The following is a 57,671-nucleotide window of genomic DNA, read 5'->3' as shown; positions in this document are numbered from 1 at the left end:
GGCCAGGCCCGTATAGCGGATGCTGAGGAAGGGAATCAGGCCGTGGTAATTCCGGTTGACGACCATGTTCGGCTTCCAGGCAAACACGGCTGCGCTGAGCACCAGGAACAGCAAGGTGGCGTTGCGCATCGAGATGACGCTCAGGTCGACCTCCTTGTGCGTCATCAGCAAGGCCGCATAGCCGGCCAGGAACATGTACAGGTATTCATGCGACACATTGGTATGGCGCCCCAGCACGGCCGGACTGACGATATTGCTGAGGAAATACACGAACAGCGCCCAGAACAGCAGCATCGGTATCGGCTGCAGCTTGTCGCGCGTAGTCAGGCGGTGCAGAATGCGCTCGCCGCAGGCAAAGATCACGAACAGGGACGTGAGCCGGCCAAACCAGGAGCTGGCCGGGTGCCGCGCCAGCGCCTGCATGCCCATCTGGAGTTCATCGCCCGAGACATCGCGGTTCGACAGGATGGCCGCCACGGCGATCGACAGGAAGACCGGATAGAACACGTACGGCACCAGTCCCGTCTCGCGCTTGCTGCCCCAATGGATGCTCAAGGCGATCACGAACACCACCACCAGCGCGGCGACCACGGCAAACAGGCCAAACAGTATTTCACTCATGTAGTTCTCGCGTATCCAGTAAGTTGTCGCGCGCGCCACAGCGGGCGCGCAAATAGGAGACCACCCTGGCCGGCAGCGGCGGGCTGAAGCGGGCAAGCATGCCCACCGCGCGCGCGCCCAGCAGTTCAGGCCAGGCCAGCACGGCCAGCAGCAGGGTCAGGCCGCCGAACAGCGCGCCGCCCAGGAATGCCGGCAGCGGATGGCTGCCGCCCAGGCTGCCCAGCATGGCGCCGCCCCAGCTGCCGGCGGCGGCCAGCAAGCCCATGGCCAGGCCGCGCGCGGCCAGCGGCGCCAGATCGCCCGGCCCCACCTGCAGGCGCAGGCACGCCACCGAGCCCACCACCAGCGCCCGCGCCAGCAAGGTGCCGGCGGCGATCATGGCGACCACCGCCCCGCCCTGCCCCGCCCACAGCACCAGCGCCGCGCCGGCCAGCACGATCAGCGGCAGCTGCAGCAGGCTTTCCAGGTGCTTGCCGCCCGTATTCCACAAGATCGGCGTCGACATGCCCCACGTGATGTACGCGGGCATGGCCAGCGCCAGGATGCTCAGCACGATGCCCGATTCTTGCCACACCTTGCCGTACAACACGCCGATCAAGTCCGGCGCCGTCATCGCCAGCAGCACGAACAGGGGCAGGATGATGATCCAGATGGTCGCCAGCACCGACAGATACGTGTCGCGCAGGCGCGGCAGATCGTCCTGCAGCTTGGCGCCCGTGGCCAGGAAGGCCGGCTGCAAGGCGCTCAGGAACAGCGAGTTGGGCGTATTGGCCAGGTTGTAGCCGACCGCATACACGCCCACCGCGTGGGCATTCAGGAAACGGCCCAGGAACACGCGGTCCATATTGTTCAGGCACCAGTTGCACAGATTCGTCACGAACACCGTCACGCCCACATTCGTCGAGCGCCGCGCGCCCTCGTACCACAGCAGCGGCTTGAGCGAGAAACGCGTGCGCGCATACGTCAGCACCAGCGCCGTGGAAGCCTGTCCCAGCCAGGCGCACACGAGGGTCCACACGCCGGCGCCCGCATACGCGAGCGGCAAGCCCACCAGCAGGTAGCCGACGATGTAGCTGATCACCTGGATGATGTTGAGCCAGCGGAAATCGAGGGCGCGCCGCAGCAGGCTGCTGCCCGGCGCCGTCAGCGCATTCAGCAGGCAAGTCAGGCTCATCCAGGCGATCACGGGCGCGATGCGCGGTTCCTTGAAGTACGCGGCGATCCACGGTGCCATGAAAAACAGCAAGCTCATGGCCGCCAGGCCCGTCAGCGCCTGCCACGTCACCGTGAAGCGCACGTCTTCCTCGCTGAGCGTGCGGTTTTGCACCAGCCCCCAGGAAAAACCGAAATCGGCCAGAAAGTTGCTAAATGTCAGCACAATCAGTCCCATCGCAAACAAGCCGTAGTTTTCCGGCCCCAGCAGGCGCGCCAGCACCACTTGCGTGACCAGCTGCAGGCCAAACATGAGGACCGTGCCCATCGCCGCCCACTTGACGGCGCTGACGCTTTTCTTGTTGATGTCGCTGCTCATGATTCTCGCTGTCCACCACGCCGTGCCGCGCCCGCCGGCGCTTTGTCATCGTTCAAGCCATGCCTCATCCGGGCGGCGCGCCGATCAGGCGGCTGCGCTGCGCCGCCGGCATGCTGGCCAGCAAGCCGTTGACGAAATCGGCCTGCAAGCGGTAGGCGCGCGGCAAATCCGTATCGATGCTCGACACGCGGAACAGCATGGCGTCGGCCACGGTGCCCGTCAGGCCATAGCGCAATTGCTCCAGGCGCTGCTGCATGCCCACCTTGCTGATCTTGTCGCCGATGGTGATCCAGTACGTGATGGGCTCGCTGCGGTTGCCATTCACGGCCAGCAAGCGCTTCACGGGCAGGCTGCCGTAGGCCGAGGCCAGCTCGCCGTATTCGTCGCGCTCGACCTGGAAACCCTGCGCCGCGTAGCACACTTCCGGCTTGTGCACGCCCATGTTGTCGCTCTGGTCGCCGCCGTACGCGATCGACAGCATCACCCGTTCGCCGTGCCCATTGATGTAGGTGCGCGACAAGGTCTGGTTGTAGATCTTGTTCAGGCGTTCCTGGGTTTCCGGATCCACCTGCAGCGGCACGATGGAACTGTCGACGCGCCAGTCGCCGAACGCTTGCGGTATCGCCGCTTCCAGCGAAAAACTCGGGCGCTGGTCGGCCATCTTCACGCCCGGCGCCACGCCGTGGCTGAGGACGGCTGCGCCCAGCAGCAAGGCGCCCAGCAGCATATTCATGCGCAATGCAGCGTTCATGTCGACGCTCCCACGGTTGGTGCGCGGCCCGCCTGGCGCTTGCGCACGATCCACTGCAGCAAGCTGTCGACACTGAGGATCAGCAGCAGCGCGGAAATGAACAGCACCATGCCGGCGAAGCCATGCAGGAAGCCCTGCCCGGCCGCGTCGCCGAAGTAATACGTGATCAGGGTCAGCACCATCACGCGGATGACATTGGCAGTAAAGGAAATCGGCACGATCAGCAGGGCCAGCACGATGTTGCGGAACGGCGAAGTATGCCGCACCAGGTTCAGGTAGAACAGGCCCAGCGCTTCAAGCGTCAGCAGGGTCTGCAAGCCGGCGCAGGCGTCGGCCACCAGCAGCTGGTACTGGCCGATCTGCAGGATCACGCCATTGCGGGCGATCGGATAGCCGGCCAGGAAAAGCAGGTGTTCGGTCACATACGAAACCGCCATTTTCATCGGCATGGTCAGGGTCGTCACCAGCGGCAGCGGCAGCGGCACCATGAACAGCATGAAAAAGAAGGGAAACCACAGAATACGCGCGGCAATCCAGCCGCGCTTGAGCAGCAGCAGGGACAGGCCGGTGCCGATCAGGGCGAGGATTTCCAGCGACAGGATATGCTGCGAACGGCCCAGCACATACAGCAGCAGCGAAACGGCCAGCAGCGGCCAGCCGGCGCGGGCCGGACGGGCGCCGGCGCTCTGCGCCAGCATCTCGGGCCATTTGCGGTAGATCAACCACAGCGACAGGGCCAGGATGATGGGACCGTGCGCCTGCTCTTCGGTGGACCAGATGCCGCGGAACAGGCCGACCAGGCTGGGCGCGAGCATGGCCAGGAAACCCAGCGCCAGCGGCAGCCAGTCCGGCACGGCGGAGCGGCCGGCCTGCGCCGGCGGCATGGCGTGGCCTGGCGCAGCCATCAAAAGTCGACCATCACGGAACCGACCACCTGGGCGCCGCTATGCGTCATTTGCTCGGCCATGGCCGCCACTTCCGCCATCGGCGTCTTGTTCTTGCGCGCCACCAGCAGCACGCCGCCCGCACGCGCCGCCACGGCCAGCGCATCGGAACCGGTGGCATACGCCGGCACGTCGTACAGCACCACGTCGTAGCGGCTTTCCAGCTGCTTGTTGAGCGTGACGAAGGAGGTGCGGCTGAGCAATTCCTGCGGATTCGGCGGCAAGGTGCCGGCGGACAACACCGACAGCGCGACAAACGATTCCACCTTGGCGATGATATCGAGTTCGGCGCGGCCGGCCAGCACGTCGGACAGGCCCTGGCGTGTCTTCAGGTCGAAGATTTCCTGCTGGCGCGGCGCGCGCAGGTTGGCGTCGACCAGCAAGGTGTGCTCGCCCAGCTGGGAAAACACCACGGCCAGGTTGGCCGCGAACAGGCTGGCGCCGTCGCCCGGCTCCATGCCCAGCACCACCAGCGATTTGCTGCCGCGGGCGAACCAGCGCAGCATCAGCTGGCTGCGCACGGCGCGCAGGGTTTCCACCTGGTGGCTGAAAGGCTGGTAGGCGGCCACCAGTTCCTGCGGATACTTGCCGGCGCCCGGCTGCAGGTAGGGATAGTCGAACTGGCGCGCCAGCACTTGCTCGATATCGGCTTCCGTGATCAGGCCCAGGCGCAGGGCCGCTTCACCGAAGCGGATGCCCAGTTCCTTTTGCATGCGCAGCACGCGTTCGGCGTTTTCCGGCGTGATCTTGCCCGATTCGAGCAACAGGCCGCCAATGCTGGAATCGGTGCCGCGCGCCAGCGGCGCAGTGGTATTGAGGAGGTGTGGACTTGAAGTCATGATAGGTTCCATCTCAGTTCAGGCGCAAACGGCGCGGCAGCATGCCGCGCATGCGACGCTGTTTAGGTTTCCAGTCGACCACGCCGAACACGGGAATCTGCAGCACTTCGCTCAGGTCCTGGTCGGAACGGATACGGCGGTCCAGCAATTCGGCCAGCAGCGCGATGCCGCAGCCCAGCATGAGGCCGAGGAAGATCGACAGCAGCACGTTGCGGAGAATCTTCGGGCTGTCCGGCTCGATCGGCGCCGTGGCCGGATTGAGCATGGCGATATCGGACTGCTCCGCCTGGCCTTCGATGCGCGTCTGCGACAGGCGCTGCGAGGTCACGTCGAAGGCGCGCTGGGCGCTTTCCACATCCTTGCTCAGCACGCCCATTTCATCGCGCGTCCGGTTCAGTTCCAGCACCTTGGCTTTTTGCGCCGCCAGTGCGGCGCGGATCGCGCCTTCGCGCTGCTGCAGGATCTGCGCATTGTTGCCCACGCTTTGCGAGGTGGCGCGCGTCTGCTCGGCCAGGTCGCGGCGCAGCTTGTCCACTTCCGCCTTGGCGCTCTGGTATTGCGGGTGATTGCGGTCCAGGCGCTGGCCCAGTTCGGCCAGCTTGCCCTCGGCATTGCCCAGGCCCAGCTTCAGGCTCTGGATCAGCGGATTCGACGCGACGTCCGGCGATTCGGACAGGTTGCCGCCCTGCGCCATGCGCTGGCGCGAATTGGCTTCCATGGCCTGGCCCTGCGCCAGCACGAGTTGCGCCGACAGGTCGTTCAAGCGGTTCGATTCCACATCGAGGCGGTTGTCGACGCTGACGATGCCATTGTCCTGCTGGTATTTCGACAGGCGGCTTTGCGCGCGCTCAACGTTGTCGCGCAGCAATTTGGTCTGGTCATCGAAGTACGTCGTCGCCTTGCGCATCGGGTCGACCTTCAGCTGGATGCTGACCTTTTGATACTGTTCCGCAAAGGCGTTCGACACGGCCGCGACGAATTGCGGGTCGGCGCCCTTGAAGCTGACATCGACCACGCTGCTTTCGCGCGACGGCATCACTTCGAGTTTCTTCAGCAGCAAGTCGGCCAGCCAGTCGCGCACCGTGCCCTTGCCTTGCGCCGCGTCATTGAACTGGGCGATCACGGCGGGGCTGCGCGCCAGTTCCAGCTGGTCGACGACGCGCAAGGCCACGTTCTTGCTGCCGATAATATCGACCTGGGTCGCCATGTAGCCAGGCAGCAACTGCCCCGGCATGGTCATGCCCGTCAGGGGATCGACGCCCTTGTAGTTCAGCAGCAGGGTGCTGGTGGCCTTGTAGGTCTTCGGCAGCACCAGGCTGACGCCCAGCGCCAGCGCCACGGTGATCATCAAGGTCAGCAGCACAATCTTCTTGCGTGCCCGAAGGATCAGCAATAGTTGGGTGAGGTTCATTTGGAAACTTTCAATACAAAAAGGTAGGGAGCCAGTTGCTCTTAGAACAGGCTTTCCTGGACATACACGACATCGTCGACGCGCAGCAGGTCGTCATGCTTGACCGACAATACTTCCATCTGGCCTTCCGCATTGCGGCGCTTGACGCGCACGCCCCGTTCGGTGCCGCGCAAGGTCAGGCCACCGCCCACGGACAGGGCTTGCAGCACGGTCATGTTGCGTTCCAGGCGGAAGGCACCCGGACGCTGGACTTCGCCGTAGATGTAGAACCGCGGCGCGCGTTCCACGTAGATGATGTCGTTGCCGCCCACTTCCATGTCGCCCTTCAGGTCGCCGTTGCGCACAATGTCGAGAATGTCGGCCACGTCGCGCGTGGCAGTGCCGCCGCGCTTGCGGATCACGGTGATCTGGTCGGCGCCGTCAGGACTGACGCCGCCGGCCATGGCCAGCATGTCCATCACGCTGCGCCTGCCTTCCACCGGGTAGCGGCCCGGACGGTTGACCTGCCCCAGCACGGACGCCTGCTGGCTTTGCAGGCTGGTGACGATGATGTTGACTTGCGCCTTGCGCAGGAAGCCGCCGCTCTCGAGCAGGCCGCCCAGTTTCTTTTCCGCTGCCGACGTGGACAGGCCGCCGACGGCCACCGCGCCCACCAGCGGGAAGGTGATTTCCCCCGCTTCGCTCACGCGCGTCTCCAGGCCCAGGTCCGGGTTGCCGTAGACGGAGATTTTCAGCACGTCACCAGCCCCAAGGGGGACATCGGCTGCACCGGCCATGCCTGCGGCGAGGGCCAGAAAGGCCGCCATCATCCAGTTTGCGAGTCGTTTCATGATTACAGATTCCCGTTGGTAGATTGCTGATGTTTAACTACTTGTCGATAAGTCACTTATTTCAAGCCCGCCACGCCGCGCTCGTTGGCTTCATGCGCGCTGTTCGCCGGCGCCGCTGCCGCAGGTGCGCTGGCCGTAGCCGAGGCCGTAGCCGCTGCATCCTTGTTGAAATACTCGATCTTGGCGCTGGCGCGCAGACGCTTCAGTTCCGCTTCGGCCGCATCCTTGTTCTTCTTGTTGGCCAGGAATTGCTCGATTTGCGGCGCCGCCGCGTCCAGGCCCACCGGGCTGTCCTTGATATCGGCCAGCGCGATGAGCAGGCTGCGCTCGCCTTCGCGCACGATGAACAGCTGGCCCTTCGGCATCGATTGCAGTTTGCTGCTCAGTTCGGGCGCCAGGTCGGCGCTGGTGCGCGACACCTGGGTGCGGCCGAACGCGATCTTGTGCTCCTCGAGCCATTGCGCCACGTCTTCCAGCGACTTGGCGCGGTCCATGACGGCTTTGAGCTCATCGTTCAGCGCCGCCGTCGGGATGACCAGCTCGCGCAGATCGAATTGCTTGCGCTGGCTGAAGAACAGCGGATTTTTCGCGAAATACTCTTCCACTTCGGCCTTGCTCGGGCGGGTGGCCGCGCCGATGCGCTTTTGCATGTATGCCTGGGCAACGATCAGCGCCTTGGCGCGCTCGATGGCCTGCATGACTTTCGGATCGCGGTCGACCTTTTCCTTGGCCGCTTCGTTCTGAAGCAACTGGCGGTCGATCAGCGACTCGAGCAACTGCTTGCTGGCCGCGGCCTGCTGCGGCGCCTGCACGCCGGCGCGCTGCAACTCTTCATTCAACTGCAAGACGGTGATTTCTTCGCCGTTCACGCTGGCCAGCGCCTGGCCAGCCTTTTTTTCCTTGTTGCCGCAAGCGGACAGGCCAGCAGCGGCCAGCAGGATCAGGGCGGCGCACAACAAACGTGGCGCGGGGCGGGAGTGAATAAAATGATTCAAGCGTGCTCCTTCGGATGACAGGTATGACGGGGGTGGAAAATCCGGCGCAGTATAACGGGCCATGGCCAGGCTGCACTGCACGGATGCCCCGAAAAATAGTTATTCGTCAAATAATTAACAATATTGTAAACATAATACACATAATGCATGACGACAAGCAAAATATTTGCTTAAAAATCTACTAATGAGATATAAAAACAACTATTTCCACAGTCTACTTGATTGCAAAAAATTATGTATTGCGTGGTTCAGACCGACTTTAAAATCGATAGTTGGCGCGTGCCGTCCCGGACGGCTTCCCGTCAGGGCGACGCACGTCCGGCAGGGGCAAGGCCGGATACTGCTCACATCGTGAACCCTTTCCAAGAGGAAAGTATTGGCGCATGGCCGGCACGACTCGTGGCAAGGTGAGCGCGGAGTGGTCGCGTAATGCGCTGGTGCTCTATAGATGCTCCATTTTAACGCGTATTGACTCCGTGCAAAGTATATTCAAACGCTATTTTTTCCTGCGGGCAGCATACTGACGCTCAATGGGCGTTCTCGCGCGCCAGCACCACTTTGACCGTGCGCGCGATAATCCACAGATCCAGCCACAGCGACCAGTTGCGCAGGTAATCGAGGTCGAAATGGATGCGCGCCTCCATCTTGTCGAGCGTTTCCGTCTCGCCCCGCAAACCGTTGACCTGGGCCCAGCCCGTAATGCCGGGCTTGACCTTGTGGCGCAGCATGTAGCCCTTGATCAGCTTGCGGTACTGCTCGTTGTGCACGACGGCATGGGGGCGCGGTCCGACGATGCTCATGCGGCCCTGCAGGACGTTGAGGAATTGCGGCAGCTCGTCGAGCGAGCTGCGGCGCAGGAAGGCGCCGACGCGCGTCACGCGCTGGTCGTTCTTGGTGGCCTGCACCACCGTGTCGCCATCTTCGCCCACCGTCATGGAGCGGAATTTGTAGACGACGATTTCCTCGCCATACAGGCCATAGCGGCGCTGGCGGAAAATCACGGGGCCTTTCGAAGTGGTCTTGACGGCGATGGCGATGACCAGCATCACCGGCAGCAGCAGGATCTGGATCATCAGCCCCAGCACGATATCGCTGCCCCGCTTGACCATGCTGTTAAAGCCCGTGAACGGCGATTCGCGGATGGCGATGACGGGCATGCCGCCCACGTTGTCGAAACGCGCCTGCATCAGGTCGAAGATATAAATATCCGGCAGGAAATACACGGAAGCCGTCGTATCTTCGAGCTCGTCGAGCATCTTGCGGATGCGCGGCTGGGCCGAAATCGGCTGGCTGATGAAGATCATCTTGATGTTGTGTTCGCGCACATAGGAGGCGATATCATCCATGCGCCCCAGCATGGGTTCGCGCATCTTTTCCGGCCAGCGGTCGTCCGTGCGGTCATCGAAAAAGCCGTGCACGTGCATGAACAGGTTGGCATTGCGCTCGACGGTGGCGGCAAACTTCAGGCTGGCGTCGTTGGCGCCGATGATGACCACCGAGCGCACTTCGCTGTCGCCGTCCGGGCGCAGGCTGAACCTGCGCCCGGCCAGGTGCCCGGCCAGCAGCACGAAGGGCGTGAGGACAAACCAGGCCAGCACCACTTCGGTATCGAAATGATAGGCCAGGCCCGTGGCCGAGCCCAGGAAGGTGAGGATCAGCGCGACGATGGTCCAGCCGACGAGGATATCGCGCGCATACGCCAGCATGCGGCCGCTGCGCCAGGTACGGTAGGGGTCGACATGCTGGTATACCGTCGATGAAATGAAGACGGCCAGTATCATCAGCACCAGCGTATAGCCGGTGAAGGTCGAACCCGACAACACCGTCATCAGGTACAGCAAGCCCATGATGATGATCGGGTCGAGGACGCGCTGGAAAAACGAAATCAGGGGTATATCATTGACAGTCATGTTGATCTTTAAAACTGTACGCTGCCATTGAAGGAAATGCCCTTGGCCCGGTAGCTGCCGCTATCGATGATGGCGACGCCTTCGCGCCGCTCGTGGAACACGCGCACGCCAAGCTGGATTTTCCGGTGCGGCGCATACGTCGCGCCCAGCGAGGCCGTGCGCGTGGTGTCGCGCCCGTCGCCGGGCAGCACCAGGCCGCTGACGGCCTCGAAATCGCGCCGTTCCTGGCGCAGCTGCGCATCCACGCGCACTTTCGACGTGGCCGTCCAGGTCGCGCCCAGGCTGGCGCCCGTGTTCAGGCTGCTCGTCACCAGCGAATTGTCGACGGAACCGAATTCGCGCCAGACGATGCCCGTGAAATTGACCTTGCCCAACGGCTTCCAGTACACGCTCAGCCGGCCATTCGTGCCGCTGGTATCGCGCCCGGACAGCAAGTTGTTGCGGTGGCGCACCCAGCCACCGAGGAATTCCATCTGCGTGATATCGCTGAAATCCCAGAGGACATTGGCCTTGACCTCGTCCTGGCTATAGCCGTTGCCGTACACACTGGCGTCGAACGCGCCGCGGTTCGGATACTTGCCATTCAGGTGGCGCAGCTGCACGCCGACGCGGCTATTGCTGCGCGCCAGGTAGTCGACGCCAAATTCCGTCGCGTCTTCCACCCAGTTGGAAAACGCCTGCGACGGCAGGTCATACGAGTAGCGGTCGCGCGACAGGCCGCCGCGCACGCGCCAGCTGGGGTGGAAGCGCCACGCGCCATTCACGTACTCGCGGCGCTGCGTGCGCAGATTGCGCACCGAGCTCTGGAAGTCGCTGAACGGCGTCAGGGTCTGCGAATAACTGGCGCCCACATGGCCCTCCAGGTGGTTGGCGATGTGCCATTCCAGGTCGGCCAGGTAATCCTTGCCGTCGTAGTCGAACTGGCTGAAGCGGTTGAAGCTCACCTTCGACCACTTGGCCTGGCCCGTCAGTATCTGGCGGCCGATGGGACGGTTGAACAGGAAGCCCGCCTGCAGCATCCTCGACGTATCCGAACGGGGGCCGGAAAACCCCCGCACATCGTCAGGCAGGCGCATCAGGTTGTCGTCGTACGAATAGGACGTGGCAACGAAGGGCTTGATGGTGTCGCTGATATCGGCCACGGCGGCGCCGCTGGCCAGGGTGCCCAAGAGTAACAGCGCAACCGGCAAACGTGGGCTGGCCATGAAGGCGGCGGCAACGGCTTTTTTACGCAAGGAATTCAACATGGATTTTGTCTTTGAAAGATCACACAGTTGATAGGCAATACTACCAGTAAATCCAGTGCCCACCAGAAATAATCCAGAGGCCCAGCACGCCGTTCGTCACGCCGTGCGCGAGGATGGGCGACCACAGGGACTGGCTACGCATGTACAACAAACTATAGACCGCACCGGCCACCATGCCGGCCAGCCATAAATTATGCTCAAAGCCAAACAGCAACACGCTGATGGCGAAGGCCTTGACGCTGGCCAGGCGCGGATCGGCCCGCAAAAAGTCCGGCTTGTCGATCCAGCGCAGCAGAAAGGAGCGCCAGAACAGCTCTTCCATCACGGGCACCACCAGCACCGCGCCGGCGATGCGCAGCACCACCAGGCTCCACTCGATGCGGCCATCGGTGCGGGGATCAAAACCGTCCGGCTTGCCGATGCTCATCCAGCTGGCGTCGAGATTGATCCACAGCAAAAAAACAACAACACCGCCTGCCAGCGCCCCGAGAATGGCACGCGCGCCCAACGGCGTCCACCGTAATTCCGTGTAACTGCGGCGCCAGTACAACAACAAGCCCAGCACGACGCCGATCTTGACGACATACAGCCAGCGCAAGTCCTGCGCGGCAACGCCCAGGCGGCCGAGCATGTCGGCAATGGCAATGAAGGAGAGATAGGCCAGGAATGGCGCTACCCGGGGCAAGGCGGCGCGGTCAAACATGCTGCCACGCATCGGAGGAGGAGCTGCGCGCCGGACGCGGTGGTCCGGAGCGCATGTTTTTCATGACAAACATGCATCCCCCGATGTAATAAATATAATTATATAATTATATCAAGCAGAACCGTTGCCGTGGCAAATAATCCTGACTTAATTACAACAGGGTATGCAAAAAAGCATCAGCTATTCGCGCGCGCCTCGATCTGCTCCCACTTTTCCAGCGCTTCCAGCAGTTCGCCTTCGATCTCGGCCACGCGCGCATTCAGGCGCTTGCCTTCGGCTGGCGTCTTCTTGTAGAAGTCCGGATGCGACAGTTCGGCGGCCAGCACCGATTGCTCGTCTTCCAGCTTGGCGATCAGTTTCGGCAACTCTTCCAGCTCACGCTGTTCCTTGTAGCTGAGCTTTTTCTGCTTGGCGGCCGGCGCGGCAGCCTCGACCTTCACGGCCGGCTTGCTGGCTGGCGCCGTGGCGATCGGCAAGGTGCGCACGCGCTCCCAGTCCGTGTAGCCGCCGACGAATTCGCGCCACTTGCCCTCCCCTTCGGCGACGATCACCTGCGTGACCACATTGTCGAGGAAGGTGCGGTCATGGCTGACGAGGAAGACGGTGCCCGTGTATTCTTCCAGCAACTCTTCCAGCAATTCCAGGGTATCGATATCCAGGTCATTGGTCGGTTCATCGAGCACCAGCACGTTGGCCGGCTTGGCGAACAGACGCGCCAGCAGCAAACGGTTGCGCTCGCCGCCGGACAGCGACTTGACGGGCGAACGGGCGCGTTCCGGCGCAAACAGGAAGTCGTTCAGGTACGTCATCACGTGACGGCGCTGGCCGTTGATCTCGACCCAGTCGCTGCCCGGCGCGATGGTTTCCATCAGGTTCGCCTCTTCGTTCAGCTGCGTGCGCATCTGGTCGAAATACGCCACTTGCAGCTTGGTACCCAGGCGGATGGTGCCCGTGTCCGACTGCTCTTCGCCGAGGATCATCTTCAGCAGGGTGGTCTTGCCGGCGCCGTTGGCGCCGATCAGGCCGACCTTGTCGCCGCGCAAGATGGTGGCGCTGAAATCCTTGACAATGACCTTGTCGCCGTAAATCTTGGAGACGTTTTCCAGGTCCGCCACGATCTTGCCCGAGCGTTCGCCGGCCGAGACGTCCAGCTTGACTTGTCCCTGCTGTTCACGGCGCGCATTGCGCGTCAGGCGCAGCGCTTCCAGGCGGCGCACGCGGCCTTCGTCGCGCACGCGGCGGGCCTTGACGCCCTTGCGTATCCACACTTCTTCCTGCGCCAGGAACTTGTCGAACTTGGCGTTTTCCACTTCTTCGATTTCCAGCTGCTCCGCCTTGCGCACTTGATACGCCGTGAAGTTGCCCGGATACGACAGCAAACGGCCGCGGTCGAGCTCGATGATGCGCGTGGCAACGTTGTCGAGGAAGGAGCGGTCATGGGTAATGAACAGCACGCTGCCCTTGAAGTCGCGCAACAAGCCTTCCAGCCACAGGATGGAGCTGAAGTCCAGATGGTTGGTGGGCTCATCGAGCAGCAGCACGTCGGGCGCCGACACCAGCGCGCGCGCCAGCGCCACGCGCTTCTGCATCCCGCCGGACAGGGTTTTCATGGCCATGTCGCCCGTCAGGTTCAGACGGTCGAGCACGGTTTCCACCTTGTTCGGCAAGCTCCACGCATCGGCCGCATCGAGTTTGACCTGGATGTCGTGCATGCGTTCCATCAGTTCGTCGTCATTGCCCTGGCCAAACTGGCCCGTCAACGCATCGTATTCCTTCAGCCACGCCTGCGATTCGCCCATGCCGGACGCGACGGCGTCGAACACGGACATTTCCGGGTCGAATTGCGGTTCCTGCTCCACATACGCGATCTTGATGCCTTGTTGCATTACCAACAAGCCGTCATCGAGCTTGAACTTGCCCGAAATAACCTTCAACAGCGACGATTTACCCGTGCCGTTGCGGCCGATCAAGCCGACCCGCTCCGAGGTTTCCAGTGAAAATTCCGCGTGATCGAGCAGCGCGACGTGACCGAACGCAAGTTGCGCCGATGAAAGAGAAATGACAGCCATAATGAGTAAGAGTGCTCGGGCGCCGTCTCGCGCACACCGCGTGGTGTGCAAAACAGCCGCCGATTGGATGAATGAAGCACGCATTGTACCGATAACTCGGACTTCAATCGCCATCGACCAGTAATTACCGCCTGGATGATCACAGGCTGCCGACGCGCGTTGCGTGGAAACGTGGTGTCGCCAGCAGGAATCGAACCTGCATTTAAGTCTTAGGAGGACCTTGTACTATCCATTGTACGATGGCGACACGCGCAGCGGCATTATACAGGCTAGTTCCGGCCATTGACAGTCCGGCAGCGCGTGCGTGTGGCCGGCGCCTCAGTGCCCTGCCACCTGGCGCAATGGCGCCGGCAACGCAGGCGATGCCGAAGGCAACAAGGGCAGGATTTGCTGCGCCGCCAGATCGTGCGCCACCGGGTTCCAGTGGCCGTCCATCGGCAGGAAATCCATGCGCTCGCGCTGTTGCGCCCAATGGCGCGCGAATACCGGCTGCATGTCCACCACCTGATGGCCGTGTCGCAGGGCCGTCTGGATGAAAAATGCGCGATCGCCCGCTTTCCAGTTGGGCACCGCCTTCTGCGGCGCGTACAGCATGTTCCGGTCCGCGTCGACCAGGAAGATAAAGCGCGTATCGCCAGCGCTGCCCAGCGCGCGCAATTGCGTCATGTAGTACTCGAGCGCGGCTGCGCGGCGTGCATCAGGTGCGCTGGCGGCCGGCGCCTGCGCCGCGGCAGGAGGACTGCGGCGCAACTGGCTCATCAACCAGTCAGGAAATTTCAAGTTGTAATAGATGTAACGGGCCAGGGCCGAATAGGCGACCAGCCGCTTGGCCTTGGACTCGACATAGGGAACATGCACCAGCCTGATATCGTTCCCTTCGCTGACAAACATGCTGTGGCCCCGCTGCGCCGGCGCCAGGATGTCGAGCATGTCCATCGGCTCGACAAACATCACCACCGTGCGCGGATGCAATTGCGCACGCGTATGACGGAACACTTCCAGCGCGTCGGCAAAGCCGTTGCCCGAGGCAGAGGCGGCATACACGCCGCCGCCCAGGGCTTGACTCAGCCGGCCTTGCAGGGTTTCCGGGTATTCCAGCATCAGGCTTTCGATAAAGCTGTCGCCGATGACAAGCACGGCCGCGCCATCCTTGAAATCGGGGGAGTTGGTAAAGCCCTGCCGATTCGTGCGGCCATGCCGGGCATTCGCCAGGGCCCAGCCATGCGAATACACGTAGTCCTGCTGCGGCAGATAACGGGCATACGGGCGCTGCTCACTGCTCTGCTCCATGCGCAATCCGGACACCACCGGCATGCATTGCAGGAACGCTTCCAACGCCAGTGCCGTGACCAGCACACCCAGGCCTATCGCAAATATGGAGCGCATATGATTTGTCAGAAATTAAAGTACAAGAATTCAGAAACACCACGCGTCTCGCTAATTGCCAGCAAGACCAGGCAAAGCATCAACATGGCCCCCAGCAAGACGCTGCCCCGGCCACTGTCCAGGCGCTGCTCCGTCGACAGGCGCAAGCCTCGCCCCAGCAGCTCATACACGTTCGGCAGGAAGAAAACGATGGCGGCGCAGACGCCCAGCCACCACAGGCAGGAACTGAGCTGCATGATGCGGTTCACGCCCAGCATGCTTTCCTGCATGGCGGGCGTCAGCGAGCCTCCGCCCATGGCTTGCAGCACGTCCAGCGCCACCTCGAGGGAACTGGCGCGAAAAAACACCCAGGCCAGCACCACGGCAAAAAAGGTCGCCAGTGCGCCGCCGGCCCGTATCGCCAGGTTGCTGCGCTGGCCCAGCAGATGGCGCAAGGCATGGTTGACGATCAGATAAGCGCCGTGCAAGCAGCCCCAGACCACAAAGGTCCAGTTGGCGCCGTGCCACAGTCCGCCCAGCAGCATCGTGATCAGGAGGTTGCGGTAACGCAAGAATCCGCCCTTGCGGTTCCCGCCCAGGGGGATATACAGATAATCGCGCAGGAAATTGGACAGCGTGATGTGCCAGCGGCGCCAGAAATCGATGATGGAGGTCGCCTTGTATGGCGAGAGAAAGTTAATCGGCAAGATAATGCCGAACATATAGGACAAGCCATACGCCATGTCGCAATAGGCCGAAAAGTCGAAATACAGCTGGAACGTATAGGCCAGCGCACCGGCCCATGCCTCCAGCATGCTCAAATGGGCGTGATGGAGGTCGAAGACGGGTGCGACGTAGCGCGCGATGCCATCAGCCAAAATGACTTTCTTGAACAGGCCAATCGTGAAGAATGCAAGGCCGACGGTCAGGCGCCCGCGGCTGAAGACATGCGATTCGGCCTGCACGAACTGCGGCATCATCTCCTTGTGATGCAAAATCGGACCGGCGATCAGGTGCGGAAAGTAAGTGACGAACAAACCATAGCTTTCCGGCTGGTAATCCTTGACCTTGCCGGCGTGGCAATCGACCAGGTAGGCGATTTGCGTGAAGGTGAAAAACGAGATGCCGATCGGCAGGGTAATCCCCAGCGGCTGGAATGTCGCCCCCGTCAGGGTGGCAATATTGCTGATAAAAAAATCAAAATACTTGAAAAACACCAGCAGCGACAAATTGAAGGCGAGTCCGAGCCACAGCCAGTGCTTTGCCTCGCGCTTGCGGCCCGTCTCTTGACGTTTCGAGACGACTCGGCCAATGCTGAAGTTGCAGCAGATTGACAGCAGCAGCAGCGGCAGGTAGGCGACATCCCAGTAACTATAGAATGCAAGCGATGCCAGCAACAGGAAAATTATGGATAGCCGCAGCGAGTATTTTGACAGGAGAAAGTATCCCAGCAACGCCAACGGCAAGAACACCAGAAAGAACGGAAATGAATTAAATAACACGGTGCAATTCCATAAAGTTGCTTATACGTAACGCGTTGGCAGCCAGCAATGGCAAGTTTATGCTTTTAACGCTGAGTTTTGTTTATTATTATTCTGAACATGGTGACGAGACGAACTCTTGCCCGCACAACGTGCGGGCATGCGCCGGACTGCCACGGCCAGGCGCGCCGTCGCCGGCAGCCATTCCTGCACACCATTTCCCGCCACGCTGCCGAACCCGTACCAGCGTCCTGCCTTATTTGAGACCCATGGTGGCAAACGGCGGCACGCTGAATTTCCTGCGCCGCGCGACGCCTGCACCAACCAGCAACAAGCCGGCCAGCATGAGTTGCAACATCGCGGGCTCGGGCACGGCGCTGACGCTAAATACTTGCATGGCGCCAAACGTGACGTTCGGATAGGAGCCATACGGCGCGCCATCGAGCAAGCTTGCGCCAAAGATGCCATTGACCGGGTCGATGTACGAGTAGCGCGAAGAAATGCCATTGGTGCTCAGGTCCGCCGACATGCCCAGGTCGGCGCCGATGCCGAACGTGGGGCCGGCGTCGATATCATTGAAGGTTTGATACGCCCCCACCGAGTCCAGCGCATAGGTTTTCGGCGTCTGCCGGAAATACTGGCCCGACGTCAGGTTGAAGATGAAGGCCGTGCGGTCGCGGTCTTCCGGCGTCATGTTGTAGGTACCCGACGAATTCCAGCTTTGCGGGTTGTAGCCGCCCACCAGCCAGGTCTGGCCGGCGGCGTTGCTCGCCTGCATCACGGAAAACGTGCGTCCCTTGCCGTCGGCGGCCAGGTGGAAGTCGCGCGAGGTGTCGCCCGCCGACTTCGTGTAGATGGCCGTCAGCGCCAGCGGCCCTTCGCCCAGCCATGCGGACAGCTGTGCTTCCTGCGCGCCGTTGAGCAAGGATTGCGCCGAGGCGACAGGAACGCTGCCGATGCACAGCAAGGCACCGGCGAGCAAGGTGACGGGCCGCACCGCCTTGATTTTCAGCATGATTTGTTGTTGCATCGCTCCCCCTGTATATATGCCGCGAATTTTCGGCATATCAATATAGCACAGGGTGATATATTAATTGCATTAATTTATTTCAATTGAAATGCAGTTAAGGCAATAGTTTATTGTAGCCATCATGGCGGCAGCACCGCCGTCACCTCGATTTCCACCCTGGCGCGATCCTCGATCAGGCCGGCCACCTGCACGGCCGTCATGGCAGGAAAGTGCTTGCCGATCAGCTCGCGGTACGCCACGCCGATTTGCGGATACGCCGCCACATACTCCTTCTTGTCGAGCACATACCAGTTCATGCGCACGATATGCTCGGGCAAGGCGCCCGCCTCCGCCAGCACGGCGACGATATTCTGCAAGGCCTGGCGCACCTGCCCCGCAAAATCGTCCGTATGGAACCGGCCCTGCGCATCCCAGCCTATCATGCCGCTGACGTACACCGTGCGTCCGCTGGCGGCCACGCCGTTCGCATAGCCGCGCGGCCTGGCCCATCCCGGTGGTTGCAGCACTTGCATTGCGTTCTCCTGGTTATTCATACATGTCCCGCCTCGCGCAGCAGTTCGCGCGCGATGATCAATTGCTGTACTTCGCTGGCGCCCTCGTAGATGCGCAAGGCGCGGATTTCACGGTACAGGCGCTCGACCGGATGATCGCTGACCACGCCCATGCCGCCGAACAGCTGCACGGCCGCGTCGATCACCTGCTGCGCCGTTTCCGTGGCCGTCAGCTTGGCCATGGCCGCTTCCTTCGTCACCTTGCGGCCCTGGTCGCGCTGCCAGGCGGCGCGGTAGGTCAGCAAGGCCGCCGCCTCGATGCCGGTGGCCATCTGCGCTAATTTTGCCTGCGTCAGCTGGAAGGCCGCCAGGGTCTGGCCGAACATCTGGCGCGCCATGGCGTGGCGCAGCGCCTCGTCAAAGGCGCGCCGCGCAAAGCCCAGCGCGGCGGCGGCTACCGACGTACGGAACACGTCCAGGGTGGCCATCGCCACCTTGAAGCCCTGTCCCGCCTCGCCCAGGCGCTGCGTGGCGGGCACGCGGCAGGCATTGAAACGCAGGCGCGCCAGCGGGTGCGGCGCGATCACCGCGATGCGCTCGGCGATTTCCAGGCCGGGATTGTCCGCGTCGACGATGAAGGCGCTGATGCCGCGCGCGCCCGGCGCCTCGCCCGTACGCGCGAACACCACGTAAAAGTCGGCGATGCCGCCGTTCGAGATCCACGTCTTTTCGCCATCGAGCACGTAATCGTCGCCATCGCGGCGCGCCGCGCACGCCATCGCCGCCACGTCGGAGCCGGCCTGCGGCTCGGACAGGGCAAAGGCGGCGATGCGCTTGCCGCTGGCCACGTCCGGCAGATAACGCGCCTTGTTGTCGGCGCTGCCGAACAGGCCGATGGCGCCGGAACCGAGTCCCTGCATGGCGAAGGCGAAATCGGCCAGGCCGTCGTGGCGCGCCAGGGTTTCGCGCATCAGGCAAATGGCGCGCGTGTCGATCTTGCCATCGGTGCCAGTGGCGTATGCCAGCCAGCCGCCCTGCCCCAGTTGCGCCACCAGCGCGCGGCAGGCGGCATCGACGTCGGCGCCATGGGCTTCCTGCAGGTGCCGCGAAGCCCAGGCATCGAGTTCGCGTTCAAGTTCGGCATGCCGCGCTTCGAAAAACGGCCAGTCCAGGTAAGTCGTATCACGCGTGCTGCTCATGTCAGTCGCCCTCGAATTGCGGTTTTTCTTTCGCCACGAAGGCGTGATAGGCGCGGTGAAAATCGTTGGTGGCCATGCAAATGGCCTGCGCCTGCGCTTCCGCCTCGATGGCTTCATCGACGCCCATGTTCCACTCCTGCTGCAGCATTTTTTTCGTCATGCCGTGCGCGAAGGTGGGGCCGCCGGCCAGGCCGGCGGCGAACAGCTGCGCCGCCTCGGCCAGCTCCCCGGGTTCGACCAGGCGGTTGAGCCAGCCCCAGCGTTCGGCCTCCGTCCCTGGCAAGGAGCGCCCCGTATACAGCAGCTCGGCGGCGCGGCCCTGGCCGATCACGCGCGGCAGCAAGGCGCAGGCGCCCATGTCGCAGCCGGCCAGGCCCACGCGGGTAAACAAAAAGGCCGTCTTGCTGCGCGCCGTGCCGATGCGGATATCGGACGCCAGCGCCAGCATGGCGCCGGCGCCCGCGCAAATGCCGTCGATGGCGGCGATGATGGGCTGCGGGCAGGCGCGCATGGCTTTCACCACGTCGCCCGTCATGCGGGTAAACGCCAGCAGGCCGGGCATGTCGAGCTGCGTCAGGGGGCCTATGATGTCGTGCACATCGCCGCCGGAGCAGAAATTGTCGCCGCTGCCCGTGATGACCACGGCCTTGACGTCGTCCGCATGCGCCAGCGCGCGAAACAGCTCGCGCAGTTCCGCATACGAGTCAAAAGTGAGCGGATTCTTGCGCTCGGGCCGGTGCAAGGTCAATGTGGCGACGCCTGCGTCGACGGAAAACAGAAAATGCCGTGCCGCGTAGCCGGCCAGGCTGGCGCGGTTGCCTGGCAGGTCTTGCGGCTGGCCGGGTAGATGGCGCATGGTCAGTCCTTTAGGGGGTGTTATTCAACTGCTGCTTCATGTGCGACAGCAGGTCGATCAATCGGGTTTTGTCGTCCGGCGTCACGCCGTGCAGCAGTTCGGCGATCCAGCCTTCGTGCACGCGCGCCATTTCGTCGAACGCGCGCCGGCCCGCCGGCGTCAGCTTGACGCTGTACGAGCGGCGGTCCTTCGGATCGACCACGCGCGCCACCAGTTTTTCCTGCTCCAGCTGGTCGGTGATGCCCGTGATATTGCCGCCAGTGACCATCATGCGTTTGGACAGTTCGCCCATGCGTAAACCTTCGGGAAAGCGTTCCAGCTGCGCCATCAAGTCGAAGCGGGGCAAGGTGATGCCGAAGGTGGCGCGCAGGCGCGTGCGCACCTCGTTTTCAATCTTGACCGTGCACGAGAGCATGCGCAGCCACAGCTTGAGCGACTGGTGGTGGTCCTGCGTCAACCGGCTGGCCAGATCCAGCACGGGTTCGTCCTGCACATTGTCGGGTTCTTTATCCATGGTCTTCATTCCGTTACATGACTTCACCGCCGGCGACGGCGATCGATTGTCCATTCATGGCTGCCGACGCGGGCAGGCATAGCCACGCCACAGCATCGGCCACTTCGCGCGGCTGCACCAGCCGCTGCTGCGGATTGCTGGCCGCCAGTTCCGCGCGCGCCGCATCTTCGCCGCGCCCCGTCTTGCGCACGATATTCTGCACGGCCTGGGCCACCATGTCCGTTTCCGTGTAGCCGGGGCAGACGGCGTTGACGGTGACGCCGCGCGGCGCCACCTCCAGCGCCAGCGCGCGCGTCAGGCCGATCACGCCATGCTTGGCGGCGACATAGGCGCTGACGTAGCGGTAGCCTTTCAAGCCCGCCGTCGATGCCACGTTGACGATGCGTCCCCAGCCCGCTTCCAGCATGCCCGGCATGGCCGCCTGGCAGCAGTGGAACACGCCCGTCAGGTTCACGGCCAGCATCTGCTGCCAGATGGCGGCATCCGTCTTGCCGAAAGGCGCAGCATGCGCCTGGCCCGCGTTGTTGATCAATATATCGATGCGGCCGAAATGCGCGGCGGCCTGCGCGAAACCCGCCTGCACGGACGCTTCCACGGCCACATCGAGCACGCAGATGGCCACCCTGCCCGCATGGCCCTCTTCTTCCAGCTGCATGCGCGCACGCGCCAGCCGCGCGCCGTCGCGCCCGGCCAGGGTGACGCGGGCGCCCGCATCGAGCAAGGCGCGCGCGCAAGCGAGCCCGATACCGCTGCCGGCGCCCGTCACCAGCGCGTGCCTGTCGATTATCGCTTGCGTCTTCATGTCATCCTTCCAGCAGCCGCGCGGCCACCTGTTGCGGGGTGAGACCCGTATTGGCGGCCGCCAGTTGGCGCTCGCGCTGCAGATTGCGTTCCAGCTGCTGCTGGCCCGGCCGGTACTGTTTCGGCCAGGCAGCTCCGGCGCCAGCGCCGCTGTAGCCGATGCGCGCCGTCTCCGTCAGGGTCCAGGCGGGGTTGGCCAGGTGCGGCCGGCCCACGGCGCACAGGTCGGCGCGCCCGGCGGCGATGATGCTGTTGGCGTGGTCGGCTTCAAAAATCGAGCCGACGGCCATGCTGGCGATGCCCGCTTCGTTGCGCACGCGGTCGGCGAACGGCGCCTGGAACATGCGCCCGTACACGGGCTGTTCGAGCTTGCTGACCTGACCCGAGGAGCAGTCGATCAGGTCGGCGCCCGCCTGCTTGAACAGGCGCGCGATGACGACGGCGTCGTCAGGCGTGATGCCGCCATCGACCCAGTCGTGGGCCGAGATGCGCACGCTCATGGGTTTATCCTGCGGCCAGGCGGCGCGCATGGCGCGGAACACGCGCAGCGGATAGCGGCAGCGGTTTTCCAGGCTGCCGCCATATTCATCCGTGCGGCGGTTGGTCAGCGGCGAGATAAAACTCGACAGCAGATAGCCGTGCGCGCAATGCAGCTCCAGCCAGTCGAAACCGGCGACGGCCGCCGCCAGGGTGGCGCGCACGAAATCCTGCTCGATGCGCGCCAGGTCGCTTTCCGTGGCCGCACGCGCCACCTGCGACACGCCGGCCAGGTATTGCTGCTCCGAGGCCGAGATCAGCGGCCAGTTACCCTCTTTCAAGGGCAGGTCGATGCCATCCCACATGGGCCGCGTCGAGCCTTTCGCCCCCGCGTGGCCCAGCTGCAGGGCGATCTTCGCATCGCTGTTCGCATGCACGACATCGACGATGCGGCGCCAGGCCTGCGTGTGCGCTTCGCTGTACATGCCCGGGCAGGCGGGCGTGATGCGCGCATCGGCCGACACGCACGTCATCTCGGCAAATACCAGCCCCGCGCCGCCCATGGCGCGTGCACCCAGGTGCATCAGATGGTAGTCGCCCGCCACGCCATCGACGGCGCTGTATTGCGCCATCGGCGAGACGGCGATGCGGTTTTTCAGCAGCACGCTGCGCAAGCGGAATGGCGTGAGCATGGGCGGCAAGGCCTCGTCCAGCATCGCCACGCCAGCCTGCTCGCCCGCACGCCACGCCAGCCATCGCTCGTAATCGGCCACGTAGGCAGGGTCGCGCAGGCGCAGGTTTTCATGCGAGATGCGCTGGCTGCGCGTGAGCATGGAGTAGGCAAACTGCGGCGCTTCCATGGCGCTGTAGCGCTCGACGTTTTCAAACCATTCCATGGAATTGCGCGCCGCGCTCTGGATTTTCAGCACCTCGATGGCGCGCAGCTGCTGGTAGGCGGTCAGCGCAGCATCCGTACCGGCAGCGGCAGCGGCATGCTGGCCGAAACAGCGCGCCAGTTCGATCGCGTCTTCCAGCGCCAGCTTGGTCCCCGAGCCTATGGAGTAATGCGCCGTGTGGGCCGCGTCGCCCATCAGCACGACGGGCACGCCATACTGGCGGTGCACCCATTGGCGGCAGACGATGCGGGGGAAGGTGATCCACTGGGCCGAGCCGCGCAGGTGCGGCGAATTGCTCAGCAAGCCGTGGCCATCGAGTTCCTCGGCGAACAGGGCTGCGCAAAAGGCGATGCCCTCTTCCTGGCTCATGGCATCGAGGCCCGCCGCGCGCCACACGTGTTCGGGTGTTTCGACGATGAAGGTCGAGGTGTCGCCGTCATACTGGTAGATATGCGCCTGGAACCAGCCGTGCGGCGTCTGGCGGAAGGCGAACGTGAAGGCCTCGAATTTCTTGCGCGTGCCCAGCCAGACGAAGCGGCAATGGCGCTGGTCGATCTCGGGCTGGTAGCTGGCCGCATAGCGGGTGCGGATGCGGCTGTTCAAGCCGTCGCTGGCGATCACCAGGTCGGCGCCGTACTGGCGCGCGATGGCCTGGTCGTCCTGCACTTCCGTCTCGAACACCAGCTGCACGCCAAGTTCCTCGCAGCGCGCCTGCAGGATGTTGAGCAGGCGCTTGCGGCCGATGCCGCAAAAGCCATGGCCCCCGGAGCGCACGGTCTCGCCCTTGAAGTGGATCTCGATATCGTCCCAGTGGTTGAACGCCTGCAGGATGGCGCGCGCCGTCGGCTCGTCCGCGTTGGCCAGGTTGCCCAGGGTCTGGTCGGAAAACACGACGCCCCAGCCAAAGGTGTCGTACGGGCGGTTGCGCTCGATGACAGTGATGCGGTGCGCGGGGTCCTGCTTTTTCATGAGCAGGCTGAAATACAGGCCGGCGGGGCCGCCGCCGATGCAGACAATATTCATGGAGTGTCCGTGCGAAGTTTGAAGCGCTGCAGCTTGCCCGTTTCCGTGCGCGGCAGGGAAGGCAGGAAATGGATGGCGCGCGGGTATTTATACGGGGCGATCTGCTGGCGCACGAAGTCCTGCAGTTCGGCCGCAAGCAGGTCGCTGGCCTGGCAGCCCTCCTTGAGCACCACGTGCGCCTCGACGATCTGGCCACGCTCGGCATCGGCGCGCCCGACCACGCCGCATTCGGCCACGGCCGGGTGGCGCAGCAGCGCCTCTTCCACTTCCGGGCCGGCGATGTTGTAGCCGGCCGAGACGATCATGTCGTCGCTGCGCGAGCGGTAATAGAAATAGCCGTCGGCATCCATCTCGAAGGTGTCGCCCGTCAGGTTCCAGCCATTCTGCACATACTCGCGCTGGCGCGGGTCGGACAGGTAGCGGCAACCGGTAGGGCCTTTCACGGCCAGGCGGCCCGTCACGCCGGGCGGCTGCGGCACGCCGGCGTCATCGACGATGCATGCCTGGTAGCCGGGGATGGCCTTGCCGATGGCGCCGCGGCGGATGCCCTCGCCCGTGGCGGAAATGAAGATGTGCAGCATCTCGGTGGCGCCGATGCCGTCCGTCATGGCCAGGCCCGTCGCCGCCTGCCAGGCGTCGCGCGTGGCCAGCGGCAGCGCTTCGCCGGCCGAGACGGACAGGCGCAGGCTGCGCAGGTCGTGGCTGGCCGCCAGGAGCGCCATCTGGCGGTAAAAGGTGGGCGCCGTGAAGCAGATGGTGGCGTGATAGGCCTCGATGGCGCGCAGCAGGCCGTCGGGCGTGAGTTTTTCCAGCAGCACGGCGCAAGCGCCAAAGCGCAGGGGGAACAGCAGCAAGCCACCGAGGCCGAAGGTGAACGCCAGCGGCGGCGTGCCGATGAAGATGTCGTCGGCGCGCACCTGCAGCATGGAGCGGGGAAAGCAGTCGCAGATGGCCAGCAGGTCGCGGTGCATGTGCATGGTGCCTTTGGGGACGCCCGTCGTGCCCGAGGTAAAGCTGATCAGGCAGACGTCGTCGGCCGCCGTATCGCATGCGGCAAATGGCGCATCGTGGGCCGCCATGCGCTGTTCCAGTTCGGCGCCCTCGGCGCCAAAGCACAGCATGGCGGGCAAGCCGGGCACGCCATCGAGTTCCCCGCGCAAGCCTTGCGCGCACAGCACGGCGTTCACTTCCGCCTTGGCCAGGATGGTGGACAGTTCACGCGCGCGCAGCAGCGGCATGGTGGGCACGGCGATGCAGCCCGCTTTCAGCACGGCCAGCAGGCAGGCGGCCATCATGGGCGTATTCGCGCCGCGCAGCAGCACGCGGTTGCCGGGGATCAGGCGCAGGTCGCTGCGCAGCACGTGGGCGATGCGGTCGACCTGCCGCGCCAGCTGCGCGTACGTCCAGCGCTGGCCGTCGGCAAGGATGGCGGTGCGCCCGCCGCCGCCATTGGCCACGGCGGCATCGAGCAGCGCGGCGACGCAATTGAGGCGCGCCGGATACTGCAGTTCGGGCAAGTCCAGGCACAGCTGCGGCCAGAGTGCGCGCGGCGGCAAATGCGTGCGCGCAAAGTCGTCCTGGGGAGATGCGGTGGTAGGCGAAGGGTCGCTGCTCATGCTCATCCTGGCTGGTAGCGGGCGCGTGCACAAGGCCCGGAAGCAGATACTTTAAACCTAAAGTATTTTCCCGGCAAGTGAAAAACAGCAGATTCAGTCGATCCCGTCCTGTTGCCGCAGCAGGCGCGCCTGCTGCGCCACGCTGCGCGCCAGCGCGGCCAGCGCCGTCTGCATCTGGTCGCCATCGAGCACCGAGGCCTGCAGCAGGGCCATCATCCCGGCTTCCGCGCCATGCAACCCCAGGGTACGGCAACCGAGGTGCAGCCGTTCGAGCTGCTGGCGCGCCTGGGCCGGCTCGCCGCGCGCCAGCAAGGCGTCGACCTGTTCGCTGGCGGCGACTATCTGTCCCTGGAAGCCCGTCAGATACGCCAGCAGGCGTTCGCTGTCGATGCCCAGCCGCTGCAAGGTGTCGCGCGGCGCCTCGGCCGGCAAGGCCGAGACGTCGAAGCAGGCGTCGATATGCTGGCGCACCTGCTCCGGCTGGAAAGGCTTGACGATGTAGCCGGCGGCGCCGGCCTGCACGGCGTCGCGCACCGTGTCTTGGTCATTGGCCGACGACACGAGCACCAGCGGCATGGCATCAAGCGCGCTGTCGGAGCGGATTTTCTGCAGCAGCTCCATGCCGGACAGGCGCGGCATGCGCAAGTCGCAGAAGCACAGCGACGGGCGCAAGCCGCCTTCGAGCTGTTCCCACGCCGCCGCGCCATCTTCGGCTTCCACGATATCGTGCACGCCACAGCTGTCGATCAAATGCATCAATACCATGCGCGACACGACATCATCGTCAACCACCAGTACTTTCATTGCTTTCTCCATTGGCGGCAGCGTCTCGGTGCCTGGCCGTATTCTACCCAGTTTCGCCGCGCGCTCCATGGCCGGCATTGCCTATTTTACATTTCATTGTTCAAAACAGCTATTTGCGCCAACAGTGCGCGCAATTGCGGCAAATGCAGGGCCACCTGCGTCCAGCGCCCGCCGTCCGCCGCTTCTTCCATTTCCGTGCACAGCATGTGCAGCTGCGTTTCATCGAGGTAGGCGGCGCTGCCCTTCAAACCGTGCAGCAGGCGCCCGGCGTTGTCCTTGTCCTGCGCCGCCAGGGCGTCGTCGAGTTCACGCAAACGCCCTTCCAGGTCGGCGACGAAGGCGACGCGGATGCGCCGTTGCAGTTCGCCGCTGCGGATGGACTGGGAAGGCGCCGCGACGGGAAGTGCCGGCGCGATACCGAACAGGGCGTCGAGTTCGGCCTGTCCCCGCGCCGTGCCGCGCGACGCGTTCGACGGCATGCGCGGCAACATGAAACCGCGCTGCAGCTGGCGCTCGATGGCGCGCGCCAGCAAGCCATGCAGCACCGCCTCGTCGACGGGTTTGCTGAGGAAATCATCCATGCCGACACCAAGATAGCGGCTGCGGTCTTCTTCGCTGGCGTTCGCCGTCAGGGCCACGATCATCAATTCCTGGTCGCGCACGGGCTGGTCCGGCCAGCCGCCCACGCGGATCAGGCGCGTCGCCGTGGCGCCGTCCATCTCCGGCATGCGCCCGTCCATCAGGATCAGGTCATAGCGCGTATGCACGCAAGCCGCCACCGCCAGCACGCCGTTGGCGACCACGTCGACCCGGTGCCCCAGCTCTTCGAGCATGACGCGGATGATGATCTGGTTGGTGGGGAAGTCTTCCGCGCACAGCACGCGCAACTGGTGGCTGTGCGGCGCCAGCGCCACCTGCGGCACCAGCGGCGGCGCCACGCCATCGGCCAGCGGCAAGGTGAAGGCAAAGGTACTGCCCTGCCCCGGCGTGCTGGCCACCTCGATCTGGCCATCCATCAGTTCGACCAGCTGGCGGCAGATCGCCAGGCCCAGTCCCGTGCCGCCGTAACGCCGCGTGGTGCTGGCGTCGGCCTGCTCGAATTTCTGGAACAGCCGCGCCATGGCATCGGCATCGATGCCGATGCCGCTGTCGCTGACGGTAAAGCGGATCAGGTTGACCTTGCGTCCGCCGCTGCCGCTGGCCACGCCGGCCCGTTCGACGCTCAGGCTGACGCCGCCGCGCTGGGTGAACTTGAAGGCATTGCCGACCAGGTTGACCAGCACCTGGCGCAAGCGGGTCGGGTCGCCCACCACGAAGGGCGGCAGGTCGGGCGCGAAATCGATGGCGAAACCGATGCTGCGCGCGGCAGCCTGCTCCTCGAACAGGGTGACGACCGTCTCGATCGCCGCGCCGAGCGCGAAGTCGATGTTTTCGATACTCAGCTTGCCCGCCTCGATCTTGGAAAAATCGAGCAAGTCATTGATGATCACCAGCAGCGACTGGGCGTTGGCCTGGCCGCGCAGGATCTGCTCGCGCGTGGCGTCGTGCAGCTGCTCGTCGCGCAGGGCAAAGCCCAGCATGCCGATCACGCCGGCCAGGGGCGTGCGCATCTCGTGGCTCATGTTGGCCAGGAATTCCGACTTCTGGCGCGTCGCATCCTCGGCCTTGCGCTTGGCCTGGCGCAGGCTTTCTTCGTTTTTCGTCAGACTGCTGTTGACTTGCGCCAGTTTTTCCGACTGGGCCAGCACTTCGATTTCCTTGCTCTGCAACTCCGCCGTGCGTTCGCTGACCTGCTTTTCCAGTTCATTCTGCTGATGCCGCAGCGCGCGCACGCGCTGGCGGTACGCGCCATATATGGCGCCCAGCAGCAGCGCCGCCATCAGGGTGCGGAACCACCAGGTTTTCCAGAACGGCGGCAGGATCGTGATGGCCAGGGTGGCGCCGCTCTCGTTCCACACGCCGTCCTTGTTGGCCGCCTTGACGCGAAACACGTAGTTGCCGGCATCGAGGTTGGTATAGGTGGCAAAGCGCCGCCCCGCATCCGTCATGACCCAGTCCTGGTCGAAGCCTTCGAGCCGGTAGGCGAACATGTTGCGCTGGGGCGCGGCGAAATGCAGGGCCGCGAATTCCAGCGAAAAGACGCTTTCGCGGCTGGTCAGCACCAGGTTGCGCGTGTGGTCGATCGCCGCCTTGAGCACGTGCGCGAACTCACCGCGGCCGATGGCCACCGGCTTGTTGAATATCTGCAGCTCCGTGATGGCCACCAGCGGCGGCACGCGGTTGTCGTGGATATCCTGCGGCACAAACGCCGTCATGCCGTTGAAGCCGCCGAAATACATGGTGCCATCGGCCGCGCGCAGGGCCGCGCCATCGAAATACGAGCCTTCCACGGTGCCATCGGCGCTGTCGTAATTGCGGAACAGGCCGCTGCGCATGTCGAGCCGCGTGATGCCGCTGTTCGTGCTCAGCCACAGCTGCTCGTTGTCGTCGCCGAGAATGCTGGCGACGGCGTCGTCGGCCATGCCATCCTTGCGCACGAAGCGGCGGAAGCGGATCTCGCCCTTGGCGTCGACGTCCATACGGTTCAAGCCATTGGCCGTGCCCACCCACAGCACGCCGCGCTTGTCCTCGTGCAGGAAATGCACCTCGTCATGGCTCAGGCTATGCGGGTTTTGCGGATCGTGGCGGAAATGGCGGAAGTGGCCGCTGGCGCGGTCCAGCAAGTCCAGGCCGTGGAAGGAACCTATCCACAAGCGCCCCTTGCCGTCTTCCAGCACGGGCCGCACCATGTTGTCGGACAGGCTGTTCGGGTTGGCCGGGTCGTGGCGATAGGTGGTAAAGCGGCGGCTGACGGGGTCGAAGCGGTGCACGCCGCCCCGCGTCGAGACCCACAGCATGCCGCTGCGGTCGCTCACGATATTGCGGATCGTGTCGCTGTTCGGGTCGCCAGCGGCAAAGCGCATGGTGAAGAAGCGCCCGAGGGCCGGATCGAAGCGGTGCAAGCCCGTCGAGCCGCCCACCCACAGCACGCCGTCCGGCGCCTTGTACAGGGTGGTGACCTGCTCGTCGCGCGACATGCCGGGCGAGCTGCGCAAGTCGAACAGCCGCGAGCTGCCGTCGCGCGTGTCGTACAGTTTCAGGCCGCCCTTGGTGGCCAGCCACAGCTTGCCACCGCCCGCATCGGCCACGGCGCGCACTTTCTTGTCCGCCAGCGCGCCCACGTCGCCGGGCGCGCGCGCCATGCGCGAAAAGCCGCCACTGCCCAGGTCGACCCGGCTCACGCCGCTGTACCAGGAGCCGACCCAGAAGGTGCCGGCGCGGTCGCGGTACAAGGACGACAGCTGGTTGTCGGCGACGCTGAATTTGTCGCCCGTCTGGTGGCGGTATTGCAGGAAGGTGTCGCTGCCGGGCAGCCAGCGGAACAGGCCGTCGGCATTGCTGCCCAGCCAGACGGTGGCGTCGACATCCTGGTACAGGCTGGCGACGCGGATGGCGGAAAAGCCATGCTTCTCGCCGAAGCGCACGCGCGCCTGCGGCGGCTGTCCGGCGCCGCCCAGGCGCCAGCGCTCGGCGCCGGCCATGGTGCCGATCCACAGGTTCTGCTGGCGGTCGATCAGCAGCGACTGGATCACGTTGTATTTCGAGCCAGGCTCCGTATCGACGGCAAAATGCTCGAAGCGCTCGCTGCCCGGCGCCAGCATGTCCAGGCCCGTTACCGTGCCGATCCACAGGCGCTGTTGCGCGTCCAGCGCCAGCGCCTTGATTTCATTGTCGCCCAGGCTGTGCGGGTTGCCCTCTTCATGGTGCCAGGTGCGGAAGGTGCCCGTGGCCGGGTCGAAATGCTGCAAGCCGTCCGAGGTGGCGATCCAGAAGCCGCGCGCGCCATCGTCGAGGATGGCGTGGATATGCCGGTTGCCGTTGCCGCGCTTGCTCTTTTCGGCCGGGACGTAATGGATGAAGGTCTGGCTGGCGGCGTCGAAGCGGTCCAGGCCATTGTCGGTGCCGATCCACAGCTGGCCCTGGCTATCGACATGCAGCTCGCCCACCCAATTGTCGGCCAGGCTGGTCTTGTCGCCCTCGATATTCTTGTAGACGACCATGCGGTAGCCATCATAGCGGCTCAGGCCAGACTGGCTGCCGAACCACATATAGCCCTGCCGGTCCTGGGCGATGGCCAGCACCGATTCCTGCGCCAGTCCCTGGTCGACGCTGAGCTGGTCGAAACGCAGGGTGGGCGCAGGCGCCGCCGCGGCCGGGACGCCCAGCAGCAGAATTAACAGTAAAGCAACATCGCAAACACGTCGAAATACCAGCACAATCGTCCTGTCAAAAAAAACGCGAAGAACCCGCACACCGCTCCAGGGGCCGTCTCAGGAACCAAAGAACGCCAGGACATCATCCTTGCGGGCTTGCGTATCGCGCTGTCCAAGACGGATCAGCTCGTTAGTATACGTCGATTCGAACAATAAATACGATGCCAGCGCCGCGCCGCGCGCTTCGGCCGCGCCGATACCCGACAACATGGTGCGGATGGGGCGGGGCAAACTGCCGATATGCCGGCTGGCGATGGCGTCGAGCCGCTCGGACGGCGCGATGACCAGCAATTCCACGGGCCGCAAGGCCGTCTTGCCCAGCAATTCGGGCGGCAGCATCGACAGGGTCAGGTTGATACGGTTCAGGCGTTCGATGTCGACGGCCAGGCCGTCGAGGAAGATCGACGACAGCGCGTGGCCGGCAATCTGCGCCAGGCTCGGGTAGCGTGCCGCTTCGGACGCGGCGGGCGCCGGTTCCGTCATGCGCCCCGCCCCCACCACCAGCACCTTGTTCGCGCCCAGGTGGATCGCCGGCGAGATCGGGGCCAGCTGGCGCATGGAACCGTCGCCGCAGTATTCGCGCTGGCCGCCCACGTACAGGGGCACGGCGGGAAAGATGAAGGGGATGGCGGCCGAGGCGAGCAAGTGCTCCACGCCGATCTGGTCCGGCAGGGCCAGGCGCTGCGTGCGCACCCAGGGCGCGATATCCTCGGCCGTCTGGTAAAACGTCATGTGGCGGCTGCCCGAGTACGATGACGCCGTCACGGCCAGCGCATGCAGCAGGCCGTCGGCCAGGGCCGCGTCCAGGCGCGGCAGGTCGAGCATGCGGTGCAGCAGGCTGACCAGCGGCGTATTATCGAGCAGGGAACTGGGCGGCGACGCATGCCACTGGCGCAGCAGCCAGCCGAACGACAGCAGCGACAGCCAGCGCGCGCCCGAGCGGATCACGCCCAGCGAATCGGCCCGGTAGACTTGCTCGACTTCGATGTGCTGCCACACGTCGAGCAGCTTTTGCACGCCTTCGCCGAAGTTGTCGGCACGGCAGGCCAGCGCCGTGGCGTTGATGGCACCGGCCGAGGTGCCGCAGATGATGTCGAACGGGTTGCGCGCCGGCGCCCAGCCCGCTTCCCACAAAATCGCCGAAATCGCCTGCAGCACGCCCACCTGGTAGGCGGCACGGGCGCCTCCTCCCGTGAGTATCAAGCCTGTTTTATTTTGCATTCCCATGCCGGCAGATTAGCAGGGTCTTGATACTTTGTGGAAAAGTTTCAATCTCCCTTGACCATGCCTTCACGACGCGGATCGGCGCCGCCAAACCAGAAATCCTTGCCATGCGCATTCAGCCGCATGATGCCCTGCAAGCCGGAATTCTGTTCGATCACGCGCACCTCGTGGCCCATCGCCTGCAGCGCCTCGACTTGCGCGACAGGCGCGCGGCCCTTTTCCAGCTCCGTCGGGCCATTGCGGCTGCCGAAGTTCGGCAGGCTGATCGCTTGCTGTACGTTCAAGCCCCAGTCCATGGTGCCGACCAGCACCTTGGCGACATAGTTGATGATGGATGAACCGCCGGGCGAACCCGTCGCCAGCACCAGCTTGTGCGTGCCCTTCTCGAACACGAGGGTGGGCGACATGGCGCTGCGCGGACGCTTGCCCGCTTCGACCCGGTTGGCGATGGGGCCGTCCGCATCGCGCGAATCGAACGAAAAATCCGTCAGCTGGTTATTCAGCAAAAAGCCGTCGACCATCTGGCGCGAACCGAACGCGTCTTCCACGCTGGTGGTCATCGACAGGCCGCCCCCAAAAGCATCCACCGCCACCAGGTGCGACGTCGACGGACGCTGCAAGGCGTTGTCCATGCCCCACGCCACCTGCATGCCCGGCGGCGTGCCAGGCAAGGCGCGGCCCATGGATTTGTCGCCGATCAGCGAGGCGCGCTGCGCCAGGTAGGTTTTATCGAGCATCGAGGCGACGCCCTTGCCCGGCAGCGGCACGAAGTCCGTGTCGGCCACGTAGCGGTTCCGGTCCGCGTAAGCCAGGCGCCCCGCTTCCGAGAACAGGTGGATCGCCTGCGCATCGAGCACGCCGTCGACGGGCGCATACGGCCAGATATCCTTCACTTCCAGCATGCCCAGCATCTGCGCGATGGCGATGCCGCCCGACGATGGCGGCGGCATGCCGCACACGGTCCAGGCCTTGTAGTCGCTGCAGACGGGTTCGCGCACCTTGGCGCGGTAGCCGGCGATGTCCTGCGCCGTCAGCTTGCCCGGATTGGTCGGATGCGCCGCCACCTTGGCGGCGATGTCGCGCGCGATGCGGCCGTTGTAAAACGCGTCGGCGCCGCCACGGGCGATCTCGCGCAGGGTGCGCGCCAGCTGCGGGTTTTTCAGCACGTGGCCGACGGGCCAGGCCTGGCCGTCCGGGTCATAGAAATACGCGGCGGCGACAGGGTCGCGCTTCAGGGCCTGGTCCCAGTTCAGCAGGCCGTTGAGGCGCTGGCTGACGGGAAAGCCGCCGTGCGCCAGCTTGATGGCGGGGCCGAACAGGGTCGCCCACGGCAGCTTGCCATGCTCCTTGTGCGCCAGTTCCAGCATGCGCAGCACGCCCGGCGCGCCCACGGAACGCCCGCCCACCACGCCCGTGGCGCGCGAGACGGGGCTGCCGTCGGCATTCTGGAACAGGTGTTCATCGGCGCTGGCAGGCGCCGTTTCGCGCCCGTCGAACGCTTGCACGCCCTTGGCCGTGGAGTACAGCAAAAAGGCGCCGCCGCCGATGCCCGACGATTGCGGCTCGACCAGGGTGAGCACCAGCTGCGTGGCGATGGCCGCGTCGATGGCGCTGCCGCCCTTTTTCAGCATCTGGTAGCCGGCATCGGCGGCCAGCGGATTGGCAGCGGCGACCATGAATTTCTGTGCCGCCCAACCCGATTTCTCCGCATACGCGGTGGCGATTTCCGGTGCCTTTTGCGGCACTTCGGCAAATGCGGGACTGGCAGCGAGGGCTCCCAGCAAGGTCAGGCTCAGCGCCAGCGGCTTCAATGTGATCATGGATTCTCCGATAAAAAAAGGGCGCACAGCCAGGCAAGGCTGTACGCCCCATACGGGGGTATCCTACATCAAATGCCCGTCAGGGCACTGCCCCTTACTTGGGCTGCATGCGGATGGCGCCGTCCAGGCGGATAGTTTCGCCATTGAGCATGACGTTTTCCACGATGGCTTTCACCAGTTGCGCGTATTCGCCCGGCTTGCCCAGGCGCGAAGGGAACGGCACCATCTTGCCCAGCGCATCCTGCACTTCGGCCGGCATGCCCAGCAACATCGGTGTTTCGAAAATGCCGGGCGCCACCGTCATCACGCGGATGCCGTTGCGCGACAGGTCGCGCGCCATCGGCAGGGTCAGGCCCACCACAGCCGCCTTCGACGACGCGTACGCGGCCTGGCCAATCTGGCCATCGTAGGCCGCCACGGAAGCCGTGTTGATGATGATGCCGCGCTCGCCTTCGGCCGTCGCATCCTGTTTTGCCATGGCGTCGGCGGCCAGGCGGCACATATTGAAGGTGCCCACCAGGTTGATGTTGACGACCTTCTGGAACAGGGCCAGCGGATGCGGGCCATCCTTGCCCACGGTTTTCACGGCAGGCGCCACGCCGGCGCAGTTGACCAGGCCGCGCAAGGTGCCCAGCTTAGTGGCTGCCGCCACCACGGCCAGGCCGTCCTCTTCCGACGTCACGTCGCACTGGACGAACACGCCACCGAGTTCAGCGGCCAGCGCCTGGCCCGCTTCCGTCTGCACGTCGGCCAGCACGACCTTGCCGCCGGCCGCCGTCAGCATGCGCGCCGTGGCGGCGCCCAAGCCCGATGCGCCGCCCGTGATGATGAATACATTGTCCTGAATCTGCATGAAATCTCCTGAGTGGTAAGGGCCGTGTTCCCGGCGCCTGATGGTTGATGCCATCATTACGTTTACGTAAACGTAATGTCGGCGACAATTGTAGCCATTTTTATGGTCACCGAGCGAAAACTTGCAGCGCTGGCGAATGAGAAAGTTAAAAACACTGCATGAAAGCGCCATTGCGGTGGCAGATGCGCCCGTTGGCATCGAGCGTGGCGTTGCCCGCGCCGTTGTAGCGCGCGCCTGCCGCATCGCGGCAACCGCCTGAGTCGCATGAGCCGATGGGCTGCGGCGCGCGCGGCATCGGCACGGCCGGGCTGGGCGGCAGGGGCGCGATGGGCACGACCGGTGACGCAGGCTGCGCCGGCATGCGGCCGATCACTTGCGCCACGGAACGGCGCGGCTGCACGGGCGGCGCCGGGCGGCACGGCTCCACCGCCAGCTTGCCGCTGTCGCGCGGGTCGAGCTGGCACACGGGCAAAGGCTCAGTCAAGGACTCGGCAGGCGCCGCCTGCTCCTGCGCCCGGGCATGGCCGCCAGCGAGCAGCATGGAGCACGCCAGTGCCGATATCGTTTTTGCCAGCCTCTTCATGCCGCCTCCCAAGCATCCATCGCAACTTTCATTATTGGCACACGCCGCGCCAGATGCCAGCGCGGGTAACAATTTGTCACGCTTGTACCTGCCATGCGCACAGCGTAACGGTGTTTTATTTCCTTTCAGCACTTTCCTTCTTGCCAGTATGGCATTACAATAAGAACGATTCTTATTCTCATTCGCAGGATGGGAGCGCATTTTTTACTCTTTTCATTCATTCATACCCGAGCCACCCGGAAGGCAGCCAGGAAATAACAACATCCGGAAAGTTCACCATGACCAAGCGTAGTCCCGCCTTCGCAGCCCCCGTTTCCACTCCCGCCCGCTCCATGCATTCCGCCGCCCTGCTCCTGCCCTGCCTGCTCTCGCTGGCCGTCAGCAACGCCTGGGCCGAAGGCAATGTGGCCGCCGATCCCACCATGAACACGGTGGTCGTCACGGCGTCCGGCACGGCCATCGACATCAAGGATGCGCCGGCCAGCATCAGCGTCATCACGCGCGAGGAAATCGAGCGCCAGCCCGTGTATGACTTGAATACCTTGCTGCGCCGTATCCCCGGCGTGACGGGCGGCACCGGCCCCGAAGGCGAAGCGTCGAAGATCAAGCTGCGCGGTTTGCCCGACAAATACACCCTGATCCTGGTCGACGGCAAGCGCGTGGGCAGCTCGAGCGACACGGCTTACCGTCCCGACCTGGGCCGCCAGGACTTGAACTGGATCTCGCCCGACATGATTGAGCGCATCGAAGTGGTGCGCGGACCCATGTCGTCGCTGTACGGTTCGGACGCCATGGGCGGCGTGATCAACATCATCACGCGCAAGGTGCCGGGCAAGTGGAACGGTTCGGCCACGGCCAACTACACGCAACCGCAGGAAAGCGACCGCGGCACGGCGCACCAGCTGGGCGTCAACCTGGCCGGCCCCCTGTCGGACACGGTGGGCATGCGCCTGGGCGTGAGCCAGACGCGCCAGAATCCCGATGAAAAATTCGACAAAGCGGGCGGCATCGGCGGCGAACGCAACCAGACTGTCTCGGGCCAGCTGACCTGGGCGCTGGGCAAGAAACAGAACCTGTCGCTGGACGCCAGCTATGGCAGGCAGGAAGCCAGCGGTTCGAGCACACGCGATGCGGACGGCGAGTCGCTGGTTCCCAGCTGGGGCGCCAACAAGCTGATACGCAAGAGCGTCAGCCTCGGCTACGAAGGCCGCTGGGACTTCGGCAAGACCACGGTCAACCTGTATCACAACGATTTCGACAACCAATTCGTCGGCACGGTGGCAAAATCCAAGGACAGCACGCTCGATGCCAGCCTGGAAAAACGGGTCGGCTGGGGCGGCATCGAGCAAATGCTGGTGATGGGCGGCCAGTGGAAGCACCAGGAATTGACGAACACGAACACCATCGGCACCGTACCCACCGATTACCTGGGCAACACCGTGAGCGGCGCGACCCTGTCCGGCACCACCTCGGCCCTGTTTGCGGAAGATCAATTGTTCCTGCGCGAGGACTTGACGGCCACGGCCGGCTTGCGCCTCGATCACCACAGCAAGTTCGGCAACCATTACAGTCCGCGCCTGTACCTGGTGTACCACCCTGCCCCCGCCTGGACCATCAAGGGCGGCATCTCGCAAGGCTTCCGCGCCCCGAGCCTGAAGGAAAACTCGCCAGCGGCGGCGACCAACTCGGCCGGACGCGGTTGCGGCAGCCTCAAGCCGCTGGGCTACATCAAGGGCGACTGCTACATGGCCGGCAATGCGGACTTGAAGCCGGAAACGAGCACGGCCGGCGAGATCGGCGTGGCGTGGGAACAGAATGGCTGGGATGTGGGCCTGACCTACTTCCACACGGATTTCAAGAACAAGATCGACTATGCGCCGCTGGGCTTTTACCAGCAGCGCTGGTGGACCAAGATGACGAATATCCAGAAGGCGCGCACCAGCGGCCTGGAAGCGACGGCCACCATCCCGCTGACGAAAAACCTGAACTGGCGTAACAACGTCACCTACATGGCGGAAGCGAAAAACCTGACCACGGGCGCCAACCTGCTGTCGACGCCAAAACTGTCGTGGTACTCGGCGCTGGGCTGGCAAGTCAACGACCAGCTGTTCGGCGAAGTATCGGCCCAGTACACGGGCAAGGAACTCGACGCCGGCAAGCTGGCCGACAAGGCCTACACCATCGTCGACACCGTCGTGTCGTACAAGGTCACGCCGCAATGGACCGTGCGTGGCGGCGTGCAAAACCTGTTCAAGAAGGGTCCGATGGCCGATGGACTGGTCGACTACTACGTGCCGGGACGGCGCATGTTCGTCGGCCTGACGTCGCGCTTCTAAACACGCATGTCAAAACCTGCTGCGCGTCGCGGGTTGCGGTCTGCGATGCTCACTGTACCTCCGTACAGTTGCGCGTCTCAACCGCATCCCCCTTCCGCTCGCTACGCTTGTGCCAGGCGTTGTAGCAACCTAGTACCGGGGCGGCGGCGTATCGGGCGGCGGCGTGGCGGCATTCGCCGGCACGCTGCCCAGCATCCGCCCGGCCGCGGGCACCTTGTGGCCGCTCGCATACATGCATTTTTGATAAGAGTCATCGTAGCTGCGCTGCATGCCATGCGAGGAACTGTCGGCCGCGCCCGGGCCGGCCAGCTGCGCCTGCGCGTAGCCACGGCAACTGCCGTCATCGACGCGGAATTGCTCGAGGCTCTTGCCCGTGCCGGGCAAGGCCGTGGCCGACGGCCCTTCCGGCATCACCGTGCAGGCGGCCAGCAGCAGGGGCGCCAGCAGGCCGGCACGCCCCATCAACGCTTTCGTGTTCATCGTCGCCTCCCCGTCAGCGCACGCTGGTCGGCAACACGGCACGCCATGCCGTACTGCAATTTTTCACATAGGGATAATAGCCCTGCGGCCTCGCGCAGTAGTACCACATCTGCGCCGTCGGCTCGCCGCCCTGCTCGATGTACACGGGCGGCGGCTGCACGATCAGGGTGCGCCCATATGGATAGGGATAGCCATACCACGGGTCGCCATACCAGCCAGGCCCGTAGCCATACCACCAGGGATATCCCACCCAGACGCCCACGTGCGAGTGACCATGGAAGTGGCCGTGGCCGCCGTGAAAGCCGCCATGCCGGCCCGGCGCCGCCTGGGCCAATCCCGCCGTGACCGCCAATACCAACAGCGCCGCCAGCGCGCCGCCCTTCCTGCTGATGCTGTCCATGACATCCTCCCGCCTTCCATGCCCAACTGTGACACTCATTCCATTATTGACAGAGAGCCAGCACAAGCAAAGGCGCCGTAACAATTGCTCACCTTTGATACGCCGAGGATATGGACGGCAGGAAAGTTTCATTTGCGCAAAATACAAACAGCCCCGCAGCGCTGGCCGCGGGGCTGCGGGGATGGCGCAGTTTATTGCGCGGGCAGGCTTTGCACGGGTGTCGCCGGCGCCAGAATGGGCGGCGCGGGCGCGTGGATGGGCGCCGGCGCCTTGACGGCAAGCCAGCCCGTGGCCGGCAGCAGCGGCACCAGCAGCAGGGCCACGATATTGATGATCTTGATCAAGGGGTTCACTGCCGGCCCGGCCGTATCCTTGTACGGGTCGCCCACCGTGTCGCCCGTGACGGCCGCCTTGTGCGCGTCCGAACCCTTGCCGCCGAAATGGCCATCCTCGATGTATTTCTTCGCATTGTCCCAGGCGCCGCCGCCCGTGGTCATGGAAATGGCCACGAACAGGCCTGTGACGATCGTCCCCATCAGCAAGCCACCGAGCGCCGCAGGCCCCAGCAGCATGCCCACGACGATGGGCACCACCACGGGCAGCAGCGACGGCACGATCATTTCGCGGATGGCCGACGCCGTCAGCATGTCCACGGCCTTGTCGTATTCTGGCCGCGCCGTGCCTTCCATGATGCCCTTGATGTCGCGGAACTGGCGCCGCACCTCCACCACCACGGCGCCTGCCGCGCGGCCGACGGCTTCCATCGCCATGGCGCCGAACAGATACGGTATCAAGCCGCCGATGAACAGGCCGACGATGACCATGGGGTTCGACAAATCGAACGTGATGTGCTGGCCCACGGATTCGAGCGCATGCGTGTAGTCGGCGAACAGCACCAGCGCGGCCAGCCCGGCCGAGCCGATGGCGTAGCCCTTGGTGACGGCTTTGGTCGTGTTGCCGACGGCATCCAAAGGATCGGTGATGGCGCGCACGGAGTCGGGCAAGCCCGACATTTCCGCGATGCCGCCCGCGTTATCCGTGATGGGGCCATACGCGTCGAGCGCGACGATGATGCCCGCCATCGACAGCATGGAAGTGGCCGCGATGGCGATGCCGTACAGGCCCGCCAATTGATACGATATCAGGATGGCGACGCAGACGGCCAGCACCGGATACGCCGTGGACTTCATCGACACGCCCAGGCCGGCGATGATGTTCGTGCCGTGGCCCGTCGTCGACGCTTCGGCGATGTGGCGCACGGGCTTGAAATCCGTGCCCGTGTAGTACTCGGTGATGTACACCATCAGGCCCGTGAGGACGATGCCGACGACGGTGGCGCCCAGCATCTTGTAGCGCATGGCGTCGTCGGGCCACAGCAGCCACGTCACCACGGCAAAACCGACCAGCGACAGGCCGGCCGCCCACCACAGTCCCGTGTACAGGGCCGACATGATCTTCTTGCCGGGGGCCGTCTTGACCATCGAGCAGCCGACGATGGACGCGAGGATGGAGACGGCGCCCAGCAGCAGCGGGTAGATGATGGCCGTGCTGCTGGCCTCTGCCATCAGCAGTGCGCCCAGCAGCATGGTGGCGATCAGGGTCACGACATAGGTTTCGAACAGGTCGGCCGCCATGCCGGCGCAGTCGCCCACGTTGTCGCCCACGTTGTCGGCGATGACGGCCGGGTTGCGCGGATCGTCCTCGGGGATGCCCGCCTCGACCTTGCCCACCAGGTCCGCGCCCACGTCGGCGCCCTTGGTAAAGATGCCGCCGCCGAGCCGCGCGAAGATGGAAATGAGCGAGGCGCCGAAGGCCAGGCCGATCAGGGGCTTGATCAGGTCATGCTGCGTGAGGCCGGGCGCGCCCGTCGTCGCCAGCAGCCAGTAGAACAGGGTCACGCCCAGCAGGCCCAGTCCCACCACCAGCATGCCGGTGATCGCCCCGCCCTTGAAGGCCACGTTCAGCGCCTGGTTGATGCCCAGGGTGGCCGCCTGCGCCGTGCGCACATTGGCCCGCACGGAGACATTCATGCCGATGAAGCCGCAGGCGCCCGACAGCACGGCGCCGATCAAGAAGCCCAGCGCCGTGTGCAGGCCAAGCAGCGCATAGATGGCGATCAGTAACACCACGCCGACGATGGCGATGGTGCGGTACTGGCGCGCCAGGTAGGCGGCCGCGCCCTGCTGGATGGCCAGGGCGATTTCCTGCATGCGCGCGTTGCCGGGATCCTGCCTCAGGATCCAGTTGCGCGACACCAAACCGTAAATGACTGCGACCACGCCGCAGGCTACCGCAAACCACAAGCTGGCTGCCATATCGTCCCCTTCTGTTTTTATCCGACGTCATTGCCAACAGCTGCAGACCGCACCGGGTAGGCACGCGCAGCCAGGAAAACACGACCTGCAAAAAACCTGAACTACGAAAACGATGCGGCACCGCTGTTGAAAAGCGGGCACAAAAAAAGCGGACACTCAGGTCCGCTTTTCATAAACTGCTTATTCCGCCAGGGCGGCAAATGCGCTGTCGCGGATTTGCTCGACCGGACCGACGCCGGCGATGCGGCGGTATTTCGGTGCGCCTGGCAGGCCGGACTTGGCCCAGTCATTGTAGTAGCCCAACAAGACCTTGGTCTGGTTGTGGTACACGTCCAGGCGCTTCTTGACCGTTTCCGCCTTGTCGTCGTCGCGCTGGATCAGCGGTTCGCCGGTGATGTCGTCGACGCCGTCGACCTTGGGCGGGTTGAATTTGACGTGATACACGCGGCCCGAACCCGGGTGGCTGCGGCGGCCGTCCATGCGCTCGATGATCGAAGCGTCAGGCACGTCGATTTCCAGCACGTAGTCGACATTGATGCCGGCGTCTTTCATGGCGTCCGCCTGCGCGATGGTGCGCGGGAAGCCGTCGAACAGATAGCCATTGGCGCAATCGGCTTCCTGCAGGCGATTCTTGACCAGGCCGATCATGATGTCGTCCGACACGAGACCGCCCGCATCCATGACTTTTTTCGCGGCCAGGCCCAGTTCGGAGCCTTCCTTGATCGCCGCGCGCAGCATGTCGCCCGTGGAGATTTGTGGAATGTTGTATTTTTCTTTGATGAAATTAGCTTGGGTGCCCTTGCCGGCACCGGGTGCTCCTAAAAGTATCAGACGCATTGAAAAGTTCCTAAAAAACAGATTTTGGATGGTGGTATGTGTAATTTTTTTTAGATGGTGTTGCTAAGGCTATCTTTCCCTACGAAACTTACCACAAAAAATCCCCGGAACGCCAGTTTGCTATCGAATTGCTATGCCCTGATTGATCAAAGCCAGCAATTCGCGCGGCGCACGTTTCAAAATGTGGTTTTTACTGCAGGCGCACAAAATTATATTTGCACGCCTGCCGTTTTGCGGGTAGCGCTTACAGGGCGCCGTAGTGGGCTTGCACCCTGGCAAGATCTTCCGGCGTATCGACACCGGCGGCCGGGGCGCTATCGGTCACGTGGACGGCGATGGCAACACCGTGCCACAGCACGCGCAGCTGCTCCAGCGCCTCGATGGCTTCCAGCGGCGAGGCGGACAATTGCGGGTATTCTTGCAAAAACGCATTGCTGTACGCATACAGGCCGATATGCCGCAGGGGCACGTAACCTGCCGGCAAGCTGTCTTTCGACTGCGCGAAGCCGTCGCGGTGCCACGGGATGGTGGCGCGCGAGAAATACAAGGCGCGGCCGTTCTTGTCCAGCACGACCTTCACCACATTCGGATTGAACGCGTCGGCCACATCATGCAGCGGATGGGCGCAGGTAGCCATGGGGACGGCGGCGCTGATCTGCGCCGCGCAGGCGGCCAGCAGGGCCGGATCGATCAACGGTTCGTCGCCCTGCAGGTTGACGACGACGGCGTCCGGCGGCAGCCCGAGCGTGCGCGCCACTTCGGCGATGCGGTCCGTGCCCGACGGATGGTCGCTGCGCGTCATGCACACTTCCACGCCATGCGCGGCGCAGGCTTCGCGGATGCTGTCATGGTCGGTGGCGACGATGACGCGCGCGGCGCCCGAGAGCAGCGCCTGCTCGGCCACGCGCACCACCATGGGTTTGCCGCCCAGGTCGGCCAGCGGCTTGCCCGGCAGGCGCGTCGAGGCCAGGCGGGCCGGGATGATGACGATGAACGCCATCGTTATTCCACTGCGTCTTGCAGGGTGCGCGCTTCGTCCGCCCACATGATGGGGATGCCATCGCGGATAGGATAGGCCAGACGGTCGGCGCGGCAAATCAGTTCCTGCGCCTTCTTATCGTGTTCAAGCGGACCCTTGCAAACAGGGCAGACCAGGATATCAAGCAGTCGAGCGTCCACGACATTTCTCCACAATTTGTTGGGCCAGCGCGCTATCGATGCGCGCACTGACGGGGACGACCCACAGTCTCGGGTCATCTTTGAGATGTTCAATTTGCGCACATTTTACTGCATCCTTCTCGGTGATCAAGATCACATCCGTGTCGAGGGCGGCAAATGGCTGGTCGAGGAAGTCGTGATGGTCGGGCAGGGGCAGTTCCGTGAAGTCCAGTCCGGCCCCGCGCAGCATGGCAAAGAAGCGTCGGGGATTGCCGATGCCGGCCGCCGCCACGATGCGCCGGCCGCTGGCCGCCAGGTCGGCAAGGGCCATGCTTTCGCCGCGGTTCAGCAGGCGTTCGGCCACGCCGCCATCGAGCCGCATCTGCACCACCAGCCCGCCTTGCGGCGCGACCTGGTCCACCAGTGCCGGCGCCAGCTCGGGCGCATTGATCACCGTCACGTCGCGCCGGCGGCGTGACGTTTCGCGCAGGGGTCCAGCCGGCAGCAGCCAGCCATTGCCCACGCCACGGCCGTCGAACAGCACGATTTCCACGTCGCGCTGCAGGGCGTAATGCTGCAAGCCGTCGTCCGTCACCAGCACGTCGACGTCCGGATGCGCGGCCAGCAGCGCCCTGCCCGCTTGCGCGCGGTCGCGCCCCACCATCACGGGGCAGCCACCGCGCTGGAAGATCAGCAGCGGCTCGTCGCCCACCTGCTGCGGCGTGGAAGCGGCGCTGACGGCGCGCGGCAAGCGGTCGGCGCTGCCATGGCCGCGCGAAATGACGCCCGGGCGCATGCCCGCGTCGCGCAAGGCTTGCACCAGCCAGATCGTCAGCGGCGTCTTGCCCGTGCCGCCGATGAAAATATTGCCGACGACGACGACGGGCACGGGCAGGCGCGCCGATTGCAGGAGATTTGCCCGGTACAGGCCGCGCCTGACGCTGCTCAAGGCGCCGAACAGCAGCGACACGGGCCACAGCGCGCACGCCAGCGGGCCGCGCGTCAGCCAGGCGCGGGTGAGAGTGGATTCAAGCTTGAGGGGTGAGGAAGTGGGCATGCGGTGAAGGGTAAAGGGCTGGGGACTGACCCGGCGGGTCAGTCCCCAATTTTGTTGCCGGTAACGGTAGGAACTTACTTGCCGCCCGCCTGCGCCGCAAACGTCAGCTTTTCATAGCCGGCCAGGCGCGCCGCTTCCATGACGTGGATGACCATCTGGTGCATGGCGAACTGGTCGGCGTTGACCACCACCACGGGCGTCTGCGCGGGCGCCTTGCCGCCATTGGCCGCCTTGGCCGCATCCTGCAAGGCGTCGGCCAGGCCGGCCACGTCGCGGAACGAGACGGGTTCGCGGTTGACCGTGTAGTTACCCTTGGCATCGATGGTGACGTCGAGCTGCTGCGGCTTATCCTTCGCTTGCTCGGCATCGGCCGTCGGCAAGGTGATCTGCAGCTCCGTGAATTTGCTGTAGGTGGTGCTGACCATGAGGAAGATCAGGATCACCAGCAGCACGTCGATGAACGGGATCAGGTTGATTTCGGGGTCTTCACGCCCCTTGCCTTTGCGGAAGTTCATTTGCGGCCACTGTGGACGATGTCGACGAACTTGACCGCTTGTTGCTCCATGTCAATGACGAAGCTGTCGACGAGGGCGCGGAAGTGGCGGTAGAAAATCAGGGCCGGCATGGCGATGGCCAGGCCAAACGCCGTGTTATACAAGGCGACGGAAATACCGTGCGACAGCGCCGCGTTCGACGCGGTGGCGCCGGGCGAGGCAAAAATCTCGATCATGCCGATCACCGTGCCGAACAGCCCCATCAGCGGCGCCAGGGTGGCGATGGTGCCCAGGGTCGTCAGGAAACGTTCCAGCGTGTGGGCCACGCCGCTGCCCGCCTCTTCGATCGATTCCTTCATCACCTCGCGCGGCGCGTCGACGTTGCGCAGGGCGGCGGCCAGCACCACGCCCAGCGGCGAGTTGTCTTCCAGCTTGGCCACCGTGTCCGGCGTGATCTTGCCGCTGCGATACACCTGCACCACTTCATCAAACAGCTTGCGGGGCAGTATCTTGACGCGGCGCAAATACAGCAGGCGCTCGATGATCAGGGCCAGGGCGACGATGGAAGCGATCAACAACAGCCAGATGGGCCAGCCAGCGGCTTGAAATATAGCGAGCAAAAGAAACTCCTGATAGAGGAAAGGCGATGGACCGCCCGAACAGCCTGTATTGTACCGAGCGCCGAAGACCGATTGTACGTCCGCGCGGGAATGGCGCAATGTAGCGCGTTGCCGCGCCGGCGGCAAGTGGCGCCCGCATGGCACTTGTCCACACGGCGCGGCTGGCGTGCGCCAAGCACACCCAGTTTTGCACACTTTGTGTGGATAAGATTGTGAGCAAGCATGAAGTCCAGCATGCAAGCCATTGATTTGCAAGCGAATTATTGTACTGCGCAAAATACAGGCATAGCAGCTTATCGACAGGAGTCAATGCCATAAAATCAAGAATTCAAGAGTTCTGCACATTTACTGTGGACAAGATTGTGCGCAAAGCCAAGGAATTCGACTAAGCCATTGATTTTAAAGGAAATTAAATCAATGAGTAAAAAAGTGGCAGCGAGCACGAAATCGACGCCAGGGAGACCGTCAAAGTTCTGCACACAATCTGTGGACAAGATTGTGTGCAAGCGCAAGGATACGCGCTAAGTACTTTGATTTATATCGTTTTTATTGCCATGCATAAAAATGTGGCAAGCGCTGAAAAGCGGGCTTTTATCGGCCCGATTGCGCTTCGAAACGGCAGTTTTCCACCGCAAAGGCAGTTTCGCACATAAAGTGTGGATAAGATTGTGAGCAAGCGGATTGACTCCATGCAAGAGCATTGATTTTAAAGGAGTTTTTTTCAATGATTAAAAATGAGGCAGAGCAACGGCCTGGCCGCGCGGTGGAAAAGCAGGCGAAAAAGCGAAACGATTTATGCAGTTTTGCACATATTCTGTGGATAAGATTGTGAGCAAGGCCTACGATGTGATGCTATACCCTTGATTTATATGGCTATTTTTATGCTGCGCAAAATTCAGGCAAGCCATGCCATAGGCATTCCGGTGGATAAATCCGGCGCCGCGCCAGAGTTCTGCACATTTTTTGTGGATAAGATTGTGCGCAAGGCCATGCATGGCATACTAAGCGCTTGATTCCTATGCTCTTTATTTCCGTGCGCAAAAATGTAGCAAGGCATTTTTATCGGTCAATGCCGGCTTGCCGGGCCATGTTTGTCCAAGGCAAAAAGTTCCGCACACTTTCTGTGGATAACTTTGTGCGTAAGTGGCGGGGGCTATACTGATGTGCTTGATATTAAAGGTTTTTTTCCCTGTGCTCGCAAATCAGGCATATGGGAATTCATCATGAAATCAAATACTTAGAAATAGAACTTGTTGTTTTGCACGATATATGACATAAGCATGACCTCGCCGATAATATGTGGACAGTTCCCTCACCTCCCCCCAGCTTGATGATGACCGACACCCCGACTGACAGCGGCTTTGCCGCCCCGCCCGTGCTGACCGTCAGCGCCCTGAACCAGGCCGTCGCGCGCCTGCTCGAGCGCTCGTTTCCCCTGACCTGGATCGCCGGCGAGATTTCCAACTTCACGCGCGCCGCTTCCGGCCACTGGTATTTCACCCTGAAGGACGATGGCGCCCAGGTGCGCGCCGTGATGTTCCGCGGCCGCGCCCAGTTTGCCGGCTTCACGCCGCGCGAAGGCGACAAGGTCGAAGTGCGCGCCCTCGTCACCCTGTACGGCGCGCGCGGCGATTACCAGATCAACGTGGAAGCCATCCGCCGCGCCGGCGTAGGCGCCCTGTATGAAGCGTTCCAGCGCCTGAAGGAAAAGCTGGCCGCGCAAGGGCTGTTCGACCAGGAGCGCAAGCGCGCCATCCCCATGTTCGCGCGCAGCATCGGCATCGTCACCAGCCCGCAGGCGGCCGCCCTGCGCGACGTCTTGATCGCGCTCAAGCGCCGCGCGCCGCACGTCAACATCATCCTCTACCCCACGCCAGTGCAGGGCCAGCAGGCGCCGGAAAAAATCGCGCACGCCATCCGCACGGCATCAACCAGGGCCGAGTGCGACGTGCTGCTGGTATGCCGCGGCGGCGGCAGCATCGAGGATCTGTGGTCGTTCAACGATGAAGCCGTGGCATACGCGATCGCCGATTGCTCCATGCCCGTGATCAGCGGCGTGGGCCACGAGACGGATTTCACCATCGCCGACTTCGCGGCCGACCTGCGTGCGGCCACGCCGACGGCAGCGGCCGAACTGGCGGCCACGCCGCGCGCCGACTGGATGGCGTCCCTGCGCGCCGATGCGGCGGACCTGCGCCGCGCCATGCGCCGCAGCCTCGACGATGCGGCGCAGACCCTGGACCGCCACAGCCGCCGCCTGCTCAACCCGAAGGCGCAACTGCAGCAGCAGCGTTTGCAACTGCTGGCCCTGTCGACGGCCATGACGCATGCGGCGCGCGCGCCCGTAAACCAGTCGCAGTACGCACTGGAACGCCTGCGTGCGCGCTGGGCGGCCTTGCGGCCCGACGTCACAGCGCCGCGCGCGCGCCTGGTGGAAATGCAGCGGCGCGGCGGCGCGGCCATGGCGCAGCAACTGACGCAGCGGCGCCACCGCCTCGACGGCCTGGCGGCGCAGCTGGAACTGTTGAATCCCCAGCGCACCCTGGAACGGGGATACGCCATCTTGCGCGATGAAAAAGGCGCGATCGTGCGCTCGCCGGCGCAGCTGCAGGCACGCCAGAACGTCAACGTGCGCCTGGCCGAAGGCAGCGCGCAGATCGGCATCGCCAGCGTGCAGGCGACATTGGAGTAAAAAAGGCCGGGGAAGAACCCCGGCCCAACACCTTCCCTACTGAGTGGACTGCTACTGCGACTGCTCTTTCCCCCTACGCCATCAGAACTTCATCGACACGCGCGCGCCAAAGGTGCGCGGCGCGTTGTAGAAGGCGCCGTAGATCTGCTGCGTGGGCTGGCATGGCATGCCCACGTCCGTGCAGATTTCATTGACGTCCAGCTTGACGGCCTTGTCGGTGGCATTCTGCACGAACGCTTCCACCGTATAAGCCTTGTTCGCCGGCTGGAAGCGCAGACTCAGATCCAGCGTCGTATACGCTTCCTGGCGCTTGACACCGGCATGGCCCGGCACGTCGCCGTTGAACGCGCCCGCGCCCACATATGACATGGTTTCATAATGCACCGAGGCGCGCGGCGTGAGCTGGCCGCCGGCGACATTGAAATCATGCTCGTACTGGACGGTCGTGGAAAACTTCGGCGCATGCTTCATGGTGCTGCCGCCCACGCTCACCAATGGCGCCGTCGAACCGCAGGACTGGCCATTCGCGCGCGCCGCATCGACGTCGCACGACATGAAGTCGTCATACACGGCCTTCAGCCAGGTGGCGTTGCCCGTCAGGCGGTCGACCTTTGTTGGCCGCCAGACCCATTCCGCTTCCAGGCCCTTGACGGTGGCGCCGGCCGCATTGAAGTTGGCCAGCACGCTGTTGACCACCTGCGACTCGAGCTTGTCCTTGTACTTCATCAGGAAGGCGTCAAGATTCAGGGTCAGTTCGCGGTTCAGCAAGTCCGACTTGAAGCCGATTTCATAGCTGGTCAGCTTTTCCGGCTTGGTGGTGGCGCCGCCGTCGCCGATGGCCGGCGAGTGGAAGCCCGTCGTCACGGAGCCGAACAGCAAAATATCCGGGCGCAGCTTGTACTCGATGCGGCCCAGCCAGGTGGCCTGGCCATACTTCAGGTCGGCCGTATTGTCGCCCGGCGTATTGCCGCAGCTGGCGGCCGTGATGGCGCCGCCGGGGCCGATATTGTGCGTGTTGGCCAGGCCCGTGCCGGGCGTGACCAGTTGGCGCAACTGGTCGGCAGTGAGCACGGTGGTGCCCAGCGGCGTATTCGCGGGCCAGTTCGGGCAAGCCCAGTTCTTGCCGCCGATATCGAATTTATGGTCTTTCGTATAGCGCGCGCCGGCCGTCAGCTTGATCTGGTCCGTCACCTGCTGGCTGACCTGGCCGAATACGGCTTTTGACTTCAACTGGCGGTCGCCCTGGATGAAGGACATGGCCGAGGCATACTGGCCCACGGTGGGCTGCACGAAGATCACGGCGCCGTTGGCGATATCCTGCTGCACGGCCGCCTGCGAAATCTGGCTGCGGTCGATATCGAAGCGCACCTTGTTCTTTTCATTGAACAGGAACAGGCCCGCCACCCACTGGAACGGCGCATCGTCGTCCGAGCGCGCCTGCAGCTCGTGCGAATAGCTGTCGAACTGCGCCCAGTCGGTACGGTTTTCCGACTTGAAGCCGGGGAACAGCCCCGCATCGGAATCATTGCTGTTCTGGCGCTTGTAGCGGCTCCAGCTGCCCAGGTAAGTGAAGTCGAGCGCATCGGTCGGCTTGTAATTGAGCTTGCCCTTGTAGGTCAGGATCGACTGGTCCAGGGTGCCCGGCGTGTCGATCAGGGCCGAGCGCAGCTTCTCGCCCGCTTTCGGTTCGGCCGCCAGGTAGACATTGCCGGCGCCCTGGTCGAGGAAGTAGTCGGCGATGAACGTGCCGCGCAACTGCGGCGTGAACTTCCACAGCAGGGAGGCGCGCACGCCCATCTGGTCGCCGGCGCCATACTTGGCCGTGCCCGGCATGACGTTCGAGCCGCGGCGGAAGTCCACCGTGCCGTCATGGCTATCCTTGATGGCGGCGATGCGCAGCGCCACGTCGTCCGAAAACGGGATATTGATCATGCCCTGCGTCTGCAGATGGCGCTTGTCGCCCACGGTGATGCCGGCCGAGCCCATGAACTTGGCCGTGCTCGGCGCAGCCGACACGAGATTGACGGCGCCGGCCGTCGAATTGCGGCCGTTCAGGGTGCCCTGCGGTCCGCGCGCCACCTCCACGTGGCTCAAGTCATACATCAGCGCCGTGGCGCCCTGCGGACGCGGCGAATACACGCCGTCGACATAGAAGGCGACGGCCGGGTCGCCCAGCTCCGTGTGGTTGGCCGAGCCGACGCCGCGCATGTAGACGTGCACGCCGCCGGAATCGCCATGCTGCTCGACGACGAGACTGGGCACCATGGTGGCCAGCGACGCCAGGTCCTTGACCTGGTTGTTTTGCAGGGTGTCCTGGTTGAAGGCGGTGACGGCCAGCGGCGTCTCCTGCACGAAGGTATTGCGGCGCGTGGCCGTGACGACGATGCGGTCCATCTGCTCGGCGGCCGGTTTTGCCGCATCGGTGGCTGCCGCAGTGCTGGCCGCTTCCTGTGCCATGGCGGCGCCGCTGCCCAGCAAGATGAACTGGGCGAAGGTCGCATGCGCCAGACTGAGGGCGATGGTATTGCGTTTGAGTTGTTGCATTGTTGTTGTCTCCTGTACCGCTGGTTGAATGATGATCACATAGCTCTTTGGCTACTGCTGCACATTTTTTGGGTGTCAATCTGAAGTCATGTCGCCTCCGTGCGGGGTCAATGGGTAGCCACGGCGCGCCCGGCCGTGTCGAATAGAAAGGCATGGCCTTCTTCCGGCGCGAAGCCGATGGCGCTGCCCTGTGCCAGCGCGTGGCGCGCCTCGCCATGCAGCTTGATGGCCACCGCATGGGGGCTGGCGTCCAGCGTGGCGTGGATGATTTGCGCATCGCCCAGCTGCTCGATCAGGGTGACCGTGGCGCCGTAGCCTTCATTGCGCGGCACCAGCCGCAGGTGTTCGGGGCGTACGCCGACCAGCATGCCCACCTCGCCACCGAGCTGGCTGGCCAGCGCGGGAACGGCGGCGCACGGCAAAAAGTTCATGCGCAGGGCGCCGATGAAGCCGGCGACGAACTGGCTGGCCGGATGGCGGTACAGCTCCAGGGGCGCACCCACCTGCTCCAGGTGGCCGCCGTGGAAGACGGCGACCCTGTCGCCGAGGGTCATGGCTTCGACCTGGTCGTGCGTGACGTAGATCATCGTGGTGCCCAGTTCCTGGTGCAGCTTGGCCAGTTCGATGCGCGTCTGCACGCGCAGCGAGGCATCGAGATTGGACAGCGGCTCGTCGAACAGGAACACCTTGGGCTGGCGCACGATGGAGCGGCCGATGGCCACGCGCTGGCGCTCGCCGCCGGACAAGGCCTTGGGTTTGCGGTCGAGCAGATGCGTAATCTGCAAAATCTCGGCCACCTTGCCGACCGCCGCGCGCACCTCGGCTTCCCCCTTGCCCGCCAATTTGAGGGCAAAGCCCATGTTGTCGCGCGCCGTCATGTGCGGATACAAGGCGTAGCTCTGGAAGACCATGGCGATGCCCCGCTCTGCCGGTGCCACGTCATTGGCCAGCAAGTCGCCGATGCGCAGCTGGCCCGCGCTGATGTCTTCCAGTCCCGCGATCATGCGCAATAGGGTCGACTTGCCGCAGCCGGACGGTCCGACGAAGACCATGAATTCGCCGTCGTGGATATCGAGGTCCAGGCCCTTGACGATTTCCGGGCCGTCGCCGTAGGTCTTGCGGATGCCGCGCAGGGAGATGGCCGCCATGTCAGTGCTCCCCTGCCAGGGCCGGTGCGTCGGCATGCGCGGCGCGCTGCGCGGCGATGAAGTCGCGGTACCACAGGGCGCTGTCCTTGAAGCTGCGCTGCTGCGTGGCGTAATCGACGTACAGCATGCCGAAGCGCTTGGCGTAGCCCGAATTCCACTCGAAGTTGTCCATCAGGCTCCAGTAGAAATAGCCGCGCACGTCGATGCCCTGCGCGATCACGGCGCGCAAAGCGTCCAGGTGCAGCCGCACGTATTCGATGCGCGCCTCGTCGTGGATCTTGCCGCCGACGGGCTTGTCGGCGACGGCCATGCCGTTTTCCGTGATGTAGACGGGCGGCAGACGGTATTCGCGGTGCAGGCCCACGAGCAGCTCCGTCAAGCCTTGCGGATAGGTTTCCCAGCCCATGTCGTTGACGCCAAGCTTGCATTCGGGCTTGCGCGGCGGCGTCTCGGCGCTCATGAAAGCGCGCGTGTAGTAGTTCACGCCAAGGAAATCGATAGGCTGCTTGATATCTATGAAATCGTTTTCAAAGATGGATAAAGCGGAAGCGTCGGCGTGTTTCAGGGCCAGGGCCGGGTAGCGGCCCTTGAAGATGGCGTCCATATACCACTGCACCGAGCGCGCATATTCGAGTTCGGCCAGCTCGCGGTCCTGGGCGCTGTCGGTGGCCGGCGTGGCCGTCCACTGATTGAGCACGATGCCCAGTTTCGCGGGCGGATTGACGGCGCGCATGGCTTGCATGGCCAGGCCGTGCGACAGCAGCAGATGGTGCGACACTTGCACGGCGGCGGCCGGGTCGGCCATGCCGGGCGCGAACTGGCCCGTGCCGTGGCCCAGCACGGCCGTGCACCACGGTTCGTTGTGGGTGGCGATGCTGGCGACCTTGTGGCCGAAGCGGCGCGCCACCTCGGCCGCATAGGCGGCGAAGTGGTAGCAGGTGGCGCGATTGAGCCAGCCGCCCTCGTCCTGCAAGGCTTGCGGCAAGTCCCAGTGGTACAGGGTCAGGTGAGCGTCGAGGCCCTTGGCGGCCAGGGCGTCGAGCAGGCGCGCATAGAAGGCAAAGCCGGCCTCGTTCCAGGCGCCGGAACCCGTGGGCTGCACGCGCGACCAGGACATGGAAAAGCGGTAGGCGTTCACGCCCAGGTTGGCGATCAGCTCCACGTCCTCGGCATAGCGGTGATAGTGGTCGCAGGCCACGTCGCCATTGCTGCCGTCGATGATCTTGCCATCCGTATGGCTGAAGGTATCCCAGATGGATGGGCCGCGGCCATCGATGGTGGCGGCGCCCTCGATCTGGTAGGCGCTGGTGGCCACGCCCCAGGTGAAAGTGGCGGGAAAGTTGATATCAATGTCGTCGTTATGCATGGTGGTCATGTCAGTGTGAGTGGATTAAAGAGAGTGCTAGCCTTTGACGGCGCCTTGCGTGAGGCCCTCGATCAGGCGCTTCGAGGCGACAAAGAACATCAGCAGCAGCGGCAGCACGGCAATGGCGGCGCCCGTCATCAGCGCGCCCCACTCCGTGTTGTTCGGCGCCTGCATGCTGCGCAGGGCCAGCGGGATCGTATAGTTCTCGACCGAGCGCATGACGACCAGCGGCGTGATGAAATTGTTCCACGAGTTGATGAAGGTGATCAGGCCCAGGGTGCCCATGGCGGGACCGATCAGCGGCAGCACGACGCGCCAGTAGATGGCGAATTCGCCGCAGCCGTCGATGCGCGCCGCCTCGATCAGGTCCTTCGGAATCGCCGTGCCGATGTACTGGCGCATGAGGAAAATCCCCAGCGCGCCGGCCGCTCCCGGCACGTACAGGGCGCGCGGCTGGTCCAGCCATCCGAGGAAATCCATCAGCATGAAGGTGGGGATCATGTTCATGAAGGACGGGATGATCATCGACGCCATCACCAGCGTAAACAGGGGCCGCTTGAAGCGGAATTCGTACATGGCGAAGGCATAGCCGCCCAGCGAGCAAAAGAACAGGGTCAGGATGGTGGTCATCAGGGCCACGTACAGGCTGATGCCGATATTGCGCCAGAATGGCAGGCGCTCCTGCAGCAGTTCCAGGTTGTTGAGCAAGGCCGTACCGAACCAGCGTGGCGGCGGCAGGCTGTAGATCTCGGCGCTCGTGTGCGTGGCGAAGACGAACATGAAGTAGAACGGCGCGACCATGATCAGGGCGCCGATGGCCACCATGGCGTAGGCCGTCCAGCGGGTGGTTTTCATCGGACCTCCTTGCGTTCATTGCGGCTGAAGATGCGGTTGTTGACCCAGGTGGTGCTGGCGATGATGAGGAACAGCAGCCAGGAAATGGCCGACGCCGTGCCGAAGTCGCCCGAGGAAAACGCCGTCTTGTAGACGAAGATGGCAGTCGTCATCACGGACTGGCTCACGCCGCTCGATTCGGCCACCAGCACGAACGGTTCCTCGAACAGCTGTAAATTTCCCATGATGGTCAAGGTGACGGCCAGGTAGATCATGGGGCGCAGCTGCGGCAGGGTGATGTACCAGAATTGCTGGCGTTTCGAGGCGCCGTCGATGGTGGCCGCTTCATACAAATCCTTCGGAATCACCTGCAGCGCGGACAGGTACAGCACCAGGTTCCAGCCCAGGTAGCGCCAGAAAATGACGAAGGCGACGGCCGGCTTGATGAACAGCGAGCTGCCCAGCCAGTCGATCGACTCCGCAGGGAACAGGCCACCGACCAGCGGCAGGCTGGCGCACCATTCGATCAATACATTGATCTGCCCATAGTCGCGCGAAAACAGGGTGTTGAACACCATGGCGATGGCCACGCTGGAGGTGATGAACGGTAAAAAGTAAATGCCGATCACCAGGTTGCGCGAGCGCTTGAAGCTGTTGTGGATGAAGGCCGCCAGCGGAATGGCCACCAGGTGCTGCGGCACGCCCGAAGCCAGCGCCAGCCAGACCGTATTGCCCAGCGAGCGCAAGAACCACGGGTCGCTCAAGGCGTACTTGTAGTTGTCCAGGCCCACCCACTGCATGGCTTCCACACCGCTGGCCGCTTCCCACTGGTTGAACGACAAATAGATGGAAAACAGCAGCGGAAACAGGCTGAAGACGGCGAACAGGATGAAGAAGGGGCTGATGAAAATGTACGGCGCCCACTTCTTCATGTTGAAGCGTTTCCTGGCGGGCCGCGCTGCAGCAGCAGCGGGCGCGCCCTCGGTACAAGGCATGGAGGTAGTCATGCTGCTCCTAGCGCCGCGCGCGGTGGGTGATCAGGGCCTTGGCGTCGGCCAGCGCCGTCTTGATATCCTTGTTTTGCGCCAGCACGCTTTCCAGCTCCATGTTGACGATGTCGCGCGCCACGGCGTCGAACTTGTCGACGCGGATGACGGGAATCTTCGCCGCCGTGTCGCGCGCCAGCAAGCGCGTCTTCTGGCCGCCGAAGTACGGCTGCGGCTCGTCCATCATGGGGTCCGCATAGGCGGCCTTCAGGGCGGGAAACGCGCCGATTTCCTTCAGCGAGTGCAGCTGGATATCCTTGTTGACGGTCATGAACTTGATGAATTCCCAGGCCTGGGTTTTATTCGCCGCCCTTTTCGGGATGCCGTAGAAGGAGCCGCCGTACGACGCCAGCGCGCCGGCCGGCAAGTTCGCCGCGCGCCACTGGCCTTTCGAATCGGGCGCCAGCCACTTGGCCAGGTGGCCGCTGAGCCATGAACCCATCATCTGGCTGGCCACCTTGTCGCGTTTGAAGCCTTCGGCCCACTCGCCCGTCCAGGCCACGGTGCGCGCATCGATGCCGGCCACCCGCGCCGCCTTGGCCAGTTCGAACGCCTTGACGAAGCGGGGCGAGTCGACCAGCACCTGGCCCTTGTCGCCAAAATAAATGCCCTCGCCATCCTTCAGGTTGGCGCGGATGACGATGTCGGCCAGGTCGCTGGCGCCGGCCAGCAGGTAGGTGCCGGTGGCGGCCTTGAGCTTCTTGCCGGCGGCGATGTAGGATTCCCACGATTGCGTCAGGTCGGCTTCCTTGATGCCCGCCTTGTCCATCAGGTCCTTGCGGTAGAACAAGGTGCCCGGTCCCAGGTCGGCCGGCATGGCGCCCAGGGTGCCGCGCGAACTGGTGGCCTGCACGAAGGTGAACGGCACGAACTGGGCGCGGTACTGCCCTGCCCCGTACGGCGGCTGCAAGAGGTCTTCCATGCCCTTCGATTCGGCGAAGCTGCCGACATAGCGGAAGTCGATGGCCATCACGTCGGGCAGGCGCGCACCGGCCGCCAGCGCCGTCGTCATCGAGTTATGGTGGTCGTCGATCTGCAGGCTGACCAGCTTGACCTTCACTTGCGGATACAGTTTTTCCCACAGGGGCAAGGCCGTCTTGACGGCGCGGTCCAGGTCGGGGAACGAGGCGACGGTAATCGTGGCCGGGGCCAGCGTCGGCAGGGCTGCAGCCGGCGGAGCGGCTGCGGGCGCGGCGGCCACATTGGCGACCAGGGTCAGCGCTGCCAGCGGGGCGGCGCCAAGAATGCTTGACTTCATTATTTCATCTCCGTTTATTGAGCGTCTTCTATCTTGAAAACGTTTTCACAACATGTGTCCATTTAACACCGCAAAGAAAATCAAGTCAACCGAAAAAGTTGTCATTTTTATTGAAGGCAGCATGGCAAGCGGGGCACCGTGCCGCGTTCTCTCCTATGAAAAAGCGCAAAAATTCGTCATTTGAGCTGCCGTTGTTTTTTGTGAAAACGTTTTCAGAAGTAGGTCGGATTAGCGGGGCCGCCGAGGTGCGCGAGCGCGTCATCCGACGCATTGCTGGCGGCAAAGGCATGTTTCCGAGGCATTGCTGGCCTTGATGTGCCGGCTTACGCCCTGCGGGCTAAGCCGACCTACGCCGACCTGCACCGACCTGCGGTTGCTCTTGGCCATTTATGGTAATCTTCCGATGAAAAGGTTTTCAGAGCACTGAGAACCAGCCATCTTGATACCCAGGAATCACCTTGAACGATAGCGCACACGCTGCTCCCCCTTCCACCCTGCTCGACGTGGCACGCCAGGCTGGCGTGTCGCCCAGCACCGTCTCGCGCATCCTGAATGGCACGGCCAGGGTCTCCGACGACAAGCGCGACGCCGTGCTGGCCGCGATCGCGCACATGAAATTCGCGCCCAACCAGATGGCACAGGGGCTGAAGAAGGGCCGCTCGATGACCATCGGCATCGTGGTGCAGGACATTTCCAGCCCCTTCTTCGACGAAAGCCTGCGCGGCGTGGACGATGGCTTGAAGGACACGGGCTATGCCTCCGTCATCGTCAGCGGGCACTGGAATGCGCAGGAAGAGGCGGATCGCATCCGCCTGCTGCTGGCAAGAAAGGTTGACGGCATCATCTTGCTGTCGGGGCGCATCTCGGACGAGAGCGTGCTTGATTTCTCGCAGCAGCGGCCCATCGTCTCGACGGGCCGCCTGCTGGCCACGAAAAGCGCCATCGGCTTCAAGCTCGACAACGAATACGGCGCCTACCTGGCCGTGCGCCACCTGGTGGAACTGGGCCACCGCCGCATCGCCTTCGTGGCCGGCCCCGCCAACAACACGGATGCGGCCGAGCGCCTGACGGGCTACCAGCGCGCACTGCGCGAAGCGGACATCGCCATTGACCCGAAGCTGATGGTGGAAGGTGATTTCCACGAGGCAAGCGGGATGCTGGCCATGAACCATTTGTTCGATACGCAGCAGCAGTTCAGCGCCGTCTTCGCCGCCAATGACCTGTCCGCCTACGGCGTGCGCCTGTGCCTGTACCGCAAGGGCATCCGCGTGCCCGACGATATCTCGCTCGTCGGCTTCGATGACTTGCCCGGCTCGTCCTACACGACGCCGCCGCTGACCACCATCCATCAGCCCCTGTACGACATCGGCCGCATCGCCACCGAAGCGCTGCTGGGGCTGATCAATGGCGAAGCCGTGCAGGCGACCATTCCGCCGTTGGAACTGATCGTCAGGGAAACCACCCGACGCATCCGCTGAGGCTTGCGGCTGGGAACTTTTCCGCCCGATTCAGGCTGAACGAGAATCACTACGCAAACGGCATCCGCGACGCGTGCCGGAATCTGCAGCAATGGCGCATCCGCTTTACAATAGTGGCTCGTTCAGCAAGAATGCCTGCTTCAAGCAAGCTTGGCTCAACCCTCCGGCCGCAGGCTGGAAGACTCCGAACACTCACCACAAAGGGACATCACATGGAACATACTCTGCCACCACTGCCGTATGAAATGGACGCTCTGGCGCCGCATATTTCGAAAGAAACCCTGGAATACCACTATGCCAAGCATCACCAGGCGTATGTCACCAACTTGAACAACCTGATCAAGGGTACCGAGTTCGAGAACCTGTCGCTGGAAGACATCATCAAGAAATCGTCGGGCGGCATCTTCAACA

The 57,671-nt window shown here is 63.7% G+C and carries 48 protein-coding genes and 1 tRNA gene (2 of these 49 running past the window's edge); 5 read left to right on the top strand and 44 right to left on the bottom strand.

Annotation, left to right across the window (positions count from 1 at the left end):
* From NCG91_RS13235 to NCG91_RS13095, 29 genes are all read right to left on the bottom strand, one after another.
* Nucleotides 1-621, bottom strand: partial view of an O-antigen ligase family protein gene (locus NCG91_RS13235; protein ID WP_099665077.1) — the 5' portion only. It extends 798 nt beyond the left edge of the window; only the first 621 of its 1,419 coding nucleotides appear in the window; it begins with the start codon at nt 619-621; its stop codon lies beyond the left edge, outside the window.
* Nucleotides 614-2,152, bottom strand: coding sequence for a lipopolysaccharide biosynthesis protein (locus NCG91_RS13230; RefSeq protein ID WP_251350014.1), 1,539 nt, complete (start codon nt 2,150-2,152; stop codon nt 614-616). The genes NCG91_RS13235 and NCG91_RS13230 overlap by 8 nt, the downstream gene beginning before the upstream one ends.
* A 64-nt stretch (nt 2,153-2,216) precedes the next feature.
* Entirely contained in the window at nt 2,217-2,903 is a 687-nt protein-coding gene (gene epsI, locus NCG91_RS13225; RefSeq protein ID WP_077400965.1) for an exosortase-associated protein EpsI, B-type, read from the bottom strand.
* Entirely contained in the window at nt 2,900-3,808 is a 909-nt protein-coding gene (xrtB, locus tag NCG91_RS13220; RefSeq protein WP_251350013.1) for an exosortase B, read from the bottom strand. Before xrtB ends, epsI begins: the two co-directional genes overlap by 4 nt.
* On the bottom strand, nt 3,808-4,686 hold the full coding sequence (gene epsG, locus NCG91_RS13215; protein WP_077409017.1) for a chain length determinant protein tyrosine kinase EpsG: 879 nt from the start codon (nt 4,684-4,686) through the stop codon (nt 3,808-3,810). Before epsG ends, xrtB begins: the two co-directional genes overlap by 1 nt.
* Nucleotides 4,687-4,699: 13 nt before the next feature.
* Nucleotides 4,700-6,097, bottom strand: coding sequence for a chain length determinant protein EpsF (gene epsF, locus NCG91_RS13210; RefSeq protein ID WP_077400960.1), 1,398 nt, complete (start codon nt 6,095-6,097; stop codon nt 4,700-4,702).
* Nucleotides 6,098-6,138: 41 nt separating this feature from the next.
* On the bottom strand, nt 6,139-6,927 hold the full coding sequence (gene epsE, locus NCG91_RS13205; RefSeq protein WP_251350012.1) for a polysaccharide export protein EpsE: 789 nt from the start codon (nt 6,925-6,927) through the stop codon (nt 6,139-6,141).
* Nucleotides 6,928-6,983: 56 nt separating this feature from the next.
* Nucleotides 6,984-7,922 carry an EpsD family peptidyl-prolyl cis-trans isomerase gene (locus tag NCG91_RS13200; protein WP_251350011.1) on the bottom strand — a complete coding sequence of 313 codons (939 nt, stop codon included), beginning with the start codon at nt 7,920-7,922 and terminating at the stop codon, nt 6,984-6,986.
* Between the two features lie 527 nt (nt 7,923-8,449).
* Nucleotides 8,450-9,832 (bottom strand): undecaprenyl-phosphate glucose phosphotransferase, encoded by a 1,383-nt coding sequence (locus NCG91_RS13195; protein WP_099665081.1) that lies wholly within the window; start codon nt 9,830-9,832, stop codon nt 8,450-8,452.
* 8 nt (nt 9,833-9,840) lie between these two features.
* The gene (gene epsL, locus NCG91_RS13190; protein WP_251350010.1) at nt 9,841-11,079 is read right to left on the bottom strand and encodes an XrtB/PEP-CTERM-associated polysaccharide biosynthesis outer membrane protein EpsL; all 1,239 of its coding nucleotides are present in this window, start codon (nt 11,077-11,079) and stop codon (nt 9,841-9,843) included.
* Between the two features lie 40 nt (nt 11,080-11,119).
* The gene (locus NCG91_RS13185; protein ID WP_251350009.1) at nt 11,120-11,782 is read right to left on the bottom strand and encodes a CAAX prenyl protease-related protein; all 663 of its coding nucleotides are present in this window, start codon (nt 11,780-11,782) and stop codon (nt 11,120-11,122) included.
* 176 nt (nt 11,783-11,958) lie between these two features.
* Complete coding sequence (locus tag NCG91_RS13180) at nt 11,959-13,851, bottom strand: ATP-binding cassette domain-containing protein (protein WP_077400945.1); 1,893 nt, start codon at nt 13,849-13,851, stop codon at nt 11,959-11,961.
* A 172-nt stretch (nt 13,852-14,023) separates the two neighbouring features.
* A tRNA-Arg gene (locus tag NCG91_RS13175) sits at nt 14,024-14,098 on the bottom strand.
* 71 nt (nt 14,099-14,169) lie between these two features.
* Nucleotides 14,170-15,237 carry a hypothetical protein gene (locus NCG91_RS13170; protein WP_251350008.1) on the bottom strand — a complete coding sequence of 356 codons (1,068 nt, stop codon included), beginning with the start codon at nt 15,235-15,237 and terminating at the stop codon, nt 14,170-14,172.
* Nucleotides 15,238-15,245: 8 nt separating this feature from the next.
* Nucleotides 15,246-16,613, bottom strand: a complete 1,368-nt coding sequence (locus NCG91_RS13165; protein ID WP_285817122.1) for an MBOAT family O-acyltransferase — start codon at nt 16,611-16,613, stop codon at nt 15,246-15,248.
* A gap of 340 nt (nt 16,614-16,953) precedes the next feature.
* Nucleotides 16,954-17,727 carry a PEP_CTERM-anchored TLD domain-containing protein gene (locus tag NCG91_RS13160; RefSeq protein ID WP_251350006.1) on the bottom strand — a complete coding sequence of 258 codons (774 nt, stop codon included), beginning with the start codon at nt 17,725-17,727 and terminating at the stop codon, nt 16,954-16,956.
* Between the two features lie 119 nt (nt 17,728-17,846).
* On the bottom strand, nt 17,847-18,239 hold the full coding sequence (locus NCG91_RS13155; RefSeq protein WP_099665086.1) for a RidA family protein: 393 nt from the start codon (nt 18,237-18,239) through the stop codon (nt 17,847-17,849).
* 17 nt (nt 18,240-18,256) lie between these two features.
* Complete coding sequence (locus NCG91_RS13150) at nt 18,257-19,417, bottom strand: acyl-CoA dehydrogenase family protein (RefSeq protein WP_251350005.1); 1,161 nt, start codon at nt 19,415-19,417, stop codon at nt 18,257-18,259.
* 1 nt (nt 19,418) lies between these two features.
* Nucleotides 19,419-20,273 carry an enoyl-CoA hydratase family protein gene (locus NCG91_RS13145; protein WP_251350004.1) on the bottom strand — a complete coding sequence of 285 codons (855 nt, stop codon included), beginning with the start codon at nt 20,271-20,273 and terminating at the stop codon, nt 19,419-19,421.
* A gap of 10 nt (nt 20,274-20,283) precedes the next feature.
* Nucleotides 20,284-20,787: a MarR family winged helix-turn-helix transcriptional regulator gene (locus NCG91_RS13140; protein WP_099665089.1), complete on the bottom strand. Its 504-nt coding sequence runs from the start codon at nt 20,785-20,787 to the stop codon at nt 20,284-20,286.
* A gap of 13 nt (nt 20,788-20,800) precedes the next feature.
* A complete protein-coding gene (locus NCG91_RS13135) occupies nt 20,801-21,589 on the bottom strand; it encodes an SDR family NAD(P)-dependent oxidoreductase (RefSeq protein ID WP_251350003.1) in 789 nt (262 codons plus the stop codon).
* Between the two features lies 1 nt (nt 21,590).
* A complete protein-coding gene (locus NCG91_RS13130; RefSeq protein ID WP_251350002.1) occupies nt 21,591-23,984 on the bottom strand; it encodes a bifunctional salicylyl-CoA 5-hydroxylase/oxidoreductase in 2,394 nt (797 codons plus the stop codon).
* The gene (locus tag NCG91_RS13125; protein WP_251350001.1) at nt 23,981-25,600 is read right to left on the bottom strand and encodes an AMP-binding protein; all 1,620 of its coding nucleotides are present in this window, start codon (nt 25,598-25,600) and stop codon (nt 23,981-23,983) included. The genes NCG91_RS13130 and NCG91_RS13125 overlap by 4 nt, the downstream gene beginning before the upstream one ends.
* Before the next feature lie 93 nt (nt 25,601-25,693).
* Nucleotides 25,694-26,404, bottom strand: a complete 711-nt coding sequence (locus tag NCG91_RS13120) for a response regulator (protein WP_077400918.1) — start codon at nt 26,402-26,404, stop codon at nt 25,694-25,696.
* An 86-nt stretch (nt 26,405-26,490) separates the two neighbouring features.
* Nucleotides 26,491-30,720: a hybrid sensor histidine kinase/response regulator gene (locus tag NCG91_RS13115; RefSeq protein ID WP_251350000.1), complete on the bottom strand. Its 4,230-nt coding sequence runs from the start codon at nt 30,718-30,720 to the stop codon at nt 26,491-26,493.
* Between the two features lie 54 nt (nt 30,721-30,774).
* Entirely contained in the window at nt 30,775-31,944 is a 1,170-nt protein-coding gene (locus NCG91_RS13110; protein ID WP_034751717.1) for a patatin-like phospholipase family protein, read from the bottom strand.
* 41 nt (nt 31,945-31,985) lie between these two features.
* Nucleotides 31,986-33,761 carry a gamma-glutamyltransferase gene (gene ggt, locus NCG91_RS13105; RefSeq protein WP_251349999.1) on the bottom strand — a complete coding sequence of 592 codons (1,776 nt, stop codon included), beginning with the start codon at nt 33,759-33,761 and terminating at the stop codon, nt 31,986-31,988.
* A gap of 94 nt (nt 33,762-33,855) precedes the next feature.
* Nucleotides 33,856-34,614, bottom strand: a complete 759-nt coding sequence (locus NCG91_RS13100; RefSeq protein ID WP_099665094.1) for a 3-hydroxyacyl-CoA dehydrogenase — start codon at nt 34,612-34,614, stop codon at nt 33,856-33,858.
* 145 nt (nt 34,615-34,759) lie between these two features.
* Nucleotides 34,760-35,155, bottom strand: a complete 396-nt coding sequence (locus tag NCG91_RS13095; protein ID WP_251349998.1) for a hypothetical protein — start codon at nt 35,153-35,155, stop codon at nt 34,760-34,762.
* Nucleotides 35,156-35,475: 320 nt separating this feature from the next.
* Between NCG91_RS13095 and NCG91_RS13090 the strand changes: the two genes are divergently transcribed.
* Entirely contained in the window at nt 35,476-37,533 is a 2,058-nt protein-coding gene (locus NCG91_RS13090; RefSeq protein ID WP_251349997.1) for a TonB-dependent receptor domain-containing protein, read from the top strand.
* A 129-nt stretch (nt 37,534-37,662) separates the two neighbouring features.
* Here NCG91_RS13090 and NCG91_RS13085 read toward each other — a convergent pair whose 3' ends face one another.
* From NCG91_RS13085 to NCG91_RS13045, 9 genes are all read right to left on the bottom strand, one after another.
* Nucleotides 37,663-38,013, bottom strand: coding sequence for a glycine zipper family protein (locus tag NCG91_RS13085; RefSeq protein ID WP_251349996.1), 351 nt, complete (start codon nt 38,011-38,013; stop codon nt 37,663-37,665).
* Nucleotides 38,014-38,026: 13 nt separating this feature from the next.
* Entirely contained in the window at nt 38,027-38,413 is a 387-nt protein-coding gene (locus NCG91_RS13080) for a hypothetical protein (protein ID WP_251349995.1), read from the bottom strand.
* A 191-nt stretch (nt 38,414-38,604) separates the two neighbouring features.
* On the bottom strand, nt 38,605-40,728 hold the full coding sequence (locus NCG91_RS13075; protein ID WP_251349994.1) for a sodium-translocating pyrophosphatase: 2,124 nt from the start codon (nt 40,726-40,728) through the stop codon (nt 38,605-38,607).
* A 180-nt stretch (nt 40,729-40,908) separates the two neighbouring features.
* Nucleotides 40,909-41,565: an adenylate kinase gene (adk, locus tag NCG91_RS13070; RefSeq protein WP_077400901.1), complete on the bottom strand. Its 657-nt coding sequence runs from the start codon at nt 41,563-41,565 to the stop codon at nt 40,909-40,911.
* Between the two features lie 244 nt (nt 41,566-41,809).
* Complete coding sequence (kdsB, locus tag NCG91_RS13065) at nt 41,810-42,565, bottom strand: 3-deoxy-manno-octulosonate cytidylyltransferase (RefSeq protein ID WP_251349993.1); 756 nt, start codon at nt 42,563-42,565, stop codon at nt 41,810-41,812.
* Between the two features lie 2 nt (nt 42,566-42,567).
* Complete coding sequence (locus NCG91_RS13060; RefSeq protein WP_010395789.1) at nt 42,568-42,744, bottom strand: Trm112 family protein; 177 nt, start codon at nt 42,742-42,744, stop codon at nt 42,568-42,570.
* On the bottom strand, nt 42,725-43,780 hold the full coding sequence (gene lpxK, locus NCG91_RS13055; protein WP_251349992.1) for a tetraacyldisaccharide 4'-kinase: 1,056 nt from the start codon (nt 43,778-43,780) through the stop codon (nt 42,725-42,727). The genes NCG91_RS13060 and lpxK overlap by 20 nt, the downstream gene beginning before the upstream one ends.
* A gap of 74 nt (nt 43,781-43,854) precedes the next feature.
* A complete protein-coding gene (locus NCG91_RS13050) occupies nt 43,855-44,295 on the bottom strand; it encodes an ExbD/TolR family protein (RefSeq protein ID WP_035825768.1) in 441 nt (146 codons plus the stop codon).
* Nucleotides 44,292-44,894: a MotA/TolQ/ExbB proton channel family protein gene (locus tag NCG91_RS13045; RefSeq protein ID WP_251349991.1), complete on the bottom strand. Its 603-nt coding sequence runs from the start codon at nt 44,892-44,894 to the stop codon at nt 44,292-44,294. The genes NCG91_RS13050 and NCG91_RS13045 overlap by 4 nt, the downstream gene beginning before the upstream one ends.
* 1,330 nt (nt 44,895-46,224) lie before the next feature.
* Here NCG91_RS13045 and xseA point away from each other — a divergent pair.
* Entirely contained in the window at nt 46,225-47,586 is a 1,362-nt protein-coding gene (gene xseA, locus NCG91_RS13040) for an exodeoxyribonuclease VII large subunit (protein ID WP_251349990.1), read from the top strand.
* A gap of 81 nt (nt 47,587-47,667) precedes the next feature.
* Here the strand turns inward: xseA and NCG91_RS13035 are convergent, their stop codons facing one another.
* The 6 genes from NCG91_RS13035 to NCG91_RS13010 all read right to left on the bottom strand — a co-directional run bounded on the left by NCG91_RS13035 (nt 47,668) and on the right by NCG91_RS13010 (nt 55,782).
* A complete protein-coding gene (locus tag NCG91_RS13035; protein ID WP_251349989.1) occupies nt 47,668-50,130 on the bottom strand; it encodes a TonB-dependent receptor in 2,463 nt (820 codons plus the stop codon).
* Nucleotides 50,131-50,237: 107 nt separating this feature from the next.
* The gene (locus NCG91_RS13030; RefSeq protein ID WP_251349988.1) at nt 50,238-51,278 is read right to left on the bottom strand and encodes an ABC transporter ATP-binding protein; all 1,041 of its coding nucleotides are present in this window, start codon (nt 51,276-51,278) and stop codon (nt 50,238-50,240) included.
* 1 nt (nt 51,279) lies between these two features.
* Nucleotides 51,280-52,653: a GH1 family beta-glucosidase gene (locus NCG91_RS13025; protein ID WP_251349987.1), complete on the bottom strand. Its 1,374-nt coding sequence runs from the start codon at nt 52,651-52,653 to the stop codon at nt 51,280-51,282.
* A 27-nt stretch (nt 52,654-52,680) separates the two neighbouring features.
* Nucleotides 52,681-53,499: a carbohydrate ABC transporter permease gene (locus tag NCG91_RS13020; RefSeq protein ID WP_070289586.1), complete on the bottom strand. Its 819-nt coding sequence runs from the start codon at nt 53,497-53,499 to the stop codon at nt 52,681-52,683.
* Nucleotides 53,496-54,485 carry a carbohydrate ABC transporter permease gene (locus tag NCG91_RS13015; protein WP_251349986.1) on the bottom strand — a complete coding sequence of 330 codons (990 nt, stop codon included), beginning with the start codon at nt 54,483-54,485 and terminating at the stop codon, nt 53,496-53,498. Before NCG91_RS13015 ends, NCG91_RS13020 begins: the two co-directional genes overlap by 4 nt.
* Before the next feature lie 7 nt (nt 54,486-54,492).
* Entirely contained in the window at nt 54,493-55,782 is a 1,290-nt protein-coding gene (locus NCG91_RS13010; RefSeq protein WP_251349985.1) for an ABC transporter substrate-binding protein, read from the bottom strand.
* Between NCG91_RS13010 and NCG91_RS13005 the strand changes: the two genes are divergently transcribed.
* The 3 genes from NCG91_RS13005 to NCG91_RS12995 all read left to right on the top strand — a co-directional run.
* Nucleotides 55,773-56,096, top strand: a complete 324-nt coding sequence (locus NCG91_RS13005; protein WP_251349984.1) for a hypothetical protein — start codon at nt 55,773-55,775, stop codon at nt 56,094-56,096. The two genes, NCG91_RS13010 and NCG91_RS13005, sit on opposite strands and share 10 nt — an antisense overlap.
* Nucleotides 56,097-56,240: 144 nt before the next feature.
* A complete protein-coding gene (locus NCG91_RS13000) occupies nt 56,241-57,260 on the top strand; it encodes a LacI family DNA-binding transcriptional regulator (RefSeq protein WP_251349983.1) in 1,020 nt (339 codons plus the stop codon).
* Nucleotides 57,261-57,472: 212 nt separating this feature from the next.
* On the top strand, nt 57,473-57,671 hold the 5' end (the start) of the coding sequence (locus NCG91_RS12995; RefSeq protein ID WP_099665109.1) for a superoxide dismutase. It continues 380 nt past the right edge of the window; only the first 199 of its 579 coding nucleotides appear in the window; its start codon is at nt 57,473-57,475; its stop codon lies off the right edge, out of view.

Origin of the sequence: Janthinobacterium kumbetense (assembly GCF_023703445.1) — a bacterium.
Classification (GTDB): domain Bacteria; phylum Pseudomonadota; class Gammaproteobacteria; order Burkholderiales; family Burkholderiaceae_D; genus Janthinobacterium; species Janthinobacterium kumbetense.
This window is presented reverse-complemented; position numbering and strand designations above follow the sequence as displayed.

Coding starts and splice junctions, on each gene's coding strand:
- NCG91_RS13230 (WP_251350014.1), bottom strand. CDS start 2,152: ATGAGCAGCGACATCAACAAGAAAAGCGTCAGCGCCGTCAAGTGGGCG.
- epsI (WP_077400965.1), bottom strand. CDS start 2,903: ATGAACGCTGCATTGCGCATGAATATGCTGCTGGGCGCCTTGCTGCTG.
- xrtB (WP_251350013.1), bottom strand. CDS start 3,808: ATGGCTGCGCCAGGCCACGCCATGCCGCCGGCGCAGGCCGGCCGCTCC.
- epsG (WP_077409017.1), bottom strand. CDS start 4,686: ATGACTTCAAGTCCACACCTCCTCAATACCACTGCGCCGCTGGCGCGC.
- epsF (WP_077400960.1), bottom strand. CDS start 6,097: ATGAACCTCACCCAACTATTGCTGATCCTTCGGGCACGCAAGAAGATT.
- epsE (WP_251350012.1), bottom strand. CDS start 6,927: ATGAAACGACTCGCAAACTGGATGATGGCGGCCTTTCTGGCCCTCGCC.
- NCG91_RS13195 (WP_099665081.1), bottom strand. CDS start 9,832: ATGACTGTCAATGATATACCCCTGATTTCGTTTTTCCAGCGCGTCCTC.
- epsL (WP_251350010.1), bottom strand. CDS start 11,079: ATGTTGAATTCCTTGCGTAAAAAAGCCGTTGCCGCCGCCTTCATGGCC.
- NCG91_RS13185 (WP_251350009.1), bottom strand. CDS start 11,782: ATGTTTGACCGCGCCGCCTTGCCCCGGGTAGCGCCATTCCTGGCCTAT.
- NCG91_RS13180 (WP_077400945.1), bottom strand. CDS start 13,851: ATGGCTGTCATTTCTCTTTCATCGGCGCAACTTGCGTTCGGTCACGTC.
- NCG91_RS13170 (WP_251350008.1), bottom strand. CDS start 15,237: ATGCGCTCCATATTTGCGATAGGCCTGGGTGTGCTGGTCACGGCACTG.
- NCG91_RS13160 (WP_251350006.1), bottom strand. CDS start 17,727: ATGCAACAACAAATCATGCTGAAAATCAAGGCGGTGCGGCCCGTCACC.
- NCG91_RS13155 (WP_099665086.1), bottom strand. CDS start 18,239: ATGCAAGTGCTGCAACCACCGGGATGGGCCAGGCCGCGCGGCTATGCG.
- NCG91_RS13150 (WP_251350005.1), bottom strand. CDS start 19,417: ATGAGCAGCACGCGTGATACGACTTACCTGGACTGGCCGTTTTTCGAA.
- NCG91_RS13145 (WP_251350004.1), bottom strand. CDS start 20,273: ATGCGCCATCTACCCGGCCAGCCGCAAGACCTGCCAGGCAACCGCGCC.
- NCG91_RS13140 (WP_099665089.1), bottom strand. CDS start 20,787: ATGGATAAAGAACCCGACAATGTGCAGGACGAACCCGTGCTGGATCTG.
- NCG91_RS13135 (WP_251350003.1), bottom strand. CDS start 21,589: ATGAAGACGCAAGCGATAATCGACAGGCACGCGCTGGTGACGGGCGCC.
- NCG91_RS13130 (WP_251350002.1), bottom strand. CDS start 23,984: ATGAATATTGTCTGCATCGGCGGCGGCCCCGCCGGCCTGTATTTCAGC.
- NCG91_RS13125 (WP_251350001.1), bottom strand. CDS start 25,600: ATGAGCAGCGACCCTTCGCCTACCACCGCATCTCCCCAGGACGACTTT.
- NCG91_RS13120 (WP_077400918.1), bottom strand. CDS start 26,404: ATGAAAGTACTGGTGGTTGACGATGATGTCGTGTCGCGCATGGTATTG.
- NCG91_RS13110 (WP_034751717.1), bottom strand. CDS start 31,944: ATGGGAATGCAAAATAAAACAGGCTTGATACTCACGGGAGGAGGCGCC.
- ggt (WP_251349999.1), bottom strand. CDS start 33,761: ATGATCACATTGAAGCCGCTGGCGCTGAGCCTGACCTTGCTGGGAGCC.
- NCG91_RS13100 (WP_099665094.1), bottom strand. CDS start 34,614: ATGCAGATTCAGGACAATGTATTCATCATCACGGGCGGCGCATCGGGC.
- NCG91_RS13095 (WP_251349998.1), bottom strand. CDS start 35,155: ATGCTGCTCGCTGGCGGCCATGCCCGGGCGCAGGAGCAGGCGGCGCCT.
- NCG91_RS13090 (WP_251349997.1), top strand. CDS start 35,476: ATGACCAAGCGTAGTCCCGCCTTCGCAGCCCCCGTTTCCACTCCCGCC.
- NCG91_RS13085 (WP_251349996.1), bottom strand. CDS start 38,013: ATGAACACGAAAGCGTTGATGGGGCGTGCCGGCCTGCTGGCGCCCCTG.
- NCG91_RS13080 (WP_251349995.1), bottom strand. CDS start 38,413: ATGGACAGCATCAGCAGGAAGGGCGGCGCGCTGGCGGCGCTGTTGGTA.
- NCG91_RS13075 (WP_251349994.1), bottom strand. CDS start 40,728: ATGGCAGCCAGCTTGTGGTTTGCGGTAGCCTGCGGCGTGGTCGCAGTC.
- adk (WP_077400901.1), bottom strand. CDS start 41,565: ATGCGTCTGATACTTTTAGGAGCACCCGGTGCCGGCAAGGGCACCCAA.
- kdsB (WP_251349993.1), bottom strand. CDS start 42,565: ATGGCGTTCATCGTCATCATCCCGGCCCGCCTGGCCTCGACGCGCCTG.
- lpxK (WP_251349992.1), bottom strand. CDS start 43,780: ATGCCCACTTCCTCACCCCTCAAGCTTGAATCCACTCTCACCCGCGCC.
- NCG91_RS13050 (WP_035825768.1), bottom strand. CDS start 44,295: ATGAACTTCCGCAAAGGCAAGGGGCGTGAAGACCCCGAAATCAACCTG.
- xseA (WP_251349990.1), top strand. CDS start 46,225: ATGATGACCGACACCCCGACTGACAGCGGCTTTGCCGCCCCGCCCGTG.
- NCG91_RS13035 (WP_251349989.1), bottom strand. CDS start 50,130: ATGCAACAACTCAAACGCAATACCATCGCCCTCAGTCTGGCGCATGCG.
- NCG91_RS13030 (WP_251349988.1), bottom strand. CDS start 51,278: ATGGCGGCCATCTCCCTGCGCGGCATCCGCAAGACCTACGGCGACGGC.
- NCG91_RS13025 (WP_251349987.1), bottom strand. CDS start 52,653: ATGACCACCATGCATAACGACGACATTGATATCAACTTTCCCGCCACT.
- NCG91_RS13020 (WP_070289586.1), bottom strand. CDS start 53,499: ATGAAAACCACCCGCTGGACGGCCTACGCCATGGTGGCCATCGGCGCC.
- NCG91_RS13015 (WP_251349986.1), bottom strand. CDS start 54,485: ATGACTACCTCCATGCCTTGTACCGAGGGCGCGCCCGCTGCTGCTGCA.
- NCG91_RS13010 (WP_251349985.1), bottom strand. CDS start 55,782: ATGAAGTCAAGCATTCTTGGCGCCGCCCCGCTGGCAGCGCTGACCCTG.